Genomic DNA, 55,885 nt, shown 5'->3' on the forward strand with positions numbered 1-55,885 from the left:
CCGTCCAGATCAACATCGGCGGCTCGGCGTTCGCGGTGAGCAAGCAGGCCTCGGACCAGAAGGCGGCGGCGAAGGTGGCCACCGAGATCTTCGGCACCGAGGAGGCGTGGAAGCTCGGCATCGAGAAGGCGGCGCTGTTCCCGCTGTGGAAGCCCATCCTCGAGTCCGACTACTTCACCTCGAAGGCCTACCCGTTCTTCGGCGGTCAGCAGATCAACAAGGATGTGTTCCTCACCGCGGCGAAGGACTACAAGGGCTTCCAGTTCAGCCCGTTCCAGAACCTGGTGTACGACAAGCTGACCGACGCGGTCAACGCGACGAACAAGGGCAAGTCGACGCCGGAGGCGGCGCTGCAGACGTACCAGAAGGCCGTCGTCAGCTACGCCAAGCAGCAGGGCTACACCGTCAAGTGACGAACGCGGTGCCCGGGCCGCGCCAATCGGCCCGGGCATCGCTCACGCACCACCGTCCCACATCCTGAAGGGCTTCACCGATGACCCAAACCGCCGCCGCACCGCCGCGGCAGCGCACGCCGCGCGTCCGGCGCCGCCGTGACATCGTCGGCCTCCGGCGTGCACGCTGGGGCTGGGCGTTCACCGCTCCGTTCGCCGTCTTCCTCGTCGCGTTCCTGCTGATCCCGCTCGTCTACGCGTTCGTGCTGAGCCTCCAGAACACGACGCTCGCCGGAGGCACCTCCTGGGTGGGCTTCGCCAACTACGTCCGCGCGTTCACGGACCCGCTGTTCCTCGACGGGGTGTGGCGCGTGCTGCTGTTCGCGGTCGTGATGATCCCGGTGCAGATGGTGGTCGCACTGATCGCCGCGCTGCTGATCGACGCGCTCACCACCCGCTTCGCGAAGATCTCCCGGCTGCTGATCTTCGTCCCGTACGCCGTGCCGGTCGTGATCGGCGCGCTGATGTGGGGCTTCCTGTACAGCCCGAGCTTCGGGCCGGCGCAGGAGCTGTTCGGCGCCGTCGGACTGCAGGCGCCGAACTTCTTCTCGGACCAGAACGTCTTCGGATCGCTGGTCAACATCGTCACCTGGCAGTGGGCCGGGTACTACATGATCATCCTGTACGCGGCGCTGCAGGGCGTCGACCCGTCCATCTACGAGGCGGCCCGGGTGGATGGCGCCAACGCCTGGCAGATCGCCTTGCGGATCAAGATCCCGATGGTGGCGTCGTCGCTGCTGCTGGTGCTGGTGTTCGCCCTGATCGGGACGCTGCAGTTCTTCAACGAACCGCAGATGCTGCGCGGGATGGCGTCGGGATCCATCACCTCCAACTACACGCCGAACATCTACGCGTACACGGTCGCGTTCTCGTACCACCAGTTCAACTACGCGTCGGCGATCGCCTTCGCGCTCGGGATCGTGATCTTCATCGGGTCGTACGCCTTCATGTTCGCCACCCGCAAGAGAAGTGGACTGATGAAATGACCACGCAACTCCTCGGCGCCGAGCCCGCGGCCGACACCCGCAGCATCCGCACCGGCCGCCCGACGCGGTCTCGCCGGGAAGCGCCTGCGGACCGTCGCACCGGCCGCCAAGTCATCCCGCACATCGTGCTGGCGGCGTTCATCGTCTACTTCGCCCTGCCGTTCTGGTGGCTCCTTGTCGCGAGCACGAAGAGCCAGCAGACGCTGTTCGACGGCAAGACGAGTCCCCTGTGGTTCGGCGGGAGCTTCGACCTCTTCAGCAATATCTCGTCGCTGTTCAGCTACTCCGGCGGCCTCTACGCGCACTGGCTGGGCAACTCGTTCCTCTATGCGATCGCCGGCGGCCTCGGCGCGACCGTGCTCTCGGTGCTCGCCGGCTACGGGTTCTCGATGTACGGCTTCCGCGGCCGCCGGCTGTTCTTCGCCATCGTCCTCGGGTCGGTGATGGTGCCGGCCACGGTGCTCGTCATCCCGCTGTTCGTGCTCATGAGCGGCGCGCACCTGACGAACACGATGTGGGCGGTCATCCTGCCGTCCATGCTGAACCCGTTCGCCGTCTACCTGATGAAGGTCTACACGGACGAGGCGATCCCCTCCGAGATGGTGGATGCGGCCCGCGTCGACGGCGCCGGCGAGATCCGCATCTTCGCCCGGGTCGCGCTGCCCCTGATGCGCCCGGCCGTCGTGACGGTGCTGCTGCTGTCGATCGTCGGCACCTGGAACAACTTCTTCCTGCCGCTGGTGATGTTCTCGAACCCCCAGCTGTTCCCCGTGACGGTCGGGCTCGGAGCGCTCCAGGCGCAGGCGCAGGTCAACACGGGCGGACAATCGCTCTGGAACCTGGTCATCACCGGGGCCCTGATCTCGATCGTCCCGTTGATCGTCTCCTTCCTCACCCTGCAGCGCTACTGGCAGGGCGGCCTGGCGATCGGCAGCGTCAAGTGACCGTCGCCCCTCCTCCTCTTCCGAATCCCACCGACCGCACGACAAGCACGAACCGAGCATCCCTGGAGTCCCATGTCTGACACCCGCATCGTCATCGACCGCGCCGCACGCGTCGCGCCCCTCAACCGCCGCATCTTCGGCTCGTTCGTCGAGCACCTGGGGCGCTGCGTCTACGACGGCATCTACGAGCCGGGTCACCCGACCGCGAACGAGGACGGCTTCCGCCTCGACGTCGTCGACCTCGTGCGCGAGCTCGGCTCCAGCACGATCCGCTACCCCGGCGGCAACTTCGTCTCCGGCTTCCGGTGGGAGGACTCGGTCGGCCCGCGCGACCAGCGCCCGGTCCGCCGCGACCTCGCCTGGCACTCGCTGGAGTCGAACCAGGTCGGCCTCGACGAGTTCTCCCGCTGGCTGAAGCTCACCGGCTCGGAGCTGATGCTGGCCGTGAACCTCGGCACGCGCGGCATCCAGGCGGCCCTCGACCTGCTCGAGTACGCCAACCACCCGTCCGGGACCGCGCTCAGCGACCAGCGCATCGCCAACGGCACGCCGGAGCCGCACGACATCCGGATGTGGTGCCTGGGCAACGAGATGGACGGCCCGTGGCAGACCGGCTACATGACCGCCGACGACTACGGCAAGCTCGCCGCCCGCACGGCCGCCGCGATGAAGATGGCCGACAAGGACCTCGAGCTCGTGGTCTGCGGCTCGTCCGGATCCGGGATGCCGACGTTCGGCGACTGGGAGCGGATCGTGCTCGAGCACTCCTACGAGCACGTCGACTTCATCTCGGCGCACGCGTACTACCAGGAGCGCGGCGGCGACCTCGGGTCGTTCCTCGCGTCGTCGGTGGACATGCAGTACTTCATCGACACCGTCGTCTCGACCGCCGACCACGTGGGCAACAAGCTGAAGAGCCGCAAGCGCATCCAGATCTCGTTCGACGAGTGGAACATCTGGTACCTCGACGAGCACCAGGCGTCGGAGGAGGTCAACGAGGAGTGGCGGTACGCCCCGCGCCAGCTCGAGGACGTCTACTCGGTCGCGGATGCGGTGGTGCTCGGCAACCTGCTGATCACGCTGCTGAAGAACCACGACCGGGTGACCAGCGCATCCCTCGCGCAGCTGGTCAACGTCATCGCGCCGATCATGACCGAGCCGGGCGGCGACGCGTGGCGCCAGACGACGTTCTTCCCGTTCTCGGTGACGAGCCGGCTGGCGCGCGGCGAGGTGCTGCGGCCGACCATCAGCACCGGGAAGTACGAGACCGCGGTCTACGGCGAGGCCGACCTGGTGGACGCGGTGGCGACCGTCGACGAGACGGACGGCACGGCGGCCCTCTTCGTCGTGAACCGCAGCACCACCGAGACGCAGACGGTGAGCGTCGACGTGCGTGACCTCGGGGTCTCCGCGGTGCGCGAGGCGCTCTCCCTGTGGGACGACGACGTCTACGCGAAGAACACGATGCAGGACCAGAACCGTGTCGGCCTGCGCCCGACGCCCACCGTATCCCTCGCCGACGGCATCCTCACCCTCGAGCTGCCGCCGGTCTCCTGGACCGCCGTCTCGCTCGGCTAGAGCAGGGTCGTCCCCAGCATCCGGTGGCCGATGGCGATGGACTCGCCGTCGACCGCCGACCGGGGCGAGGTGAGGAAGGCGACCAGGTCGGCGATCTGGTCGGGGGACGACTCCCCGCCTCGCCCCGGTGCGACCTCGGCGGAGGGGGTCTCGGTGACGAGGCCGGGGTTGATGACATTGACGGCGACGCCCGTCCCGGCCAGCTCGTCGGCGAGGTTCTTCGCGATCAGGATGGTGGATGCGTTGCGCACCACCGCCGTGATGTTGCCGCTGATGTAGGCGTTCTGGCCACTGATCGCGACGATCCGGCCGAAGCCGGCGTCGCGCATCGCGGGGATCACCGCGCGGGCGACGCGGAGGAACGACAGCGCCTTGCCGTCGACCGCGCTCAGGATCTGCTCGGGGTCGGAGCTGCGGGCCGGGTCGAGGGTCTGCGCGGGAGGCGCGGCCGTCACGACGAGGCCGTCGATGCGTCCGTGACGCTCCAGCACCTCGTCGACTCCCCGGCGCACGGAGTCCTCGTCGGAGGCGTCCAGTGCGACCCCGTCGGCGGAGGCGTTGCGGGAGGCGACGACGACGGTCGCGCCCTCGGCGCGGAGGCGGTCGACGACCGCGGAGCCGATGAAGCCGGTGCCGCCCACGACGAGGACGACGCGATCACTGAACTGAAGATCCATACCCGCCTCAACCCCGTCGAGTACACGAATATTGCACGCTGAAGGGGCGGATCGCGTGCACTTTTCGTGTACTCGACGGTGGGGGGAGGGCGCAGGGGAGGCGCGTCAGCGGGAGGCGGCGGGAGCGGTGGTGGGCACGGGGGCGGGGGCCTGCAGTGCCTGGGGGATGAGTTTGCGGATGGTGTCGGGCTGCGCGGACAGCACCACCACATCCACTCGCCGGTTCTGGGCGAGGTCGTTGTCGGTCGTTCCGGTGAAGCCGTCGACCGGACGGGCCGAGCCGAAGCTGACCGCCGCGATGCGGGCCTGCGGGAAGCCGTTCACCTCCACCAGGTGACGGAGCACGCTGGTCGCACGGCCGGCGGAGAGCTCCCAGTTGGTCGGGTAGGGGGCGCCCGGCTGCCGCAGGTCGGCGTGGCCCTCGACCGAGACGTCGTACGAGGCGGGCGCGAGCACCGGTCCGATGTCGTTCAGCACGGCGACCGCGCGGGGGCTGAGCTCGGCCCGGTTGGAGTCGAAGAAGGTGGAGTTGCCGACCAGGCCGATGGTCAGGCCGCGGGAGTCGATCTTCAGCTCCACCGCATCCTGCAGCCCGTCGTGGGTGAGGGCGGCCTGGATCTGGTCCTTCAGCCGCTGGAGGTTCTGCACCTCCTGCTGCGCCAGCGCGAAGTCGGTCGACTTGCCCGACTCGTCGACGTGCTTCGGGGGCACGACGACACCGGCCGCGGTGTCGATCTTCTGCGTCTTCACCTGGCCGAAGCCGGTCGCCAGCGAGTCCTTGAGCTGCTCGAACTTCTTCGCATCCACCGTCGACATCGCGAACAGCACGATGAACATGCACATGAGCACGGTGACCATGTCCATGTAGGAGGCCATCCAGCGCTCCTCGTTCTCGTGCTCCTCGGGCTCCTCGTGCTTCTTGCGACGGCGGGCGGACATGTCAGGCGGCTTCCTCGACGGGATCCTTCGCGCCGCGCGACGCCTTGGCGGCCTTCGACGCCGGCTTGTCCGCGTCGCCGTCCGGCACCATGGCGCGCAGGCGCTCGCCGAGGAGGCGCGGCTGCGAGCCGGACTGCACGGCCAGCACGCCCTCCATGAGCAGCGTCATCCGCTCGACGTCCAGCTCGGAGAGGCGGCGCAGGCGCGCGCCGAGCGGCAGCCAGAGAAAGTTGGCCGACATCAGGCCCCACAGCGTCGCGACGAACGCGCTCGCGATCAGCGGTCCCAGCTCGCCCGGCTCGGCGAGGTTCTCGAGCACGTGGGTCAGCGACACGACGGTTCCGATGATGCCGATCGTCGGGGCGTAGCCGCCCATCGCGCTGAAGAACTTCGCGGCCACCCGGTCCTTCTTGGAGCGCGTCGCGATCTCGTCCTCCAGCAGCACGCGCAGCTCGTCGCCGTCCGTGCCGTCGGCGATGTTCTGCAGGGCGCGCTTCAGGAAGGGGTCGTCGACGCCCTCCGCCTCCTGCTCCATGGCGAGGAGACCGCTGGCGCGCGCCTTCTCGGCGAGGCCGACGACCTGGTCGATCACCTGCTGCGGCGGCTCCACCTTGCCGCGCAGGGCGCGCGGGAGCGCCTTGAACGCCGTCAGGAAGTCCTTGATCGTCCCGCTGGCGATGCCGACGGCGATGGTCGCCCCGAAGACCAGCACCATGGGGGCGGGGAGCAGCAGGGCGCTCAGGTGGGCGCCCTCCATCGTCACCATCGCGACGACGGCGCCGAACGCGAGGACGATGCCGATGATCGTTGCCGGGTCCATTACTTCTTCCTTGCTCGCAGGGGGACGGCGCGGGCCTCGGGGTGAGCCTGAACCGTGTCGTCGTCTTCCAGGCCGGTCAGCGTCACGAGCCCCAGCGGCGGCGCGGGCACGGGGCGCGGGCCGGCGGCGGGGAGGTCGTGGGCGAGGGCGATCACACGCGCCCGGTACGCGGCGATCTTCTCGATCACTTCGGACAGGGTCTCGGTGACGATGAACTTCGCCCCGTCGACCATGACGAGAGTGGTGTCCGGACTGGCGTGGATGCGCTCGATGAGGTCGGGGTTGACCGCAAACTGGCTGTCGTTCAATCGGGTGACGACGATCATGGGCGCGAATCCTGGTCTCGGCTCCGGGTGAGCCGTCACGAGGGCACTATCGGTCCGGAACGGTCCGTCGTTAGGGGGACGCCGTGCGCCTAACGGGATCGGGACGGCGGCCGATAGTCGGCTCCGTGACCACTCTGCAGGCCCCGGCACCGGATGCGCCCGAGGCGCCGGTCTACGACTTCCGGCGGCCGACGACCCTCGCACGCGAGCACTCGCGCGTGCTCGAGCTGGCATTCGAGACGTTCGCGCGGCAGTGGGGCACCCAGCTGACGGCGAAGGTGCGCGTGCTCAGCCAGGTGGAGTGCGACAGCGTGCAGATGCAGACGTACGACGAGTACGCGGCGTCGCTGCCGGCCACCACGGCGATGGTGCTGTGCGAGCTGGAGGGCATCGCCCCGAAGGCGGTCATCCAGTTCCCCACGGTCGCGGCGCTCTCCTGGGTGAACGCGATGCTGGGCGGCCAGGGCACCCCTGTCGACCACGAGCGCACCTTCACCCAGATCGAGCACGCGCTGGTACGGCGGCTGATGGACGACGCGCTGGAGGACCTCCGGTACTCGCTGGGGTCCATCCTGGTCGCGCAGATCGCGGTGGACGCCATCCAGTACAACTCCCAGTTCGCGCAGGCGGCGGCCACCAGCGAGCTGATGATCGTGGCCGGCTTCGAGCTCCGCGTGGGCGAGAACGTCGCCCGTGCCACGGTCGCGCTCCCCGCGGTGGCCGTGCTGCCCCAACTCGGCGAGACGAACCCCACCCACAGCACCGAGAACGCCCGGGAGCTGGTGGATGCGCAGCTCGCGCGCGTCCCGGTCGACGTGTCCCTGCGCCTCACCCCCGCAACCGTTCGGCCGAGCGTCGTGCTCGGCCTGTCCGTCGGCGACCTCCTTCCGCTGCCGCACCCGCAGCACCGACCCTTCGACCTCACCGTCGGCGGACAGACCGTCGCCTCAGCCGGGCTCGGCTCGAGCGGCTCCCGTCTCGCCTGCGTGATCATCGACACAGAGGACTGAACCATGAGCATGACCAGCACCGCCTCCTCCACCGGACTCTCCCTGGGTCAGGCGCAGGCCGCCGCCGACACGGTCGCCCGCGTCCTCCCGACCGGGACGCCGCTCACGCCTCTGCTCACACAGGGCTCGGACGTGCCGGCCGGCGCGCAGGCGGTCGTCGCGACGTTCGTCGGCGCGGTCTCGGCCGATGTCGCTGTCGTGCTGCTGGAGGCGCCGCACCTCGTGGACGAGGGCGCGGACGGCTCGCCCGTCGTTGCGCTGCAGGATGTGCTGCAGCCGGCCCTCGAGGCGGCCAGCGACACGTTCGGCGCCGGTGTGCTCGACGACGCCCGCGCGGAGGACGCCGCGGAGCTGTTCACCGACCCCCACACGACCGTCTTCGCCCTGAACGGCCCGGCCGGCGTCGCGGGCTGGTTCGCGGTGCGCGGCCGCGCCTCCGTCGCCGAGCGCTCGGGCTCGGGCGTGCTCGGCGGCAAGCTGGCGCGCATCAGCAACGTCGAGATGGCCCTCACCGTCGAGATCGGGCGCACCCGCATGGCGGTGCGCGACGTGCTCGCGATGGAGCCGGGCGCGGTCATCGAGCTGGACCGATCGGCGGGATCGCCCGCGGACGTGCTGCTCAACGGCCGCCTGATCGCGCACGGCGAGATCGTCGTGGTCGACCAGGACTACGCGGTCCGCATCACGAAGATCCTGGACACCGCCGAAGACCTCGACTGACCCGGTCGCGTCCCCTCCGGTCTCCCCCCCCGTCCGCGCATCCATCTCGCCGAGGTGCAGCTTGTTGTGCCCTCACGCGGCGTGTCGCGCGCAACGACGTGCACCTCGACGAAAGACGAGGGGCGCAGGCGACGGGAGGCGCTAACGGAGCGGGGAGGCCGGCCGATAGAGGGGGGCGTGGAGACCCTGTTCATCGCCCTGCGCGTGCTCGTCGTGCTGGGCGTCATCGTGGCGCTGCTGTGGTTCGTGCAGCGTCGCGTGAGCAAGGGACGCACGACGGCCCGCCGGCGCCGCGGCAACGCGGTCACGGTCGTCGGCCGGCAGGGGATCGGCGCGAAGGCGTCGGTGGTCGTCGTGGATGTGGACGGCAACCGCTTCGTGCTCGGCGTCACCGAGCGCCAGGTCTCCGTGCTCCACACCTCCGACCGTCCGCAGGATGCGGACGTCACCCCGCTCAAGCCCGTCCGTGATGCGGACGCCGAGACACGCTCGGATGACGAGGTCCTGGCCGCGACCGGGACCACCAGCTCCACCCGCACCACAACGACCACCAGGCAGGATGCCGACTTCCTCACGGCGCAGGGACGCGCCTCGCTTTTCGACGAGGCACTCAAAGGCTCGATCCTGTCCCCGGCTACATGGCGGCAGGCGAGTTCGGCGGTGCGCCCCAAGAAGTGAGGGCGCGCGCAGTGACGCCGGGAGTGACGGCGCCGGGAGTGTCGGCGCGCGCCGGGCGGCTGCCCCGCCTCGCGCTGGCCGGCGTGCTGGTCGCGCTGATCGCCGTCGCCATCGTCCTGCTGGGCGCGAACGCCGCGCACGCGGTCCCGACCCCGGTTCCCACTCCCTCCGGTCCGTCCGGACCGTCGGGCGGCAGCGGCGGCCTCACACTCGACATCAACGGGCCGAACGGCACGCCGAGCGCGGCCATCCTGACCCTCGTCGGCATCACTGTGCTGTCGGTCGCTCCGGCGCTGCTGCTGATGATGTCGTCGTTCACCAAGATCTTCGTGGTGCTCGCGATCACCCGCAACGCGCTGGCACTGCCGTCCATCCCGCCGAACCAGGTGCTCGCCGGTCTCGCCCTGTTCCTGAGCCTGTTCATCATGAGCCCGGTGCTGGTCGACATCAACAACACGGCCGTGCAGCCCTACCTCGCCGGCCACATCGACTTCACGGCCGCAACGCACGCCGCCGAGGCGCCGCTCCGCCACTTCATGGCGTCGCACACGCGCGAGGAGGACATCGCGCTGATGACCCGCGCCGCGGGCCGGGCGAACCCGAAGGACATGAGCTCGGTGCCGCTGCTGACGCTCATCCCGGCGTTCATGATCTCCGAGCTGCGGGCGGCCTTCATCATCGGCTTCGTCATCTTCGTGCCGTTCCTCGTCATCGACATGGTGGTCTCCGCCGCGCTGATGTCGATGGGCATGATGATGCTCCCGCCGGTGATGATCTCCCTGCCGTTCAAGATCCTGCTCTTCGTGCTGGTCGACGGCTGGGGACTGATCATCACGAGCCTCATCACGAGTTACGGAGGCGGCGGATGAACCCGAACGCGGTCCTCGACATCGCCATGCAGGGGCTCCTGGTGACGGCCAAGCTGGCCGCGCCGATCGTGATCACCGCCCTGGTCGTCGGCTTCGCCATCTCGCTGGTGCAGTCGATCACGCAGATCCAGGAGGTCACGCTCTCGTTCGTGCCCAAGGCCGCCGCGGTCGCCGTCGCCCTGATCATCTGCGGCCAGTGGATGATCTCCGAGCTGGTCTCCTTCACGCACGTCCTCTTTGAGAAGCTCCCGCAACTGCTGGGTCACGGCTGATGAACATCCCCATCGACCTGGCCGCCATCGAGGCGATCGCGCTCGCCTCCCTGCGGATGGTGGCGTTCCTCGTCATCGCGCCGCCGTTCTCGTACAACGGGTTCCCGGCGCAGGTGAAGGGGATGCTCGCCATCGGCCTGGCGGTCGCGGTCGCGCCTCGGGTCGGCGCGGGATACCGGTCCGGCGACACCGGGGCGTTCCTGCTGGACATGATCCGGGAGCTCGCGGTCGGCGCGACGCTCGGGTTCCTGGTCTTCCTGGTCTTCGCGGCCATCCAGTCCGCCGGCAGCCTGATCGACCTGTTCGGCGGGTTCCAGCTCGCGCAGGCGTTCGACCCGCAGTCGATGATCAACGGCGCGCAGTTCACCCGGATGTTCCAGCTCACCGCCTTGGCGCTGCTGTTCGCCTCGGGCGGTTACCAGCTCATCATCGGCGGCCTCGTTCGCACCTTCGACGCCATCCCGCTCGCGACCGGCCTGAGCATGGCCGACCCGGCGAAGGAGATGGTCACCGGCGTGACGCAGATGTTCCTGGCGGCCCTCCAGATCGCCGGTCCGCTGATCGTCGTGCTCTTCCTCGCCGACGTGGGCCTCGGCCTCCTCACCCGGGTCGCCCCGGCCCTGAACGCCTTCTCGCTGGGCTTCCCTCTGAAGATCATGCTCACCGTGGTGCTCTCGGCCATCGTCTTCGTCGCGCTCCCCGGCGTCGTCTCGGGCCTCACCGACACCGCCGTCAAGATCATGCTGGGGGTGGGCCGATGAGCGACGCGCAGGAACGCACCGAGAAGGCGACCGACAAGCGGATGAAGGAGGCCCGCTCCAAGGGCCGCCTCGGCAAGTCGACCGACCTCACCGCGTGGGTGGGCGTGGGCGCGGCCGCGGTGATGCTGCCGTTCACGATGCAGACCGGATCCACGGCGGCGATCGACCAGCTGTTCTCGGTGCGGTCCGTGATCGAGAGCCCCGACCCGGCCAAGGCGCTCGCCGCGCTCGGCGACGGCCTGGGCAGCATCATGGCGACGATCGGACCGCTGCTCGCAGTGGGCGCGCTGGCGGTCGTCGGCGCCGCGGCGGTGCAGGGCGGCATCCACTTCAAGAAGCTCGAGGGCAAGTATGAGCAGTTCAACCTGGTGCAGGGCCTCGGCCGGGTGTTCGGGATGCGCGCGCTCTGGGAGGGCGCGAAGACGCTGCTGAAGTCCGCGGTCGTCGCGATCGGGCTGTTCCTCGTCGTGCAGGGGCTCATGCCGGTGCTGCTGACCTCCGGCTCGATGCCTCTCGCCTCGCTGCTCTCGGCCGCGTCCGGCGGCACGGCCGGCCTCCTGCAGGCGGCGGTCGGCGCGGGGCTCGTGCTCGCCGGGCTGGACGTGCTGGTCGTCATGCGGCGCAACCGCAAGCACACCCGCATGAGCAAGCAGGAGCTGCGGGACGAGAACAAGAACACCGAGGGCGACCCGCTGGTGCGCTCGCAGCGCCGCTCGCGCCAGCTGGCGATGAGCCGCAACCGCATGATCGCGGCGATCGGAGGGGCGGATGTGGTGCTCGTGAACCCGACGCACATCGCGGTGGCGGTGAAGTACGAGCCGGGCAAGTCCGCCCCGCGCGTCGTCGCGAAGGGCGCGGGAGCCATCGCCCTGCGCATCCGCGAGAAGGCCGAGGAGGAGCGCGTGCCGATCGTCAAGGACATCCCGCTCGCCCGGGCGCTGCACGCCGGATGCCAGATCGGCGACGAGATCCCGGTCGAGCTCTACAACTCCGTCGCCCGCGTGCTCGCGTTCGTCATGTCGCTGAAGCAGCGCGGGTCGGCGGCCGGATTCCACACGATGCGACCCCAGCTGCAGGGAGGGCTGTCATGAAGCCGAACAAGGGCCTCGCCGCCAAACTGGCCGTGCCGATCGGGGTGGTCGGCATCATCATGCTGCTGGTCGTGCCCGTGCCGTCGTGGCTGCTCGACCTGCTCATCATCGTCAACATCATGCTGGCGCTGGTCATCCTGCTCACCACGATGTTCGTCAGGAAGCCGCTCGACTTCTCGGTGTTCCCCTCGCTGCTGCTGGTCGCGACGCTGTTCCGGCTGGGACTCAACGTCGCCTCCACGCGGCTGGTGCTCGGCGACGGGTTCGCCGGCCAGGTCATCCAGGCGTTCGGGCACGTCGCGGTCGGCGGGTCGATCATCATCGGCGCGGTCGTGTTCCTCATCCTGGTGGTCATCCAGTTCATCGTGGTCACCAAGGGCGCGGAGCGCGTCGCCGAGGTGGGCGCCCGCTTCACCCTCGACGCGATGCCGGGCAAGCAGATGGCGATCGACGCCGACCTCAACGCGGGCCTCATCACGGAGGAGCAGGCGCGGGCCCGTCGCGCCGAGGTCTCGGCCGAGGCCGACTTCTACGGCGCGATGGACGGCGCCTCGAAGTTCGTCAAGGGCGACGCGATCGCGGGCATCCTCATCATCGTCATCAACGTCGTCGGCGGCATCGCGATCGGGATGATCCAGCGCGGGATGGAGCTCGGCGACGCCGTCAACTCGTACACCCTGCTGACCATCGGCGACGGGCTCGTGTCGCAGATCCCCGCGCTGCTGATGGCGGTGTCGACGGGCATGATCGTGACGCGGTCGAACGCCGAGTCTGAGATGGGGACGACGGCGAGCAATCAGCTCAGCCAGTCGCGCAACGCGCTGATGATCGCGGGATGCGCGGCGATCGTGATGGCGCTCATCCCCGGGATGCCGCCCATCCCGTTCGTGCTCGTCGGCGCGTTCCTCATCCTGGCGTCGCAGCGGCTGAAGACGGCGCAGAACGCGGCGAAGAAGGCGCAGGCCGCGCAGAACGCTGTGGCCACGGCGACGAAGGCCGAGACGACGGAGGACCTGATCGAGCAGATGCGGGTGCACGCGCTCGAGATCACCCTGGCGCCGGACCTGGTGGACATCGTCAGCGGCGCGTCGGACGACCTGCTCGCCCGCGTCCGCGCGCTGCGGCGCAAGATCGCGCTCGAACTGGGCGTCATCGTGCCGCCGGTGCGCACGCGCGACAGCGCCGAGCTGCCGCCCTCGACCTACGTGATCAAGATCGCCGGCGTGGAGGCGGGGCGCGGCCAGGCGCCGTCGGGACGGGTGCTCGCCCTCGGCGACGCGCTCGACAACCTGCCGGGCACGCCGACCGTGGAGCCGGTGTTCGGCCTCCCGGCGAAATGGATCCCGTCCGAAATGCGGCACAGCGCCGAGCTCGGCGGCGCGACCGTGATCGACCGGGTGTCGGTGCTGATCACGCACCTGTCGTCGATCATCACGTCGAACGCCGCGCGCCTGCTCACCCGCGAGGACGTGCGCCTGCTCACCGAGGGCGTGAAGCAGGTGAACCCGCCCGCAGTGGAGGAGCTCATCCCGGCCCTGCTGTCACTGGCGGAGGTGCAGCGGGTGCTGCAGGGGCTGCTCGCGGAGCAGGTCCCGATCAACGACCTGCCCCGCATCCTCGAGGCGCTGACCCTGCGGGCGAAGGTGTCGAACGACCCGGAGGGGCTGGTGGAGGCTGCGCGCGCGGCCCTGGGACCTGCGGTCGTCGCGCCGCACATCGACGCGGGAACGCTGCGGGTGATCATGATCGACCCGGGGCTGGAGCAGTCGATGCTCGAAGGACTTCGTCCGGCGGAGGGCGGGATGCAGATCGTGCTCGACCCGGTGCGGCTGGAGGGCGTGCTCGCCTCGCTGCGCGACACGGCCGGCCGACTGGACGACGCAGGAGTGTCAGCCGTGCTGGTGTGCGCGCCGGCGCTGCGGCCGGCCATCCGCCGCCTGGTCGCGGGGCAGATCGCCGGACTCGCCGTGCTGTCGTACCAGGAGGTGACGGCCGTCCAGGCCGCGATCGAGACGGTGGGGGTGGTCCGCGGTGCGGAGTCGATCGCGGCCTGAGTGGGTCGACGGCGACGAGGAGGTGCTCCCGGCCGTCTCGACGTCGTCGCTGGCGTTCCAGGCCGTGCTCGACGACCTCGTCCGGGCCGTCGACGCGCCGGAACTCCCCGCGCCGGGCGCGCCGACCGGCCCGCTGGCCGCGAGTCGTGAGTCGATGCGCGAATCCGCAACGAGTGGTGAGTACATGTCGCAACTCGACGGGTCGTCGCCGGAAGAATCCGCGAGTGGCGAGGAGATGTCGCCACCCGTCGCGCAGGCGCCGGTGGGCGCGCCGCCCGCACGGCTGCGCGGGCGCGGCGACCTCACGCTCGTGGTGGGCGTCGGGGACGAGGTGCACGACGCCGCCCGCGTGCTGGCCGCGTCGGCGGACGCCGCCGCCGAGGTGCAGCGCGTCGCCGACCGGCGCGACGCGCTCGCCGCACGCGCCGACGGTGTGCGCCGCGAGATCCCGGTCGTCGCGGCGTTCCCGCTCGCCGGTCCGGGCGCGGTCCCCGCGGTCGCCGTCGAGCTCGCCGGGATCGCACCGGACCAGGTGTGGGCGGCGGTCGACGTCTCCCGCAAGCACGAGGACACGGCGGAGTGGGTGCGAGCGCTGGATGCGGTGCTCGCGGTGGACGCGCTGGTGGCGACCGGCGCCTCCCGCACCCTCACCCCGGACTCCGTGCACCGGCTCGGACTGCCGGTGCTCTGGCTGGAGGCCCCGCCCGGCGGATAGGCTGGGCGGATGCTGGTACTGACGCGCAAGACGGGGGAGCGGGTGCTCATCGGCGACGACATCGTCGTGACGATCCTCGAAGCGCGGGGGGACGGCGTCCGCATCGGCATCGACGCGCCGCGCGGCATCCGCATCCAGCGCGACGAGGTCGTGAAGGCCGTCACCGAGGCGAACCAGGAGGCGACCGAGCGCGCCGCGGAGACGGAAGACGCCGAGTCGCTCATCAAGAAGTCGCTCGGCCTCTAGCCGACCTGGCCGACCGCTCCCACCAGCTCCACTGGCCGCGCCTCCCGCGCCTTCGGCACATGGAAGCCGTGCACCGTGAGGTAGATGCCGAGGAACAGCTCCCACACGACCTCCGGCAGTGTGGCGACGAACGACCAGGCCGACACCTGCTCGTAGGCGCCGAGCAGCACGGCCACGCCGGACAGCGACACCAGCGGGCCGCCGATCATCCCGAACCACGCCCAGCCGCGGGGCACCAGCCGGGCGCGGTGCAGCATCCAGCCGAGCATCAGGCCGTTGCCGATGCCGACGACGAAACCGGGGCCGAGCAGGAACGTCCAGCCGTGCAGGGCCACCAGCGCCTGGGCGATGACCACGGTGGATGCGGTGGCGCCGCCGCCGGCGTCCTCCCGCAGTGTCACCACCGACAGCAGGCTGAGGATGCCGACCGCGATGAGCGTCGACTCCATGACCCGGGCCACGACATAGCCGAGGGCCAGCGAGGGACTCGTGCGGCGCAGGACGGGGTAGAGCGCGAGCGCGGTGCCGAGGTTGGCGATTATGAGTGCCACCTCGAGGAGCGCGCCGGCGAGCACGGGCGTCGCGGAGCCTACACCGAGTACGAACCGCGGGTCGGTGAGCACCGGCCCGTAGAGCAGTGCACCGGGGATGGAGGTGGCGAAGGTGAGCAGGAACAGCACGCCCGCTAGGAGCGAGCGGCGACGGTCCGGGTCCATGATGTCCTTTCGAGGTGTACGGCGTACACCAGCGTTGCCAACAGGCTAGGCGTACGCTGTACACCATGTCAAGGGACGCGACGCCGACTCGCCAGCCGCTCAGTCCCGACCGGGTCGTCGACGCGGGTGTCGCCCTCGCCGACAGCGAAGGCCTCGATGGCCTCAGCATGCGGGAGCTCGCGCAGCGGCTGGGGGTCGTTCCGATGGCCCTCTACAAGCACGTCGCCAACAAGGAGGACCTTCTCGACGGCATGGTCGACCGGGTCTGGGCGGAGGTCGAGCCTCCTGCGCCGGAGCTCGGCTGGCGGGAGGCGATGCGCCGGCGGTCGATCTCCCTGCGCGACGCCCTGCGGCGCCACCCGTGGGCGGTCGGGCTGCTGGAGGGACGGATGCGTCCCGGCCCCGCCAACCTCTTCCAGCACGACGCGATGATGGGGTGCCTGCGCGGCGCGGGCTTCGGTTTCCGCACCACGGTGCACGTCACGTCGGCCCTCGACGCATACGTCTACGGGTTCGCCCTGCAGGAGAAGACGCTCCCGTTCGGCACCCCCGAGGAGTCGGGGGAGGCCGCCGCCCGCAAACTCGAGGCCACGCCGCCGGAGCTCGCGCAGCGGTTCCCCCACCTGCTCGAAGTGGCGGCCGAGCTCGCCCGGGCCGGGTACGACTACGAGGAGGAGTTCCTGACCGGGCTCGACCTCATCCTGGACGGCGTCGAGCGCCTGCGCCCCGAGTGGATCAGCGGCTGACGCGTCCGCCGACCGGCGAAGCAGACCTCACGTGGGGCAGAATGACCGCATGGCGGTGATCAGGACCGAACGCGGGCTCGACCGGCTGGTCAACTTCTCGGACGCGACCGTCGCGATCGCGATCACGATCCTCATCCTGCCGCTCGTGGATGAAGCGTCCCAGATCGGCCACGCCTCGTTCGGGGCGTTCATCGGCGAGAACTTCTGGGAGATCTTCGCGTTCGTCGTCTCGTTCGCCGTCATCGCCCGGTTCTGGGTGGTGCATCACCGCATCTTCGAGACGGTGCGCGACTACAACGCGGCGATCGTCTGGTTCAACTTCCTCTGGCTGCTGGCGATCGTGGTGATCCCGTTCAGCGCCAACGTGATCTCGGCGAGCGGGGGTCAGCGGCCCGAGGTCTACGCCCTGTACATCGGGAACATGCTGCTGGCGACGCTGGCGACGCGGCTCATCGGCACCGTGCTGGTCCGGAACCCCGACCTGATGACCGAGGAGGCACGCGCCGACATCGACCGGACCCGCGGTCTGGCCGAGCTCCTGCTCATGGCGGCGGCGCTCGTCCTGGCCGTCCTGATCCCCGCCATCAACCTGTGGTGGCTGTTCCTGCTCTTCCTCGCCGGGCCCCTGCACGCGCTTCTCCACAGGCTCGCGTACGGCCCTTCCCAGAAGGCTGCGTGAGGTTTAGCGTCGAGGCATGCGTCCAAAGACCCTCGTCATCCTGGCCGTCGTTGCGGCCGCGTACATCCTCGGCGCGCGCGCCGGCCGTGAGCGCTACGAGCAGCTCACCGAGACCTTCACGTCGTTCTGGAACTCGCCGGATGTGAAGAAGGCGCGCAAGAAGGCGAAGGCGCAGGCCGAGAAGGCGCGCAAGCGCTACGCCTGAGAGGCGTCAGCCGCGGAGCCCGCGAGCTCCGCGCCCGCCGGACTCAGGGCTCGTCGTAGTCGCCCTCGGTGTACTCGCCTTCCGGTGCGTCGACGGGCTCGTCCGCGTCGGTGTACGTGCCTTCCGTGACGTCCTCCGGACCGACGCCGTCGGTCTCGGTGTACTGGCCGTGGACGGTACGCTCGTGCGGCGCCTCCCCGTCGACCTCGGTGTAGCTGCCCTCGAGGTTGTCGCGTGCGTCGCCGATCGGCTGCTCTGGGTTGCTCATACGACGGACACTACGCCGTGCAGCCCGCGTCCACCACAGGCATCTGGACCGCAGTTCGAAGGCGCCGCCTCTAAGGTGACGGTGTGAGACCCGACCGACGCCGCGAACGCATCCCGCACGCCGGCGGGCGCACCGTCGAGGGGATGTCGCGCCGCGGCTGGATGCTGCTGGTCGCCGCCACCGTGGCGGTGGGCGGCGTCCTCGTCTCGGTCGGATTCGCAGCGGTCGGGTTCCCGAGCCCGGGCACCTCGTCGGCCGCCTCGTCCGAGCCGCAGCCGGTGTCGCGGCACACCCTCGAACCGCTCCCGGGGCCGCGAAGCCTGCCGCCCCGACCGACTTCCACACGTGTGGCGACCGTCCCCGCGCAACCGCTGGACACCCTCACCGCCGGCGACTGCCTGCAGACATACGACTCCAAGGAGGCGCCGGCCTACCCGATGGTGGACTGCTCGGCGCCGCACCTCGCGCAGCTTCTCTGGAAGGGCACGCTGCCCCAGCCGGCCGGCGCGGCCTTCCCCGGTACGGATGCGCTCGACGCGCAGGTCAGCGACCTCTGCGAGCAGCACCTCGACTGGCACTGGGTCGCGGTCTGGAACGAGGACGTGCAGGTCGACCTCCGCTACCCCGGCACGGCCGCGCAGTGGTCGACCGGCGCCCGCTCGTACTACTGCTTCGTCTACACCTTCTCGCGTCACGAGCTGACGTGCAGCGCGCTCGCGGGAGGCTGACCTCGCCGCCGTAGCCGCATCCACCCCGCGCGGAGTAGTCTGCGCCCGTCGCACGGAGGGACGGCGGGCGGATGAGCGAAGAGGCACCCGAGGGCACGTGGCCGCATCGCGTGCTCGAGCTGAGGATCCACGGCATCAAGAACACGCCGCCGACCGAGATCCTCGGGCGGGAGCAGAGCGAGCTGCGGCAGACGCAGGGCGACGAGAACGGCGGGTTCTGGTGGGCGCCCGATCAGGACCAGGCGGACCGCGATCCGGACGATCCGCCCGGCACTGTCGACCCGTCGGTGCCGCCGGAGGGGGTGCGTACCGAGGCGTACTCGTGGGGGCGGCTCGCCCGCTACGGCTCCGGGCCCCTCCTGTTCATCGGGCAGCTCTTCGTGCAGCTGGCCTGGCTGCTGCTGGCGCCGTTCGGCCTGGCGAACACCGCCTACTGGACCCGGCGCATCCCCACCCAGCGACCCGGCGGCGAGTGGGATGCCGGGGTCGGCGGCGCGTCGCTGCGCATCTTCGCGCTCGGCCTGACCCTGCTCTACGTCTGCGCACTGGGCTCGGTGAGCCTCGACCTCGGGGTGCAGTGCGTCTCCGGCACGGCGTGCACCGCCTTCCCGAGCGCCGTCACCGGATTCTTCGGAACCGAGCCGCTGAGCTGGCGCGGTCCGCAGCTGTCGCTGCTGTCGCTCGTCCCGATCGCCGGCGTGCTGCTCCTCTTCGTGGTGTCCCGCCGTGCGCGTGTGCGGTACGAAGCGGCGATCTTCGACGCCGCCGACCGGATGGGCGGCCGCGGCGTCCAGCGGAAGGGGCGCCTCCGTCCGCTCGCCTCGGAGGGCTTCTGGCGGACAGCGCGGGTCGGCTCGCCGACCGAGCGCCTGCACCTCGCCGCCGCGTTCCTGCTGGTGGCGCTGCTCCTCTCGTGGGACCGCATGTTCGCCGGCGTGGAGGAGTGCGCCAAGCTGCAGACCTTCGTCTCCGGGGAGTGCCTCGGCGGTGCGCTGCGCACCGGCGACGTGCTCGCCCTGACCGGCGGCATCGTCGCAGCAGCGGGACTCGTCGTGACGATCGTGCTCGTCGGAGTGCTCGCCGAGACCACGAACACCGGCCGGGAGTCGGTGGACGAGTTCCTGCGCGACCGGCTGCGTCGGACCGGCACGGTCACCGGCTGGGTGCTCGCGGCAGCCGTCGTCGTCTACCTGTATGTGGGTGCGTCGCTGTGGTTCGGCGGCCAGTACGAGGTCCCGGGAACCGGTGCGTTCCTCGGCCTCGCGACCGCGCCGTCCATCATTCTGGGCGTTCTGCTGGCGATCTGCGTTTCGGCGCTCGGCTGGCGCCGGGGGGTCCCGCCCTGGCTGTCGATCGTGCTCATGACTGGCGCCGGCCTCGCCTTCCTGGTCGGGGTCGCGCAGAACCCGCCGACGCAGGATGCGGACCCGGGTGCGCTGCGCCTGCCGCTCTTCCTGATCGCTGCGGTGCTCACGCTCGCGCAGCTCATCGTCGTCTGGTGGTGGCCGCGGTCGCGCCCGGGCCGGCGGGTCGGTCACCCGGAGCGCTTCCAGGCGGAGGGGTGGGCCGGGATGGGTCCCGGTGTGCTGATGCTCCTCGCGCTCGGCGCCGCCATGATCCTGTCCACCCTGCTCGTCCTCGGGGTGCAGGGCTGGCTCGTGAGCGGCTCCCCGCCGTGCGGCTGTGCGGCGCCACCCCACGGCGTGCTCCGGCCCCCGATCGTCTACCACAACTTCGGCGACGTGCTCCCGTTCATCGCGATCGCCTTCGCGCTCGTCGTCACGGGGATGGCGCTCCCGCTGCTGCGCTGGATCCCGCTGCTCACCACGCCGCGCACGGTCGATGGGCGCCGCCCCCTCCTCGAAGGGGTGGATTCGTACCAGTACGGCCGCATCCGCGCGAGCACGACCGCCGACCGCCTGGCGCTGAAGATCCTGCGCGCGCGGCGGCTGGCGGCCCTGGTGCATCGCGGTGAGCCCATCCTCGGAATCCTGGCCCTGCTGCTCGCGATCGGGTTCGTGGTCGCGCTCGCCGTGTCGTACACGACGGTGTTCCGGGCGATCGACGGCCTGGTGGGGCCGGCTCTGACGGTGATCGCGGCCGCCATCCTGATCGTCGTCGTGGAGAACGCGCTGACGGCCAAGGAGCGCCCGATCAGCGTGATGTGGGACCTCATGTGCTTCCTGCCGCGCGCCGGGCATCCCTTCGGTCCGCCCTGCTACGCCGAGCGCGTCGTGCCCGAGGTGCGCGACCGGGTGACCGACTGGCTCACCCACGACCTGCAGCCGCCGGCCGACCTCGACCTCGCCGCACGGCTCGAATGGCGCGACCGTCAGGAGGAGCGGGCGCTCGCCGAGGAGCGGCCGTTCAGCGTGGTGCTGTCGGCGCACAGCCTCGGGGCGGTGCTGGCGGTCTCGACGCTCTTCACGCTGCGACCGGACGATGCGGACCGGCTGCGCAACGTCGGGCTCCTGACCTACGGCGCCCAGTTGCGCGTGTACTTCGGGCGCTTCTTCCCCGAGCTGTTCGGGCCGGACGCGCTCGGCACCCTGGGATCGCGACGCCCGCTGCTCGGCAAGGCCGACCCGTGGTTCACGCAGGTCGAGCTCGACCAGGACGGCGGGCGTGTGGTCGTCAGCGAATCGGACGCCGACGACCCGTCGCTCGTCGACCTGCTCACCCAGCCCGATGGATCCGTCGGCTGGATCAACCTGTGGCGCCGCACCGACTACCTGGGCTTCCCGATCAACAGCTACCGGCTCGACCGTGGCCTGCCCGACGACCTCGATCGGGGCGCCGACGAGTTCGGGCCGCCGCGCTACCTCGTGAAGGTGGCGACGCATCCCGACTACCAGTCCGCGCCGCAGTACCGGGTGGCGCTGCTGGACGTGATCGAGCGCATCCGCTAGCCGGACGACGATACGCCGGGGCACCGCGGGGAGGTACCCCTTGCGGCCTCGCGAGGCCCGGCGTTGTGTGTGCCGCATGACCGATTCGCGCGATGCACAGGAACCGGTCACCGGCCACGACCCCACCAACGGGCTGGCCGGCGACCTCGAGGGTGACGACGGCGGCGCCGTCCAGCCCACGGCGGACAGGGACGTCATCCAGGACGTGATCCCGGATCTCGACGACGCCCGCCGGACGGACGAGGATGCGGACTCCGCGACCTCGTACAGCGAAGAGGGCCAGCCGTAGGGCTGCCGGGAAGGAGCGAAGCATGAGCGACACCAGCGGACTGCCGAACACCGACGCGGAGGGCGTGCCCGCCGAGGACAAGCCGGAGCGCTTCGAGGAGGGCGTCGAGCGCGACGCCCAGGCCGCCGAGCCGGCCGAGACGGAGGCGGGCCAGTCGGGCGACGTCAGCGCGCCGGGCGAGACCGGCGTCGCGCCCGAGGGCGCGGAAGATGTGACCGCGAACAGCGGCCAGAACCCGGCCGGCGACACCGGAACCGACCAGGCCGAACCGCCGCCCGCCGACTTCGACCCCGCCGATCAGCCGTCGAACCCCGACCTCGTCGGGCACAGCGAGCCCCCGGACTGATCGGCCCACCGACCCACCGGCCTCGCGCCGGTGCCGTGGCGACCCCGCTCTCCTCATCCCAGAGCGGGGTCGCTGCGTGTCCGGATGCAAGATGCCCGCACGTCGGGCGATTCAGCGCGGCGGGCGGCCCGCCAGCCACCCGGCGCCGGCCACCACGCCGACGACGCAGAGGGCGGCGCCGACACCGAGCACCGGTGCGTCACCACCGGTGCGGGGGAGAATCAGGCCGGCCACGACCAGGAAGACGCCGACGTTCAGCAGCACGGCGGCGACCCAGCCGAGCGCCGTGCGCAGCGTCGCGTTCATCTCCGGGTATCGTAGCCCGGCGACTACTCCCCGTCGATCAGCTCGAGCAGGCGCTTCGTCTCGCGGGCGATGTCGTCGTGGTCGTTCTGCGACGCCCGGCTCTCCAGCGAGATGACCGCGCAGCGGTGCACCTTCGTGAAGTCGCCGTAGGGGAAGCTGAACCGCCCCTTCGTCTCCTCGCTCTTGTCCGGGTCCTCGCCGAGATGCCAGAGCGCGTAGTCGTCCCAGCCGTTCTTCTCGATGTAACGGTTCTCGTCGTCCGCGCTCGGGGCGTGCTCGCTCCAGTCGTCGCGCTGGTCGTGCACGACCTTGCCCTGCTCGACCAGCTTCCTGGCGTGCTCCAGCGCCTTCTTGTTGAGGCGGACGCTCATGCCTCTCCCTGGTTGCCGGTGGCCGCGGTCTCCGCGTCGAGCGACTCGTTGATGAGGGAGGCGACGAGCATCCGCCAGTCCGACCCCTCGTGGAGCGTCTCGGCGTATCCGGGAGGCACCGCGCCGAAGACCGGCTCGTGCTCTTCGCCCTCCACGGCGACGCGGACCAGCGTCCCGAGCTCGGCGTGCGACTCGTCGAGGACGACCCACACTCCCGGCGACTTCTTCTCCACGTGGAAGATGCGGTCGCGGTACGGGTACCGCACGCTGGACATCTCGAGTTCGCTCGCCGACATGGCGACTCCTCTCCCTGGGCCGTCGCCCCTATGGAACGCCACAGCGCGGAGCTTGGCAAGAGGCTTGTCGTGCGGGGCGATCAGGCCGAGCGTCGGCCGCTGAGCACGCCGTCGATGCGGTCCAGGAGGTCGGTCGGGTCGTCGAACACCGAGACGGCGCCGGCCTCGAGCAGCTCGGACGGGCCGACGCCGCCGGACAGCACCCCGGCAGAGCGGACGTGCGCGCGGGCGGCGGCCATCATGTCCCATACCGAGTCTCCGACGAAGAGGGCGTCCGACGGGTCCGACTGCGCGCGCTGCAGCGCGACTTCGATGATGCCGGGCTCCGGCTTCGCGGTCTCGACGTCGTCGGCGTTGGTCGTCGCGTGGATCGCATCGTCGGCATCCAGCGCCTTCATCAGCAGTTCCAGCTCGTCCTCCGGGGCCGAAGTGGCGAGCACCACCCGGATGCCGCGGGACGCGAGCTCGCGCAGCAGGTCCGCGGCACGGTCGAAGGCGCGCAGCCGCCCCGCCTGCTCGACGTAGTAGCGCGAGTGCAGGTCCTTCGCGCGGCCGATCCAGTCCTCGTCCCGCTCGCCCACCAGCTGCTCGAGCAGCCGCGCCGAGTCCTGGCCGATGGCCCGATGGATGCGCCAGGAGTCCACCGGGGTGCCCATCTCGGCGAACGCCCGGCTCCAGGCGTCGACGTGGAGGAAGTTGGAGTCGACCAGGGTTCCGTCGACGTCGAAGAGCACTGCGGAGATCGTCATGGCTCCACGACTACCACCCCTTGCGCGCACCCGGCATGGGGTGCACCGTTCCGGGCATGGCTGATCACTCGTATCCGGAACTCACCGACCCCCGCACCGCCATCGTCACCGGCTCCGACTCCGGCATCGGCCGTGCCACCGCGGTCGCCCTCGCGCAGGCGGGCATGGACGTCGGCATCACCTGGCACTCCGACGAGGAGGGCGCGGAGGAGACCGCTCGTCTCGTCCGCGAGGCCGGCCGCCGCGCGGTCGTCGCGCAACTCGACACCACCGACGCCCCCGCGTGCGGCGACGTCGTCGACCGCATCGCCGACGAGCTCGGCGGCTGCGACGTCTTCGTCAACAACGCCGGCCTCAACGGCGGCACGCCCTTCTTCGAGACCGACTGGGAGACCTGGCGGAAGACCGTCTGCGCCGACCTCGACGGCGCGTTCGTGTGCATCCAGCGCATGGCTCGGCGCATGGTGGATGCGGGACGCGGCGGCCGCATCATCGGCGTCACCAGCGTGCACGAGCACCAGCCCCGCGTCGGTTCGGCCGCGTACGACGCCGCGAAGCACGGCCTCGGCGGGCTGCTGAAGACGCTGGCCCTGGAGCTCGGCGAGTACGGCATCACCGCGAACGCGGTCGCACCGGGGGAGATCTCGACGCCGATGAACGACGCCGAGGACGAGGACCCGCGCGAGGTGCACCGTCCGGGCGTCCCGCTCGGCCGCCCCGGCGACGCCCGCGAGATCGCCTCGGTGATCGCGTTCCTCGCGTCGCCCGCCGCGTCGTACGTCACCGGCGCCTCCTGGGCGGTGGACGGCGGGATGCTGCAGATGGGTCCGCAGGCGGGCTCGCACCTGACCTCCGACGACTGGCGGCGCCTCTGAACGGTCGCCGCTGACTATCGCGCGGGGCCCGCGGGTGCTGGGATGGCAGCATCACCGCCCCCGCCGACTCCCCTCCGACGCTCCGGGGGCGGTGTGGGCATCCCCCCGGCTCAGCCGATCAGCGACACCGCACGCGCGATGACGAGCGCCAGCAGGAGGAAGCCCGCGAACGACTCCAGCGCCATCAGCAGCTTCGCGCGGTGGGTGAGCGGCATCGTGTCCGTCGGGCTGAACGCCATCGAGTTCGACAGCGAGAAGTAGAAGTAGTCGATGTAGTTCGGCACCCAGTCGGCCTGCTTGCTGGAGCCGCGGGCCACCTCGACGACCGCGTCGTGGTCCTCGTCCTGCGGGAAGCGGAAGTCGGCCAGTGCCAGCTTCGGGCGCGGGACGGTCGCGCGGGCCACCGGTCCGCCCCGGTCGAGCACCCAGAACACCAGCGCGAACGCGATCACGTTCGTGAGCCACACCTGCAGCGACGCCAGCAGCAGTTCATAGCCGTTGCCGTGCTTGTTGAGCAGCCGGATGACGGTCTCCGCGAACGCGACCTGGTTCGCCACCAGGATGAACAGCGACAGCCCGATCTCAGCCCGGCGGGACCACCGGGACTCGCGGGTGAGGTGGTGCGGGTTGTAGATCACCAGCGCGACGATCATCAGCAGGCAGATGCCGACGACGGCGTACCGCTCGATCAGCGGAACGACACTGGGAAGGAGCGCGTACGCGGCCAGCGCCACCACGGTGGCGATCACCGCGGGCCAGCGGTGCTCCGGCTGGGCGCGCCGCGCCTCCTTCTCGGTCTCGGTGTCGCTCACACCGGGAACAGTACAGCGGTATCGGTCAGTTGAAGATCGCCCACTCCGAGCGGTCGAGTCTGGCGCGATTGCCGTTGATCACGAGGTACCACGAGTTCTCGTCGCGGTGCAGGTACTCCGCGAGGATGGTCGTGTACTTCCACTCGCCGGACACCAGCGACCAGCGGATCAGCGAGATGAGCTGGCCCTGGCGCAGGTACGGGACGGCGACGAAGTCGTCTTGACGATGGGGCTCCGGCACTGCGTGCCGAGCACCCGCCCGCTGCGTGCTCATGCTGCACTGTAACTCCGCCGCAGGGCCGCGGGATATACCCCCGTTTCCTGTGCGCGTGAAGCGGTGCCGGCTCAGTCGGCGGTCGCGGACGTCACCAGCTCCCGCACGGAGCGCACGGGCGCGATCGTGCGGTTCTGCGCGGACTCGTACGCGGCGAGGATGATGCCGAGCACCTCGATCCCCTCCTTCTGCGTGTGGAGGGGCCGGGTGCCGTCCAGGATGCTGCGCGCGAAGTGCGCGATCTCCTCGCCGAACTCGTGCACCGGCTCCAGTTCGTACACCGTCGGCTCGCTGTCGCCGCGGGCACGGAAGGAGAGGGAGGTGCCGTCACTGGTCAGGCTGCCGAGCTCGCCGACCGCGGAGAACTTCTCCGTCCCGTCCGCGGGCTCATACGCCCAGCTGGTGACGAGGCTGCCGAGGACGCCGTTGTCGAAGCGCACCAGCACCTGCGCCGAGTCCTCGCCCTCCATGAACGTCAGACGGTGCGTCGCCAGCATGGCGGTGACCTCCACCGGCGACCCGCCGGCCAGGTGCAGCAGCAGATACGTGGGGTGATAGCCGGTGTCGATCAGCTCGCCGCCGCCGCTCGTCGAGGCGTGCGCACGCCATCCCATGTTCGACGGGTCGAAGTCGTTGAAGAAGCTGTCGGTGGTGCGCACCTCGTAGAGCCGCCCGAGAGCGCCCTCCTCGATGAGCTTCTTCGCCTGGGCGACGGCCGGGAGGAACAGCTGGTTGTGCGCGCACATCAGCGTGACGCCGGCCTCGGCGACCGCCGCATCCACCTCGGCTGCCTCTTCCGGGGTGAGGCAGAGCGGCTTCTCGCACAGGATGTGCTTGCCGGCCCGGGCGGCGGCGACGATGGCGTCCTTGTGCAGGTGGTGCGGGAGGCAGATGTCGACGGCGTCGATGTCGGCCTCCGCGAGCATGGTGGTGTAGTCGGCGTAGATGGCGGCGCCGCTGTCGCCGGCGCGGCGCTCGGCCGCTTCGCGGACCGGGTCCGCGACCGCGGCGAACGTGACGGTCTCCGGGTTGCGGAGGTAGCCGGCGACGTGGGCGCCGGCGATGCCTCCGGCTCCGATCAAGCCGATGCGGACGGTGTTGGTGGGCATGACGATGTGCTCCTTGAAGGAAGAGGAAGAAAGAGGAGGGGCCGGTCAGGCGACCGGGACGGGGGAGAGCGCGACCGTGCGGCCGCTCGCTGCGGACTCGTTCGCGGCGACGACCATCCGGGTCAGCTCGACGGCGTGACGCAGGTTGTCGTCGGCGGTCGTGCCGTCGTGGATGTGCTGCACCCACTGCGCGAACGCACCCGGTCGCCGGTCGGGCAGGGGGATCTCCTGCCACTCGTCGCCGAACGCACCGCCCTTGGCGAGCAGGCGCTCGCCGCCGAAGCCGAACACCAGGCTGGCGGCGGTGCCGCGCAACTCGACGGTGAACGCTCCCGGCGTGGTGACGACGCTCGCCTCGAAGACGCCGAGGCGTCCGCCGGGGAACTCGGCGGTGACCACCGCGTTGTCCTCGACCGGCCGCCCGGTCACGCTGCCGTAGCTCGCCGAGATGCTCAGCGGCTCGGCGCGGTGGAACAGGCGCGTGAGGTAGGCCGGGTGGCAGCCGAGGTCCGTCAGCGCGCCACCGATCGCGTCCGCCGGGTCGCCGAACCGGTCGGGCAGCCAGCCGGCCACCCACCCGTCATGCGCGAGCCGGACCCGCGAGTAGGTCAGTTCGCCCAGCGTGCCCTCGTCGAGGATGCGCTCGATCGCGACCGTGTAGTCGTCCGAGAGCCGGGGCAGCGACACCACGAGGGCGACGCCGGCCTGCCGGGCCAGCTCCACGAGCTCCTCGGACTCCGTGACGGTGGGGGCGAGGATCTTCTCGGTGAAGACGTGCTTGCCGGCGGCGATGGCGCGGCCGATGACGTCGCGGTGCTGGTCGGTGGCGGTGGTGACGGTCACAGCGTCGAGCTCCGGACGGGCGAGCAGCTCGTCGAGGTCGGCGACGAACTCCACGCCGAACTCGTCGGCGGCCGCACGGCCGCGCTGCTCGTCGTCGTCCCAGACGGCGAGCAGGGTGGTGTCGGGATGCTGCTGGACGTTGCGCGCGTAGTCGCCCGCGTGTACGTGCCAGAAGCCGATCGCTGCGACAGCGAGTGGGTGGGACATGCCTGTCGAGGCCTCCTTGCCAGGGTTACGGTGCGCGCGAACTTCGAAAGCGTACCTTCTGCTCCGGAGCAGTCGGAAGACCTGCGGCCGAATTTCTGCAATCGTTCCCAGATTCGGCATGATCGTCCTGTGAGCAGCGCGACGATCCGCCTCGACGGCGACGACTGGACCATCCGCGAAGCCCTCGGCGACACGGCCGAGTGGTACCTGGGCGCACCGCTCCCGGAGTCGGGCAACAACGTGGCCGATGCGTCGGCGGCGATCGCCGCGGCGCCCGGCTGGCTGCCCGCGCGGGTTCCGGGAGCCGTCATCGACGACCTGCACCGGGCGGGCGACGTGCCCGACCCGCGCGTCGGGCGCAACAGCCGCGCGTCCGAGTGGGTGGCGGAACGCTCCTGGGTCTACCGGCGCGCGGTCGACCTCGATGCGTCCGCGAGCGACGGGGTCGGCGACGGCATCGGCGTCGGTGTGCTCGAGTTCGACGGCATCGACCCCGGAGCCGACGTGTACTGGGACGGCGAGGCGCTCGGCTCGGTCCACGGCCTCTACCACCGCGGCCGGTTCGTGCTGACGCCCGAGCAGCGCTCGCCCGGGCGGCACAAGCTGGCGCTGCGCGTCCATCCCGCCCCGGCCTCCGAGCCGCAGGTCGGCCGGACGGAGTGGGTCCGCGTCCACACGCCCCGCCTCGGCTACGGCTGGGACTTCTCCCCGCGCCTCCGCCACCAGGGCGTCTGGAGGAGCGCCCGCCTCCGCGTCGCCCGCGCGCTGTTGGGCGACGTGACCGTGAGCGCGCGGGTCGCCGCGGCGGGCGAGGCGCCCGCGCCGCGATCGAGTCGTGAGTGGATGCGCGAATCCGCGTCGGGTGGCGACAGCATGTCACGACTCGATCCGGCCGCGGCGCGCGAGCGCGACGGCCTGGTCGACGTCTCGTGGGAGGCACCACTCGCCGCGAGACCGGATGCCGCCCTCGGCGTGACGGTCACGGTCGCGCGCGACGGGCGCACCGTCGCCGAGCAGCGGGTGGATGCGGCGGCCGGCACGGCGAGTCTGCGCGTCCCGCAGCCCGAGCTGTGGTGGCCCAATACGGTCGGCCCGCAGCCGCTCTACACGGTCACGGTCGCACTGTCGGACGCCGCGGGCGAGACGGATCGCATCGCGCGGGAGGTCGGGTTCCGCACGGCGGAGCTGGTGCCCAACGAGGGCGCCCCGGCGGGCGCGCTCAACTACACGGCCGTCGTCAACGGCGTCGTCGTGCCCCTGCTCGGCTGGAACTGGACCCCGGCCGACACCCTGTTCGGCTCGATCGACCCGGCGAAGGTCGAGCACCTGCTCGCGCTGGCGGCCGCGTCCGGCGCGCGCCTCATCCGTGTCTGGGGCGGCGGCCTCATCGAGTCGGAGCACTTCTACGCCACGTGCGACCGCCTCGGACTGCTCGTCTGGCAGGAGTTCTCGCAGTCGAGCTCCGGGATGCAGAGCGCGCCCAGCACGGATCCGGACTTCGTCGCGTTCATGCGCGCCGAGGCGGAGGCGCTGGTGCCCACGCGCATCCACCACCCGTCGCTGCTGCTGTGGGGCGGCGGCAACGAGCTCGACGACGGCGGCGTCCCGCTCAGCGACGACCGGTCGCCGGTGCTCGCCGCGCTCTCCGCGACCGTCGCCGCGCTCGACTCCGGCCGCGGCTGGCTGCCCACGTCGCCGACGGGACCGGAGTTCCACAACCGGCTCGACCGCATCCACGCCAACCCGGAGGGTCAGCACGACGTGCACGGACCTTGGGAGCATCAGGGGCTGGTCGGCCAGTACACGCTCGCGAACGCCGGAACGAGCCTCGCGCACACCGAGTTCGGCGTCGAGGGGATGACGAACCTGCGCTCGCTGACGGCGCTCGTCCCCGAGGCGGAACGCTGGCCCGCCGACCGCACCAACCCGGTGTACCGGCACCTCGGCGAGTGGTGGAACAACGCCGACCAGGTCGTCGAGCTGTTCGGCGGACGGCCGGACGACCTCGCCACCCTCAACCGGGCGTCCCAGCTGCTCCAGGCGACCGGGCTGCAGTACGCGGTGGAGGCGGACCGCCGCCGGTTCCCGCGCTGCAGCATGGTCTTGCCATGGCAGCTGAATGAGAGTTTCCCGAACGCATGGTGCACGACCGCGGTGGACTTCCGCGGCGACCCCAAGCCGGCGTTCTTCGCCGTGGCGCGGGCCTTCGAGCGACGCCGGGCGACCCTGCGGGTGGAGCGGGCCGTGTGGGGCGGCCAGTCCGTCGCGGCGGCGGAGGTCTGGCTGTGGGCGGAGGATGCGGTGGTCGAGGGCTCGACGGTCACGGTGCGGGCGGTCGCTCTCGACGGAACGGTGATCGCCGAGCGGGTGCTCGGTGCGCCGGCGGTCGGCCGCCCGGCGGCCGTCGGGAGCCTCGAGGTGGCGGTGGATGCGCTGCCCGCCGTCTTCCTGTGGGAGGCCGACTGGCGGGATGCCGAGGGACGCGTCATCGACCGCGAACGCACGGTCGCGACCACGACGGAGGATTTCGCGGCGCTGCTCGACGTCCCGGCCCCGCGGCTCGCGGTGACCCGCGGTGCGGACGGCGCGGTGCGCATCCGGAACGAGGGCGACGTGGCGGCGCTGACCGTGCGGGTGGTGGACGCACGTCCCGTGGAGGCCGGGCCCGCGGGTGCGAGATCCGCGGTCGCGCGGCCCGTCGGAGTGCCGGGAGCGCCCATCCTGAGCGTCTCCGGAGACCCGCGCCCGCTGCTACCCGGCGAGGAGCGCTGCCTAGCCGCGACGCCCGGTGTGCCGGTAAGGCTGGAATCGTGGAACGCGGAGCCGGTCGACCTGCCGTGACGAGCGACGCCGTGACGCGTGTCCACGTCACCCGTTCTGGTGTGACCGCAATAGAGCCGCCACACCGGGAGCGTTCACGATCCGTTCAGAACGGGGTGGTGTGATAGCCCCGTGAAGACGCGAATCGCGGAATACCCGCGGCCGGACCACTTCCTGCTCCACATCAGCGACACGCATCTGCTGGCGGGGGGCGAGCGGCTCTACGGCACCGTCGACAGCGAGCAGCACCTCCGGGTGCTGCTGCAGGAGGTGGAGTCCTCGGGCGGCCGTCCTGACGCCATCGTGTTCACCGGCGACCTCGCCGACCGCGGGCAGCCCGACGCGTACGCGCGGCTCCGCGCGCTGGTCGACCCGGCGGCGGAGCGGATGGGCGCCCGCGTCATCTGGGTGATGGGCAACCACGACGACCGGGCGGCGTTCCGGCAGGGGCTGCGCGACGAGAACGCCGCGACCGCGCCCGTCGACGACGTCGTGTGGATCGGCGGGCTGCGTGTCATCGTCCTCGACTCGACCGTGCCCGGCCACCACTACGGCGACGTGAGCGAGTCGCAGCTCGACTGGCTCGCCGCCGAGCTCGCCATGCCGGCGCCCGAGGGGACCATCCTCGCGATGCACCACCCGCCCATCCCGAGCGTGCTCGATCTCGCCGTGTCGGTGGAGCTGCGGGACCAGTCCCAGCTGCGCGAGGTGCTCGAGGGCAGCGATGTGCGGAGCATCATCGCGGGGCACCTGCACTACTCGTCGACGGCGATGTTCGCCGGGATCCCGGTGTCGGTGGCGTCAGCCAGCTGCTACACGCAGGACCTCAACGTGCCGGTCGGCGGCACCCGCGGTCGCGACGGCGCGTTGTCGTTCAACCTCGTGCACGTCTACCCGAACACGGTGCTCCACTCGGTCGTGCCGCTCGGCCACTACCCGACGCTCGACTACGTGGACGCCGAGGAGTCGGCGCGCCGCCTGGCCGCCGACGGCATCCGCATCCCCCCGGCCGCCGGCCGCGAGGCCCCCACGGAGCCCGTCCGCATCCTCGCCTGACCCGCCCATCGTGCCCCGCCCGCGGGCGCGCATTCGTGCCGAATGTCGCCTCTGCGCGCGCCGATCACCACATTCGTGCCGAATGTGCGGCGCCTCCCGCGCGAAGACAGGCGGAACATTCGTGCCGAATGTCGCCTCAGCGCACCCGCAAAGCAACATTCGTCACGAATGTCGGCACCGGCACGCGCCGAGGGTCAGGGGAGCGGGCGCTCCCACGGGGCGGGGAACGGGAAGTAGCGCTCCAGGAAGTCCGTCACCACGCGCGTGCGCTCGGCGGCGTCGATCTCGGGCTTCGAGCCGTCGTTGAGGCAGAACATGTCCTGGTCGCGCTTCTTCAGCAGGCGGCGCATCATGTCGGGCGCCTGCCGCAGCGTCGTCTCGATGTACAGCACCTTCGCCTGCGCCTGCGTCACCGCACGTCCGGTCATCAGCGCGTAGTAGTGGTACAGCGAGTTCGTGACCGAGATGTCCGTCGCCGAGCGGAACGGGCTGCCCGCGGTGCGGCGGAAGTCCTCGGGGAATTCGCGCTCCATCTCCTGCAGCACGCTCACCCGCAGGGGCGCTGCGCAGTGCTCGAGGTGGCGGGTGGTGACCGCCCCGAAGCGCTCCCACAGCAGCCGCCGGTTGACGCGCGCGGCGTTCTCGAACCCGCTGCGGGCCGGGTCCGTCTCGCCGAGGCCGATGCGCGTTCCGGCCTCCACGAACTTCGTCACACCGCCGGGCGAGAAGAAGATGTCAGGGGAGAGCGGCCGGCCGATGAACATGTCGTCGTTCGAGTACAGGAAGTGCTCCGACAGGCCCGGGATGTGGTGCAGCTGGCTCTCGACGGCGTGCGAGTTGTGGGTCGGCAGGGTGGACGTGTCGGCGAAGAAGTCCTCGCTGCGCATGATGTGGATGCGCGGATGCTCGGCATCCAGCCACGGCGGCACCGGTGAGTCGGTGGCGATGTAGATGTTGCGGATCCACGGCGCGAACATGTGGATGCTGCGCAGCGCGTACTTGAGCTCGTCGATCTGCCGGTAGCGCGCCTCGTTGTCGTCGCCCTCGCCGACGACGTAGGCCGCCATCCGCGCGGCCCGCTGCCGCTGGTACTCGCTGTCGGAGCCGTCCACCCACGAGAAGACGATGTCGATGTCGAAGGCGACGTCGCTGGCGAGGGGGTCGAACATGTGCTGGAGGGTGCGCCAGCGGCGCCCGTACAACTCGACCTCGGCCTCGACCGCCTCGCTCCGCGGCAGCCGCGGCCGCATGAGGGCGTTCTCGCGCGGCGCGGTGATCTCGTCGTCGCCGAAGCGCCAGAACTCGAGCTGGAAGGCCGTGTCGGCGCCGTACCGCAGGCGGCCGATGGGCTCCAGCCGCGGACGGTACAGGCGGATGATGTCGGCTTTGCGGCGGGAGAGGCGGCCGTCCGCGATGAGCAGGTCCTCGCCGTGCGCGCCGCCCTCGGGGTCGATGCCGCGGGCGTAGAACGGCTCGTCGGCGAAGGCCGTCGCGAGCGCCGCGGTGACCTCCTTGCGCTTGCGCCGGTCGAGGGCGACGATCAGGCGGTTGTCGTCGTCACGAACCAGCAGGTACTCGAGCCCCGCGTCGTCGAGCGCGTCGCGCACGGCGAGCAGGTCCTCGATCATCGACTCCCGCGGGGTGAACGGTCCGGACACCAGGGTGTACAGCCCTTTTCGGTGCACGATGTCGTCGCGGGTGAACCGGCGCGCGCCGATGCCGGGGTCGCTGGTGACGACGACGGGCTCGGGCTGGTCGGACAGGGATGCGGGAGGAAGCTCAGCCATACAGGGACCACTCTAGGCTGCTTCTCCGTCCGCGCCGTCCCCCGGTCGGGGTGGCCCCCGCAGCGCCGTGCGCGGCGCGGGAGCCACCGCTCAGCCGAGCAGCTCGCGCACGGTCGCGAGCAGTAGCGCCCGCGCCTCCGGGGTCACGAGCCACGGTGCGAATCCGTCGGCCGCCAGGAAGAACGTCGCGCGCGCGGCGGGTGCGATGCTCCCGTCGGCCAGCCGCGACCCGGCCGGGGTGACGCCGATGACGGAGCGGCCGGACTCGGGGTCGTGCGCCACGACCGCCGCGTCCTCCGGCGGGTCGGCGACGGTCAGCTTCGACCGGCCGCGGTACACGACCACGTCGCCGTCGAGCCCGGCGGCGGCGGGATGGTCGGGGCCGGCGATGCGGATGCGGTCCAGCGAGAGCGGAACGGCCGCCGCGGTCGCCAGCCCGAGCGGCACCAGGTGTCCCCAGGCGAGCAGCGGGACCGGGCGCGACGCGGCCACCCGGGCCGTCTCCTCGGTCGCGCCACGTGTCACGATGAGCAGGTCGGCGGCGGGGTCGTCGCCGAGGTGGGCGCGCATCCCGGACCGTCCCAGGAACTCGACCAGCTCGCGGTCGCCCGGCGCCGGGTTCGGGCAGGTCAGGACGGCGACCTTGGCGCCGGTGCCGTGCGTCCGCGTCCCGACGACGCCGAGGCGTTCGAGCGCGCGATCCACCAGCGCGAGCACGGCGGCGCGGGCGACGTCCGCGAACTCAGCCTCCAGCAGGCGGCGTGCGGCGCTCAGCGCCTCGATCGCGTCGGCATGGTCAGCGCCGTCCCAGGAGCCGCCCAGCACCCGGCACGCCAGGACGCCCGCGGCACCCGTCGCGCGCGCCGCGGCGATCCACGGTCCCAGCTGCGTCGCCAGGTCGACGGGGGTGGATGCGCTGGGCGCCGTCTCCGCGAGGCCCCGGAGCAGCGTGGCAGCGTCGTCCCAGCGCTCCGCGGCGACGGCGACGTCGAGCCGCGGCCAGCGCGGGGCGCCCGGCGGCCACGCGCTGCACGCATCCACCAGGGTTCGCAGCCCGGCCGCGTCCCCGTCGTCATCACCGGCGACGGCCCGGTACGCGCGATCCGCAGCAGCCGAGGGCTCGTACGCCGACGGGTCGGCCGCCCACTCCGCCACGGTGTGAAGCGCTAAGCGGGAGGGCGCCGCCTCCACCATCGGATTGGCGACGATGCCGACCAGACCCGGCCCGGCCTCGCGCCCGGTCAGCGGCCCGAGGAACACCCGGGACCGGTCGAAGTCGTTCACCGGGAAGTTGTCCCACAGCACCAGGTCGCGTCCGAAGGCGGCGGCCGCCCGGGCGATGTCGTCGGACGTCACGCGCCCGACGACGATGTCGGCCCCCGTCCACAGCACTCGCGCATCCCGGGGCAGGGTCCGGTCCAGGCCGATCCGGTACGGCGTCCGTTCGAGCCCCGCGTAGTCGGTCGGGCAGAACAGCACGGGCTCGTGGATCCCGGCCGGCCGCAGGAACGACCGCTCGAACCGCGCCGCCACCTCGCCGTGCTGCCGCCCGAGGAGCTCCGGCTCCTCCATCGGAACGTCGTCGAAGAGCAGGGCGAACGACCTGATGCCGGCGTCGTACAGCTGCCGGCACTTCGCCGCCAGCGCCTCGTGGTCCGCGTCGTCGGCGAACCGCATGTCGAGGCCGGGGGAGACCGAGTACACGAAGCGGACGCCGCGCTCGGCCGCGGCGCGCCCGAGGCGGGCGAGCTCGGCGAGCCGGTCGGCGGGATACGGCTCCCGCCAACGCTCGCGGTGCCACGGGTCGTCCTTGGGTGCGTACAGGTAGTGGTCGAGCCCGAGGGCTCCGGCGCGGTCGAACCAGGCGAGCCGGTCGGCGTGCGACCAGGGCTCGCCGTAGAAGCCCTCGACCACCCCGCGCCAGGCGAGGCCGCTCACCGGCCGCCGCCGTGCCACGACGACCAGAGCTCGGCGTAGGCCCCGCCGGCGGCCACCAGTTCGTCGTGGCTGCCCAGCTCCTCGATCTCGCCGTCGCGCACCACCGCGATGCGGTCCGCGTCGTGCGCGGTGTGGAGCCGGTGCGCGATGGCGACCACGGTCCGCCCCTCGAGCACGCGGTTCATCGCGCGCTCCAGGTCGCGTGCGGCGGTCGGGTCGAGCAGGGAGGTCGCCTCGTCCAGGATCAGCGTGTGCGGGTCGAGCAGCACCAGCCGCGCGAGGGCGAGCTGCTGCGCCTGTGCCGGAGTGAGGACGACACCGCCCGAACCCACGACCGTGTCGAGGCCCTTCGGCATCGCGGCGACCCAGCGGAGCGCATCCACCACCCGCAGGGCGCGCGCGAGCTCGTCGCGTCCGGCGCCGGGCTTGGCGAGGGACAGGTTCTCGGCGATGGTGCCGACGAAGACGTGGTGCTCCTGCGTGACGAGCGCGACGTGGCTGCGCAGGTCGTCGAGCGGGAGATCGACCAGCCGCACGCCGCCGACGGTGATCCGCCCGCCGGTCGGCTCGGTGATGCCCGCCATGAGACGGCCGAGCGTCGACTTGCCCGAGCCCGACGGCCCGACGATCGCCAGCCGCTCGCCGACGGCCAGGTCGAGGCTGACGCCGTGCAGCACCTCCGTGCCTTCGCGGTACGCGTAGCGCACGTCCTTCGCGACCACGTGCTCGTCGGCGGGTTGCTCGCCCGTCGCGTGCCGGTCCTCGGGAACGTCGGCGACGCCGATGATGCGCGACAGCGCGGTCGTGCCGACCTGGATCTCGTCGAGCCAGCTGATCAGTTCGTCGACCGGCGACACGAGCTGCATGGCGTAGAGCGCGACCGCCGTGACCGCGCCGATGCCGGCGACGCCCTGGCCGACCAGGAACGCGCCCCAGGCGAGCACCACGATGACCGGCAGCAGGAACGCGATGTCGGTGCTCGGGAAGAACCAGGACCGCAGCCACAGCGTGTACCACTCGGAGTCGCGGCGCTCGCGGAGGGCCGCGTCGATCTTCGCCCGCTGCGCCGGCGCCAGGCTGAGCGCCTCGATGGTGCGGACGCCGTCCACGGTCTCGCTGATGGTCCCGCCGAGCGTGGCGTAGGAGGCGAGCTGCCGCTGGTAGCCGGGCCCGGACCGCTTGAGGTACCACCGGGCGGCGACGATCAGGATCGGGACGCCGGCGAACATCGCGACAGCAACGGCCGGGTTCACCAGGAATGCCGCGACCACGGTCAGCACGGCCGTCACCCCGGCGACGAGGATGCGCGGCACCCCGAACCGCACGGTCTGGGCGACCGACTGGATGTCGTTGGTGGTCCGCGCGAGCAGGTCACCGGTCCCCGCCGCCTCCACGGTCGAGAGCGGGAGGCGCGCGACGGTGGCGAGGAACTCCTCGCGGAGCTGCGCGAACACGCCCTCGCCGAGCACCATCGACTGCCGCTGCGCGAAGCGGATCAGCACCGCCTGGCAGACGATGGCGCCGAGCAGGATGAGCGCGATCGTGTCGATGCCGGTGCTGGTGAGGGTGTGCCCGGTGATCCCGTCGATGATGAGGCCGATCAGCGCGGGACCCGCGAGTCCGGCGACCGCCGCGAGGGTGTGCAGGAGGAGGACGACGGAGAGCCCGCCGCGGTGCTGGCGGATGAGCCGCGCGCCGGTGGCCCGGACGGTCGCGGTGCTAGCGATCGGAAGCAGCATCGTCGGTTCCCTTCGTGGGGGTGGAGTCCGGAGTCGCCCGCTTCTTCGCGGCCCGCTTCGCCTTCTTCTCCTTCTTGTCCTTCTTCTTCGTGCCCGCGCGCGTGCCGCCGTCCGGCCGCTGGGCGGTCACGGGATGCGTCGCGGTCCAGAGCGCGTCGATGGAGCCGGTCCACGCGGCGTCGAGCTCTTCGCCGTCCGCGGGCTCGGCCGCGCTGATCGTGCGGGAGACGATGGCGCGGTAGAGGTCGCCGAGGTCGTCCTCCTGCCGCAACAGGGTCTGGTGGTCGCCGGTCCCCACCACGCGTCCGCGGCGGACGACCGCGATGGTGTCCATCCGGTCGAGGAGGAGCGGGCTGGCGGTCACGACGACCGTCGTCCGTCCATCCCGCGCTTCGCGGAGCCGCTCGGCGATCTGCGACTCGGTGTGCGCATCCACCGCACTGGTCGGCTCGATCAGCACGAGCACCTCCGCGTCGGTGAGCAGCGCCCGGGCGAGGCTGAGCCGCTGGCGCTGACCGCCCGAGAAGGTGCGGCCGCGCTCGGCGACCCGCTCGTGGACGCCGTCCGGCAGCGCCTCCACGGTCTCGGTCGCCGCGGCGGTGTCGAGGGCTGCGGACACCCGGCGGATGCGGCCCGTGTGCGTGTCGGTGTACTCGCGGTCCCGGATGGGCAGCGTGTCGAGCCCGTCGAGCAGCCGGCCGCCGAAGAGGTGCGGGTTGGCGTCGTTGACCACGATGCGCTCGCGCACCTCCTTCACCGGCACGCGCGTGTGGTCGACGCCGCCCCACAGCACCGGCGCCTCGCGGTGGACGGTGTCGTCGAAGCGGCCGAGCCGGGTCGCGATGGCCGCCGCTTCGTCGGGGTCGGCGTCCACGATCGCGGTGAAGCGGCCCGGCTCCACCACGACCCCGGACGCGAGGTCTTCGATGGCGGAACCCCAGGCCGGGGCCTCGGCGGTCTCGTCCCGGTCGCGTGCCGCGGGCTGCGTGCGCAGCACGGACAGCACACGGCGGGCCGACACGACGCCGGCGGTGAACGTCTGGGCGGCCTCCACCGCCGTCCGCAGCGGCAGCACCAGGAACGTCGCGTACCCGTAGAAGGCCGTCAGCTGTCCGGGAGTGATGCTCCCCGCGACGGCGAGGTGCGCCCCGAACCAGACGATGAACACGAGGAAGGCGCCGGGCAGCAGCACCTGCAGGCCGTCCAGCCAGCTCTGCGTCTTCGCGACGCCGACGCCCGCGGCGCGCACGCGCTGCGACTGGCGGGCGTAGCGGTCGACGAACTCGTGCTCGCCGCCGATCCCGCGCAGCACACGCAGGCCCACGACGGTGTCGGCGCCGAGCGTGGTGAGCCCGCCGGACTCCTCGCGCCAGACGGACTGGCGGGTGCGCAGCGGACGCAGCAGCAGCGCGAGCACGAGCGCGACAGCCGGAACGCCGATGACCACGGCGAGCCCGAGCGGCAGGGATGCGTTGAGCATGATGATCGACACCGCGATGAACGCGACGACCCCGCCGCCGAGCCGGGCCGTGACGTCGAACATGGCGCCGAGCCGCAGGGAGTCGGTGTTGACGGTCGCCACGATCTCGCCGGACGACGTGGTCGCCGTGATCGCCGATCCCGTCTCCGCCGAGTGGTACCCGATCAGCCGCGCGACGCCGAGGGAGGAGCGCAGCCAGTTCGAGACGGCCATCCGGTGCCGCAGCATCCCGGTCACCGCCTGCACCACGGCGACGCCGAGCAGCGCCGCGCACCACAGCCACAGCCGGGCCGGATCTCCCGAGACGCCCTCGTCGACCGCCCGGCCGAGCAGGTAGGGCCAGATCGCCTGGCACAGCATCCAGACGACGCCGAAGAGCACGCCGGCGCCCAGGGTGAACGGCTGCCGGGCGGCCTGCCAGAGCAGGAAGCGCGGCACCGACGAGAGGTGCCGGTCGCTCGGCCGGGCCGCGGGGATGCGCGCACCGCGCGGCGGGCCCGACGGCGGACGGGAGGGGGATGGACGGGCAGCGCGCACGCTGGACACGGAGTGCTCCTGAGGGATCGAGCGGGAAGGGAGGAGGGAGTGACCGGACGGCGGGAACCGGCGGCGGGTCAGCGTCCCGGCGGGGTCAGCGCCGCGACCGCTGCGGCATCGAGGGCGACCGCGGGGGCCTGCTTCAGCAGCAGCGTGAGCTGCGCCGCCGTCTCGAGCTCTTCGGCGAGGTCGATCGCCGCGTCGAGCGTGGCCGCCGCGACCACCGGTCCGTGGTTCGCGAGCAGCAGGACGGGGTGCCCGGGAGCGGCGGCGGCCACCCCCGAGGCGAGCTCGGCGCTTCCCGGCGGCGCGTAGGGGACGAGGGGCACGTCGCCCAGCCGCATCACCCGGTAGGGCGTCAGCGGCGGGAGCGGCGCGAAGCCGTCGGGGGTCGGCGGCAGGCAGGCGATCGCCGTGGCGTACGGCGAGTGGAGGTGGACCACCGCCGTGGCCTCGGGATGCGCGGCGTACATGGCCGCGTGAAGGGGCAGTTCCTTGGTGGGCCGCGGGGTGCCGTCCTGATCGGCCGGCGTCGCGGCGAGCTGCTCCTCGGTGACCGAGCGGAGCGACGAGCCGGTCGGCGTGGCGATGATGCGGGCGCCGACGCGGACGCTCACGTTTCCGGAGCTGCCGGGCGACAGGCCGGCGGCCGACAGGTGGCGGCACGCGCGCACGACGGCGGCGCGGGCCTCGGACTCGGTGCTGATGGCGCTCACGGCGCGACCTCCCAGGCGTCGTCGAAGAGTGCCGGGCCGCCGAAGTTGCCGGACTTCAGCAGCACCGCGATCGTGCGGTCCTCCCCGCCGGGCGCTGCGCTCGCCGCCACGGCCCAGGGCACCCCCGGCGCCGCCTGTGTGCCGATCCGCAGGCGGGCGATGCCCAGCCGCGCGGTCACGGCGCCGGAGGTCTCGCCGCCCGCGATGAGCAGGTGGCTGTACTCGAACTCGTGGACCGCGACGGCGGCGAGTTCGGCGAGTGCGTCCTCCAGCAGGGCTGCGGCGCGGGCGGCGCCCAGAGCCTCCTGCGCGGCCGCCACCTCGGGCGAGGCGTGGATGAGGAGCGGCGATCTCCGGTCGTCGTGAGCGGCGAGCGCATCCCGGAGCCGGGCCAGCGCCGCGTCCGCATCGCGGTCGAGCTCGCGCGGATCGAGCACGTGGCGCTCGCCGCGGAACGCCGCGAGCTGGGCGCGTGTGGCCGCCGAGGCGCTCCCGGCGAGGATGAGCCGGCCGGTCACCGGGACCGGCGGGAGCCCGGCCGCCCCACCGGCGACGCCGCTCTCGCGCACCTCGGCCCGGGCCAGCGCGGTGGCGACCCCGGCCCCGCCGCCCGCGAGGATCGGCGTGTCGGCCGCCCGCTCGCGCACGGCCGCGGCGATGAGGTCGAGATCCTGCGCGGTGAGCGCATCCACCAGGGTGTGCCCGTCGGCGATGGCGGCGGCGACCGTGGCCGAGCCGCGGTGGACGTCCTCCCAGCGCATTAGCCCGACCGGCGCGCGGGTCTGCGGTGCGAGCAGGCGGACGAGGTTGGAATCGCGCATCGGCGTGAGCGGGTGATCGCGCATGGGCGACTCGGCGAGCGGCACGCCGTCCACGAACAGGACGCCCTGATACTGGGTGCGGCCGGCGCCGGGGGTGGCCGGCGTCCCCACCGATGCGGTCGCGCCGGCGACGTCCAGGAGCGCATCGGCGATCGGCCCGATGTTGCCGGAGGGCGTGGAGTCGAAGGTCGAGCAGTACTTCTGGTACAGCTGCGTGGCGCCGGCCGAGAGGAGCAGCCGGGCGGCGGCGGTGGATGCGTCGACCGCCTCCGCCACGGGTGCGGTGCGCACCTTGAGCGCGACGACCGCACATCCCGAGCCATCGCCGGGGAATACGGCGGCGTCGGCCGCGTCCGCCGACGCGGTGAGCAGCACGCTCGCAGGGAGTCCCGCCTCGGCGACGCGGCCCGCGAGATCGCACGCGCCCGTGACGTCGTCGGCGACGGCGCCGAGTCGCATCACGAGACGTCGACCCCCGCGTCGCCGGTGGTGGAGAGCGCGTCCACCGTCTCGCCCGCGACGACGACCGTCGCCCCGATCTCGCGCAGCACGCGGAGGTCGTCCGGGTCGGCCCCGGCGTCGGTCACGATGATGTCGACGAGGTCCAGTCCGCCCACGCGGATGGGCGCACGCGCACCGAGCTTCGAGTGGTCCACGAGCAGCACCGTGGTGCGGGCGGCGCGGGCGAGCTCCTGCTTCAGCTCGGCGTCGAGCGCGTTGGCGCAGAGGATGCCGCTTCGATCGACGGCGGTCGCGGACAGCACCGCCACATCCACCGAGTAGTCGGCGATCGTGCGCCGCGCGGCCGAGCCCGCGAAGCTGCGCGTCTCGTTCTGGTAGACGCCGCCGACGGCGACCAGCTCGACGTCGTCGCGCGCGATCGCCGCCTGGATGACGGGGACGGAGTGGCTGATGATCGTGGAGCCGGCGGGCAGCATCCCGGCGAGCGGTGCGACCGTCGTGCCCGCGTCGAGGGCGACCGTCACGGCGCCGTCGAGCAGCTGCAGGCACGCCTCGGCGATGGTGTGCTTCTCGCCGCTGCCGGTGACCGCGCGCTCGTCGAAGGGACGGCCGTGGCCGAGGTTCGGGAGGCTCGCGCCGCCGACGACGCGACGGGCCAGGCCCTCCGCCTCGAGCTGGCGCAGGTCGCGCCGGATGGTCATCTCGGAGACGCGCAGCTCGTCCGCGACGCGCGACGACGAGACGTAGCCTTCGGCCGAGAGCCGGCGGAGGAGCTCGTCGCGGCGGGCGGGGGCGTCGGTGTAGCGCACGCGTCCATCCAACCGGCTGCTCGGCGGGCTTGTCAACAATCGGACAAATCTTGACGTGAATGTTCGGAAGTGAACAGAATGGATGCGTGACCCCCGCTCCGCTCGCCGCCCTCGGCGTCGACGTGGGCACCACCAACACGAAGGTGGCGCTCGCCGTGTTCGGCGACGGCGTGAGCGAGGAGCGGACGCTGAGCATGCCGACGCCGCGGACCGGTGACGCGCTGCAGGCCGTGGTGCTCGGCGCGCTGCGCGAGGTCGCGATCGACAGCCCGCACCCGATTGCGGCGATCGGCGTCGCGTCCATGGGCGAGACCGGTTCGCTGACCGGCCCCGGCGGCATCCCGCGCGACGACCTGCTCCGCTGGGCGGACGGCGACACCGCGACCGCCGACCGGCTCGTCGCGGCCGTCGGCGCACAGACCCTGTACGACGCGACCGGTGTGCCCGCCCCGCACAAGTCGCCGCTGACGCACTGGCTCCGGCTGGCAGCCGAGGGTGACGCCCGGCTCGACGACGCCCACTGGCTCGGCGCCGACGGGCTCGTGGTGTCGGCGCTGACCGGCGAGGCGGTCACCGACCACACCCTCGCCGCCCGCACGATGGCGTACCGCCTGCCTGAATCCGGCGCGCCGCTCGCGGAGACCTTCGATCACGACCTCCTCGGGCTCGCCGGCCTGACACCCGATCGCTTCCCTCGAGTGGTCCTTCCGGGCGAGACGGCGGGCAGCCTCACCGCGAGCGCGGCATCCGCCCTCGGGCTCGGCGCCGGCATCCCCGTCGTCGTCGCAGGGCACGACCACGCGGTCGGCGCCTGGGCGGCCGGCGCTCGGGAGCCCGGGGACGCGGCCGACTCGGTCGGGACCGCCGAGGCGCTGCTCCGGATCGCCCGCGGTGTCTCCCGGGAGGAGGCCCTTCGCGAGGGGATGTCCCTCGCGCGCTGCGTCGACGGCCGCTTCGAGACCCTCCTGGCCGGCAACCCGACGGCCGGGGCGCTGGTGGAGTGGGCGTTCTCGGAGCTGATCCCGGGCGCCGACCGGCACGACGTGCTGCAGCAGGCCCGGCTGCTCGCCGACGGTCCCCTCGATGCCTTCGTGCTGCCCTACCTGCGGGGACGCCAGTCGCCCGCGCCCGACGCGACCGCAACCGTGCGGCTCGTGCGCTCCGGCACCGACGCCGGAGCCGCGCCCGTCGCCTCCGCCGACCCGGCCGCCGCCCTGACCGCCGTGCTCACCGGTCTCGCCCTCCAGCTCGCCTGGATGGATGCCGCCCAGAGCCGCCTCGCCGGCCCGCGACGCGACAAGCTCGCCGTCCTCGGCGGTCCCGGAGCGGGCAACGGCGCCTGGTGGCGGCTCAAGCAGCGCCTTGTGCCGGGCGTCCTCCGCCGCGCCGACGTCGCCGAGCCGGTCGCCACCGGCGCCGCCATGCTCGCCGTGCACCGTGTCGCCGGCCTCACCACCTCGCTGCCGCTGAGCAGCGCCGACACCGTCGCCTCCGTGGGCGATCCGGCCCTGCTGGACGCCTTCGTGCAGGCGGCGGCACCCGAACAGAAGGAAACCGCATGACCGACACCGCGTCCCGCCCGGCGCTCGACCTCGACGCCATCGCCCGCCCCGGCGGCGCCCTTGCGATGGTCGCGATGGACCAGCGCGAGAGCCTCCGCCACATGTTCGACCTCGCCGGGGCCGGCCGTCCCGCCGACGACGTGCTCGTCCGCTTCAAGCTGGAGGTCGCCGAGGCGCTCGGCCCGCTGGCCTCCGGCTTCCTGATCGACCGCCACTACGGCTTCGAGGCCGTCCGCGACACGCTCCCGTCGGGCACGGGCCTCATCCTCGCCGCCGACGAGCTCACCCAGGAGGACGGCGGCCCCGTCGAGGAGACGGCGCTCGACCAGGTCGTGCTCGATGACCTCGACCTCGCCGGCGTCTCGGCGCTCAAGCTGCTCGTGATCTGGCGGCGCGACGCCCTGCGCGAGCAGCGCGTCCGCCTCGTGGAGCGATTCGTCGCCGAGTGCCGCGCCCGCGGCGTCCTCTCCGTGCTGGAGCCGGTCGTCCGTGCGACGCCCGCCGAGCTCTCGGACGGCACCTGGGATCTCGACGTCGCGATCCGCGAAGCCGCCGCCGAGCTGTCGCCCTCCGGCCAGAGCCTCTACAAGGTGCAGGTTCCGCTGTCGGGCACCGGCGACGCACGCGCCCAGCGCGAGGAGAGCGAGCGCCTGAACGCCGCCATCACCGGGCCGTGGGTCGTGCTGTCCCAGGGCGTCGACCGCCCCGCCTTCCTCCCGGCCGTCGAGGCGGCCTGCCGCGCCGGGGCCAGCGGGTTCCTCGCCGGCCGCGCCCTCTGGAGCGACGTGGTCGGCCGCGACGACGTCCCCACCGCGCTGCGCGAGCTCTCCGTGCCGCGCCTGGAGGCGCTGATCGACGTCGTCGACCGCGAGGCCCGGCCGTGGCGGGAGGCCTGATGATCGCCGGTCTGCTGCACACCGTCCCCGCCCTGGCGCCGTCCTTCGACGCCCTCGTCGCCGACGCCGTCCCCGGCGTCGCCCGCGAGCACGTCGTGGACGCGTGGATGCTCGAGACGGCCATCGCCGAGGGCGTCACTCCCGAGGTTCGCGAGCGGGTCGCCTCCCACCTGCGCCACCTCGCGGAGTCGGGCGCGGACGCCGTGCTGGTCACCTGCTCGTCCATCGGGGAGGCGGCCGAAGAGGCCGCCGCCGCGCTGCGCATCCCCGTCGTCCGGGTGGATGCGGCCATGGCCGCCGAGGCCGCCCGGATCGCCGGAGCGAGCGGGCATCCGCGGATCGCGGTGCTCGCGACCAACACGGCGACCCTCGGGCCGACGACCCGGCTGATCGAGCGCGAGGCCGCGGCCCAGGGCGTGCGGGCGGACGTCACCGCGACGGTCGTCGAGGGTGCCGCGGCAGCACGCGCCGCGGGCGACCAGGAGACGCACGACCGGCTCATCGCCGAAGCTGTGCGCGCACAGGCCGCGCCGGCGGGCGGCGCAGAGCCGGCCGCCGTGCTCGTGCTCGCCCAGGCGTCGATGGCGGCGGCCGCCGCCTCCGCGGGCGTCGACCTCCCCGTGCTCACCTCCCCGGCGGGCGGCGTCGCCCGCCTGGTGGAGGCACTGACCCCGTCGGACCCGGGAACGCCGGACGCCAGCGCGAACCGGCCGGCGCCTCCCGGGTCCGGCGGAACCTCCGCATCTGCTCTCGACGGAGAAGCCGCGGACGGGAGGCCCACCGCGTGACCGGCGTCGACCTCCTCGTCTACGCCGACCGGATCGGCGGCGATCTCCCGCGGCTGCGTGCGCTCCTCGACGGTCCGCTGCGCGACTTCGCCGGGGTGCACATCCTGCCGTTCTTCGTGCCCTTCGACGGCGCCGACGCCGGGTTCGATCCGATCGACCACGGCACCGTCGACCCGCGCCTGGGCACCTGGGACGACGTCCGCGCCATCGCGGCGAAACGCGAGGTGACCGCCGACCTGATCGTCAACCACGTCTCGAGCGAGTCGGCCGAGTTCGTGGACTGGCTGGCTCTCGGCGAGGAGTCGGCCCACGACGGCATGTTCCTCACCTTCGACACCGTCTTCCCCGACGGTGCGAGCGAGAACGACATCACCGCCTTCTACCGTCCGCGGCCGGGGCTGCCGTTCACCGCGTACCGGATGGCCGACGGCCGGCGGCGACTGGTCTGGACCACTTTCATGCCCAGCCAAGTCGACCTGGATGTGGCGAACGACCGCGCCCGCGCCTACCTGCGTCGCATCCTGGCGACCCTGCGTGCCGGAGGCGTCACGACCGTCCGGCTCGACGCGGTCGGCTACGCGGACAAGACCCCCGGCTCCGACAGCTTCATGACGGAGGAGACGCTGGGGTTCGTGCGCGAGATCGTCGGCATCGCCCGCGAGGAGGGACTGCGGGTGCTCGTCGAGGTGCACGCACACTACAGCCAGCAGCTCGCCATCGCGCCGCTGGTCGACCTCGTCTACGACTTCGCCCTCGCCCCGCTGCTGCTCCACAGCCTGGGCACCGGAACCTCGGACCGCCTGGCCGAGTGGCTGCGCATCCGCCCCGAGAACGCCATCACGGTGCTGGACACCCACGACGGCATCGGCATCATCGACGCCGGTCCCTCCGCCGACCGGCCCGGCCTCATCGACCAGGACGAGATGGCCGCGATCTTCGCCCGCGCCGCGGAGGCGACGCACGGGCATTCGACCCTCGCGTCCGTCATCCCCGCGTGGATGAGCCTCCCGCACCAGATCAACGCCACCTTCTTCTCCGCACTGGGCGCGGACGCGGAGAGCTACCTGCTGGCCCGCGCGGTGCAGCTCTGGCTGCCCGGACGGCCGCAGCTCTACTACGTCGGCCTGCTCGGAGGTCTGGATGACGTGGCGCTGTTCGAGCGGACCGGCCAGGGCCGCGACGTCAACCGCCACGTCTACACGCCCGAGGAGCTCGACACCGCCCTCGGCAGCGAGGTCACGCGCGCCCAGCTCGCGCTCGTGCGATTGCGGTCGACCCACGCGGCGTTCGAAGGTTCGTTCCGCTACCGTGTGGATGCGAACGGCGCCCTCGCGCTGGAATGGGAGCTCGGTGACGAGCGTGCCGCCCTCGAGGTCTCGTTCGCGCCCGCCCCCCGCTTCCGCCTCCGGCTGACCGGCCCCGACGGCGGTCTCACCGCCGACTCCGCCGCCGCGCTCGCGGCACTCTGACCCCCCGCCCCCGACAGAGGACCATGCAGACCACCCAGGACATCACCGTCACCCGCCGCGCGACCGAGGTCGTGCTGGTCGCGCCCGCCTACACGCTGGGCGTCGCCCTGACGCGCCCGCGCGCCACGATCGCCGGCCCCGACGGCGAGCTGTGGAGCGACCTCTCCCTGCTGGCGAGCGTCGACCGCGTCGGCGTCCCCGACGAGTCGTGTGGCCCGACCGCCGTCACGGTCGAGGAGGACCCGGACGGCTCGGTGCGCGTCACCGTGCTGACCGACTCCAGCGCGTGGGCGACGAAGGCCGTAGTGCTGCACTGCACGCCGCGCGAGGTGCGGGCACGGGTCGAGGTGACCACCGAGGAGGACGACGCCCGGATCTCCGACCTCACCATGTTCGGTGGGCAGGCCGCCCTGCCCACGGGCGCGGCGGGCACGTTCCGCTCGGGCATCCGCTTCCCGTCGGTGTTCGTCCCGACGCCGACCGAGCCGATCCAGGTGGTTCGGCTGTCGAACACGCAGGCGCAGCTGGGCGTGGTCGGCGACGCCGAGCCGGGACGCCTCCACGGCATCTTCTCGCCGCCGCCGCTGGTGTTCGGGCTGGGCCGTCCCTCCATCGCCGCGGACGCGCCGCACGGCCCCACCGACATGCCGGTCGGGGACTGGCTGGGCGTCTCGGTCGTCGCGCCGGTCGAGGAGCTCGGCTTCACCACCTTCCGCTACGACGCCATCGACGGCGGCTTCCTGTTCCGCCTCACCTACGAGGGCCACACGCGCGTCCGGGCCGGCGGCTGGGTCTCGCCGGAGTTCGTGCTGCGGCCGGGCGGCGCTCCGCTCTCGCTGATCCGCGACTACCGCGACGACCTCGCGGCCCACGGCTGGGCGCAGCCGGCGGGCGAGAGCGCGTCGTGGTGGCACGAGCCGATCTTCTGCGGCTGGGGAGCCCAATGCGCCCTCGCCGTGCGGATGAGCCACGAGGGGGAGGCGCTGGCGACGGACAACGCGGACGGCTTCGTGCTGCCCGCGGGCGCGGCCTTCGCCCCCGATCTGGCGCGCCAGTACCTCTACGACCGCTGGCTGCGCCGGCTCGCCGAGCACGACATCCACCCGGGCACCGTCGTCATCGACGACCGCTGGCAGGCCGACTACGGCACCAACACGGTCGACACCGAGAAGTGGCCCGACCTGCGCGCCTGGATCGACGAGCGTCACGCCGCCGGCCAGCGCGTGCTGCTCTGGTTCAAGGCCTGGGACCCGACCGGGCTGCCACCCGAGCTGACGGTTCGGGATGCGCACGGCCGGCCGGTCGCCGTCGACCCGTCGAACCCCGCCTACCTCGAGGCGCTCGCCGAGCAGGTCACGCGGATGGTCTCCCCCGACGGCCTCGACGCGGACGGCTTCAAGGTCGACTTCACCCAGCGCGCTCCCTCCGGCGTCACCCTGCGCACGCACGGCGACGGCGAGCCCGACGGCGGCGCCTGGGGCATCAGCGCGCTGCACGCGATCATCGCGACCATCCACGCGGCGGCCAAGGCGGCGAAGCCGGATGCGCTGGTCGTGACGCACACCGTGCATCCCTCGTTCTCGGGCGTCACCGACATGGTGCGCCTCAACGACGTGCTCGAGGACTCGGTGCACGGCGACCCGGTGCCCGTCGGGGACCAGCTGCGCTACCGCCACGACATCGCGGCCGCGGCGCTGCCCGGGCACCCGATCGACACCGACCAGTGGCCGATGCCGAGCCGCGACGAGTGGCTGGCCTACTCGCGCATCCAGCCGGAGCTCGGCGTCCCCGCGCTTTACTACGTGGAATCCATCGACAACAGCCGCGAGGCGGTGACCGACGCCGACCTGGACGAGATCGCCGAGCTGTGGCGCGGCTACCGCGCGGCTCGCGGAGAGCGGGCCGAGAAGGAGCCGACCACGGTATGAGCGCGTTCACCGAGGTCGCTCCGGGCGTCCACCGGTTCGCGGACACCTGCAATGTCTACGTCGTCACCGCGGGCGACGGTTCGGGCGACGGCCGCCGGGGGGCGATCGCGATCGACTTCGGGTCCGGAGAGGTGCTCGACCACCTCGACGAGCTCGGTCTCGACACCCTCGACGCGATCCTCATGACCCACCACCATCGCGACCAGGGGCAGGGGCTGCCGCGCGCGGTCGCCGCGGGCATCCCCATCCACGTGCCGCCGGTGGAGCAGGACCTGTTCGCCCGCGTCGACGAGATGTGGTCGGCGCGGGCGCTCTACAACGACTACAACCTGCGCCAGGACCGCTTCTCGCTCCTCGACCCCGTGCCGATCGCCGGCACCGTGCCGGAGTACCGCACGGCGCGGTTCGGCGGAATCGACGTGAAGACCGTCCCCGCCCCCGGTCACACCATGGGGTCGGTCGCGTACCTGGTCGACCGGGGGGATGCGCGGATCGCGTTCACCGGCGACCTCATCTACGCGCCGGGCAAGGTCTGGTCGCTCGCCGCCACCCAGTGGTCGTACACCGAGAACGAGGGCCCCGCCATGACGGTGCTCTCGTGCCTGCTGCTGCAGGAGGAGGAGCCGACCATCCTGCTCCCGTCGCACGGGGAGCCGATGCCGCAGGCGATCGAGGCGCTCGAGAGCCTCGCCGTGCGGATGGGCGAGTACGTCGACTCGCGGCGCACCAACCCGTGGGACCTGCGCGACTGGCTGGAGCGTCCGTTCGTCCGCCTCACCGACCACCTTCTCCTCAACCGCACCGCCAACTCGTGCGTCTACGTGCTGCTCAGCGACTCCGGCGCCGCCCTGTTCATCGACTACGGCTACGACATGTCGACGGGATGGCCGGCCGGCACCGACCGGGCCGCGCGCCGGCCGTGGCTCGCGTCGCTGCCCGCGCTGAAGCGCGACTTCGGGGTGACGTCGATCGAGGTCGTGCTCGGCACGCACTATCACGACGACCACATCGCCGGCCTCAACCTGCTGCGCGACGTGGAAGGCACCGAGGTGTGGCTGCCCGAGAACGTCGCGCCGATCATGGCCGACCCGATGCGCACCGACCTCCCGTGCCAGTGGTTCGAGCCCATCCCGGCCGACCGGGTGCTGCCGCTGGGCGGCACGGTCCGCTGGCAGGAGTACGAGATCGTCACCCACGAGCTGCCCGGCCACACGCTGTACGCGGCGGCCTTCGAGTTCGAGGTGGACGGCGTCCGCGTGCTCGCGACAGGCGACCAGCAGACCGCCGAGGGGCGGCTCGGCGTGCAGCGCGAGATCCTCAACTACCAGTACCGCAACCGTTTCCGCCGCGACGACTTCATCCAGAGCGCCGCGCTGTACCGCCGGGTGGCCCCCGGTCTGATGATCACCGGCCACTGGCAGGGCCGCGAGGTGGACGAGGACTACCTCCAGCTGCTGACGGAGCAGGGCGACGAGCTCGCGGCCATCCACGACGGGCTGCTCCCCGACGACGGGCAGCGGCCGCCGGCGGACGGCAACCTGGTGCTGGTCGAGCCGTTCTACCAGCGCGTCACAGCCGGTGACGACCTCACGTACGAGGTCGTCGTAGTGAACGCGTACGACGACGCCCGCGAGGTGGTGGCGGAGCTCGTGACGCCGCCCGGGTGGAGCCGTCCGGAACCCGCGGCGGTCGTCGCGGGCGCAGGCGAGACGGTGCGGCTGCGGTTCGCGGTGCGCGCGGGCGGAGAGGCGCGGAAGCGCCAGCGGCTGGCGGCCGACGTGCGGGTCGGCGGGGTCCGGCTGGGGCAGGCGGGCGATGCGGTGGTCGACACAGTGGCGGCTACGGCGCTGGATGCGGTGGTCGACACGGCGGGGACGCTCGGCTAGCCTGCGGGCGTGGACCGCATCCCGCTCTACCGTGCCTGGTTCGGCGACCCGGACTCGCCGCACCCGCCGCTGCTGCTCATCCACGGCGGCGGTTCGACCATCGAGACGAACTGGGGGCTCCTGCTCCCGCTCGTCGCTCCGACCCGCTCCGTGCTGGCCGTCGAGCTGCAGGGGCACGGGCGCACGCCGTCGGGCGACCGGCCCGCGAGCTTCGAGGGCTCGGCGGACGACGTCGCCGCGGTGCTCGAGTCGCTCCGCGTCGGGCCGGTGGATGTGCTGGGATTCAGCAACGGCGGGCAGGTCGCCCTCCAGCTGGCCGCCCGCCACCCCGGCCTGGTCCGCCGGCTGATCGCAGCGTCGGCGCCCGTCCGGCGCTCCGGAATGGTGGACGGCTTCTGGGACGGCCTCGCCGCGGGAACGTTCGACGACCTCCCCGCGCCGTACCGCGACGCGGATCTCGCCGTCAGCCGCGACCCGGAGCACGCCCGGCGGATGTTCGAGCTCGACCGCGAGCTGATGCTCGGCTTCGAGGACTTCCCGGATGCGCTGCTCGCCTCGGTCGCCGCCCCCACGCTCGTCGTCGGCGCCGACCGCGACGTGGTCCGCGCCTCCCACTTCGTGGAGCTGGCCGCCCTCCTGCCGGACGCCCGCCTCCTCATCGTCCCCGGCATGCACGGCGACTACCTCGGCGAACGCCTCGCCGCCGCCGGCGACCCCACGTCCCTCCGCCGCACGCTCCCCCACCTCCTCGCCTTCCTCGACGCCCCCTGACCCCACCATCGGTTCCTGCCCCCCGTCGAGGGATCAGGTCAGGCGGCAAGGAGGGCGTCGACCTGGGTGAGGGCCTCGCGCATGCCCTCCTCCATGTCGATCGCGAGCATCTCCTCCAGCTGGGCGGCCGACGCGAAGCGCACCAGCTGCGTCATGCGCGTGCGCCCGTCCCGCTCTTCGAACGTGGTCACCATGCGCACCGGCTCGCCGGGCATCGGGTTGCCGTTCTCGTCGGCGAAGCCGTCATCCAGCTCGATCCGTTCGGGCGCGTCGATCTCGGCGAACCGCCACCACCCGTGGGCCTTCGTGCCGTCGGGTCCGGTCATGTAGTACGCCGCGCGTCCCGCCGGCTCGAACTCGAACGTGTCGAAGGTGGCCGGCCACTCCGGCGGACCCCACCAGCGCTCCAGCTGCCGCGGATCGGACCACAGCTGCCACACGCGCTCCCGCGGGGCGTCGTACTCGGTGACGAACGTGAGCGTCAGCGCGTCCACATCCTTGGTCGACTCGATGAAGGTCATCGGCCGCTCCTCTCTGGTTGGTGGTGCGGGTGGTTCCGGTGGTGCGGGGTAGTGCCGGTCGGCGTCGATGGATGCGACGGGCCGCGTGGTCAGCGGCCGTCCGCGGCGAGGATCCCCTCGATCGCCGCATCCCGCCGCCGCCAGATCGCCTCGTACTCGTCGAGCAGCCGCGACGCACGCCGGATGGTCTCGGGGTCGCCGGAGACGACCCGCTCTCGTCCGCGCGCCCGCTTGCGCACGAGTCCGGCGCGCTCGAGCACCGCCACGTGCTTCTGCACGGCCGCGAAGCTCATGTCGTACCGCTCCGCGAGCTCGCTCACGGAGTGCTCGCCCTCCAGCGACCGCGCGACGATGTCCCGTCGCGTCGCATCCGCCAGCGCGTGGAAGAGCCGATCGACCTCGGCGTCCGTCATCTCATCTACAACTATTTGGTTGTACGTTAGCGCCGCACGCCGCCCCGCGCAACCCCCGCCTCCATCGAGTCGTGAGTGGATGCGCGAATCCGCCCCGAATTCGGACGTGATGTCACCACTCGTGAGGCAGGCCGCCGGGCGCTTCTGGCGTCCGGAGACGAACGCGCCATGTTGACCCGCCTGCCCGCGGCGGCCTAGTATCTGTGGGAACGATCCCACACGATCCACCGACGAAGGCGCGGTCGTGCACCCCTCGGAAGGACATGATGGCAAACGGCCTCCGCGCCGTCCTCTCACTCGACATCGGCGGCACCAAGCTCGCTGTCGGCGTCGTCACGGAGGATGGACGAACCCACGCACTCACCGTCGAACCCACGCGACGCGAAGAGGGTCCGGGTGTAATCGTTCCCAGACTCTTCGCCATGGGGCAGCGCGCCATCGCCGAGTCCGGCCTCGCGATCGAGGCCGTCGGCATCTCGTGCGGCGGTCCGCTCGACGCGAAGGCCGGCGTCCTGACCGGCCCGCTGCACCTCCCGGGCTGGATCGACCTGCCGATCGTGGAGCTCGCCGAGCGCGAGTTCGGCGTTCCCGCCGTGCTCGAGAACGACGCGACGGCCGGCGCTCTCGGCGAGTTCCGCTACGGAGCCGCGCGCGACGCCGACACCATGGTCTATCTGACGATCTCGACCGGCATCGGCGGAGGGGCCGTCATCGCCGGCCGCCTGCACCGCGGCGCGGCCGGCAACGGCGGCGAGTTCGGTCACGTCATGGTCCGCACCGGCGGCCGCCCCTGCCTGTGCGGTCGGCGCGGGTGCCTCGAGGGCTACGCCTCCGGCACCTCGATCGCCCTCCGCGCCCGCGAGGCCGTCGCCGAGCGCGGGCAGGGCTCGTCGCTCGCGCAGCTGCCCGTCGTCCGCGCCGAGGACGTCGTCGCGGCCGCGGCCGACGGCGACCCGCTCGCCTCCGAGCTGTGGGAGGAGACGATCGACGTCCTCGCCACCGCCCTCACCGACCTCGTCAACGTCTTCGAGCCCGACCTCGTCGTCCTCGGCGGCGGAGTGACCCGCTCCGGTGACGCCCTGCTCGTGCCGGTGCGCGAGCGGGTGGCCGCCGCCGCGATGGCGCCCGCAGCCGCCGCATCCACCGTGGTGCTCGCCGCGCTCGGCGACGTGGTCTGCGTCGTCGGTGCCGGCGCGGTCGCCTTCGACCGTTTGGACCAGCTCGAGGGCGCGATCGCCGGAACACCGAAGGGAGGCCCCCGTGGCTGAGTGGATGCGACAGCAGCTGGAGGCGCACATCCAGGTCGCCGAGAAGGGCGAGGCACTGCTGCCCGCGCTGCGCGAGGTCGGGAAGGTGCTCTGCGACGCGTTCGCCGAGCGCGGCATCCTGTACACCTTCGGCAACGGCGGCAGCGCTGCGGACGCCCAGCACTTCACCGGCGAGATCATCGGCCACTACAAGCGCGACCGGCGGCCGCTCGGCGCTGTCACGCTGAGCACCGACCCGACCACGATGACGTGCATCGCCAACGACTACTCCTACGACGACGTGTTCGCCCGGCAGGTCGCGGGCCTCGCACGCCCGGGCGACGTGGTCGCCGCTTTCACGACGAGCGGACGGAGTGCGAACATCGTCTCAGCGCTCGAAGCCGCGAAGGCGGCCGGCGCGACGACCGTGCTGTTCGGCGGGGGCGACGGCGGTCCCGCGCGGGAGTTCGCCGACTACGCGCTGCTGAGCCCGTCCACGACCACCCCGAGGATCCAGGAATTCCACACGTTCATGCTCCACGTGCTCTCCGAGATCGTGGATGCGTGGGCCGACGGCGACGAGGAGTACGCACTGTGACCACCCCGCACACGCCGGACACGCAGGCGCCCGACGCCGAGGTCGGAGCGGACGCCGGAGCGCGCACGGAGACGGACGACGCGGCACGAGCGGTCGACGCCGTCCGCGTCGGCCCCGAAACGCCCGAGAAGTTCGCGGTGGATGCGGCGCAGGAGCCGCGCGAGAGCGCATCCGGCGCCGAGGTGACCGGCGAGACCGAGGCGGCGGCCCCCGACGCGAGCGGCAGGGCCCCCGTCGCGAACGCCCCCGCCGGCACCCAGCCCCGCGACCTCCCGCCGGCGAAGCGTCCGACAGCGACGCCGCAGCGCACCCTCCACATGATCGGCAACGCGCACCTCGACCCGGTGTGGCTGTGGCCGTGGCAGGAGGGCTACCAGGAGGCGCGCGCCACCTTCTGGTCGGCCATCCACCGCATGGAGGAGTACCCCGACTTCGTCTTCACCTGCGACCAGATCGTGCTGCTCAGCTGGGTGGAGGAGTCCGATCCCGAGCTGTTCGAGCAGATCAAGCGCCGCGTCGCCGAGGGCCGCTGGGTGAACGTCGGCGGCTGGTGGGTCGAGCCCGACAACAACATGCCGATGGGCGAGAGCTTCGTGCGCCAGGGCCTCTACGGCCAGCGCTACCTCGAGTCGCGCTTCGGGAAGCCGTCGACGGTCGGCATGAACGTGGACCCGTTCGGCCACAACGCGATGCTCCCGCAGATCCTGCGCGGCCAGGGGATGGACTCGTACACGTTCCTGCGCCCCGGCCCGCACGAGTCCGACCTCGCGCCCAGCCTGTTCTGGTGGGAGGCGCCCGACGGCTCCCGCGTGCTGGCGTACCGCATCCCGTTCGAGTACTGCAGCCCGCCCGGGTCGGTGGACGGCCAGACCGAGAAGGCGCTCGCCTCCCTCGACCGCACGGTCGGCTTCGGCGAGAACGCGACCGCGATGGTCTTCTACGGCGTGGGCAACCACGGCGGCGGCCCGACGATCGCGAACATCGAGTCGATCCACCGCTACGACCGCATGGGCTCCTTCGGAAGGATGACGATGTCCTCACCGCGCACGTACTTCGACGAGGTGCTCGGGCGCGGCGAGGCGTTCCTCGACGCCCTCCCCGTGCGCCGCGACGACCTGCAGCATCACGCGCCGGGCTGCTACTCGGCGCACTCCGGCATCAAGGCCTGGCAGCGCCGCGCGCAGTTCGCGGTGCTGAACGCGGAGCGCTGGGCGGCGGTCGTCGCCGCGAGCGACGGCGTCGACTACCCGCGCGAGCAGTTGGAGACCGCCTGGAAGCAGGTGCTCTTCAACCAGTTCCACGACATCCTGCCCGGCTCGGCGATCGAGCCGTCCTACGACGACGCGCGCGACCAGCTCGGCGAGGCCGTCGCGATCTCGAAGCGCATCGTCACACGGGCGCACAACATCATCGCCCGCCAGGTGCAGGTCGACCGCGAGGACGGCACTCAGCCGGTCCTCGTCTTCAACCCGCACCCCTGGCCGGTGTCGGTGGATGTGGACTTCCAGTACGGCGCGCAGCGCGCCGGCGTCCACGTGGTCGACGAGAACGGCGAGCCGGTCGTCTTCCAGAACTCGCAGTCGACCGCCACGACGGACGACGTCTCGCGCGGCGCTGTCGTGTTCCGCGCCGACGTGCCCGCTCTCGGCTACCGCCTCTACCGCCTGCGCCCCGGCGCGGGACCGGGCGCCGCATCCAGCGCGCTGACGGTGACCGCTGACACTCTCGAGAACGACCACGTCCGCATCCGCATCGATCAGGAGACCGGCTGGATC

57 protein-coding genes (2 of these 57 cut by a window edge) are annotated in these 55,885 nt (G+C 72.0%); 34 read left to right on the forward strand and 23 right to left on the reverse strand.

Going from position 1 to position 55,885, the window contains the following annotated elements:
- The 4 genes from ACTJI1_RS13910 to arfA form a co-directional block, all read left to right on the forward strand.
- Positions 1-413 carry the final stretch of an ABC transporter substrate-binding protein gene (locus tag ACTJI1_RS13910; protein ID WP_440743096.1) on the forward strand. Its footprint begins 913 nt before the window's first position, so only the last 413 of its 1,326 coding nucleotides appear in the window; the start codon falls outside the window, past its left edge; its stop codon occupies positions 411-413.
- Between the two features lie 80 nt (positions 414-493).
- Positions 494-1,438, forward strand: coding sequence for a carbohydrate ABC transporter permease (locus ACTJI1_RS13915; protein ID WP_440743097.1), 945 nt, complete (start codon positions 494-496; stop codon positions 1,436-1,438).
- The gene (locus ACTJI1_RS13920) at positions 1,435-2,382 is read left to right on the forward strand and encodes a carbohydrate ABC transporter permease (protein WP_440743098.1); all 948 of its coding nucleotides are present in this window, start codon (positions 1,435-1,437) and stop codon (positions 2,380-2,382) included. Before ACTJI1_RS13915 ends, ACTJI1_RS13920 begins: the two co-directional genes overlap by 4 nt.
- Before the next feature lie 72 nt (positions 2,383-2,454).
- On the forward strand, positions 2,455-3,960 hold the full coding sequence (arfA, locus tag ACTJI1_RS13925; RefSeq protein WP_440743099.1) for an arabinosylfuranosidase ArfA: 1,506 nt from the start codon (positions 2,455-2,457) through the stop codon (positions 3,958-3,960).
- Here the strand turns inward: arfA and ACTJI1_RS13930 are convergent.
- The 4 genes from ACTJI1_RS13930 to ACTJI1_RS13945 all read right to left on the reverse strand — a co-directional run bounded on the left by ACTJI1_RS13930 (position 3,957) and on the right by ACTJI1_RS13945 (position 6,722).
- Positions 3,957-4,637, reverse strand: coding sequence for an SDR family NAD(P)-dependent oxidoreductase (locus ACTJI1_RS13930; RefSeq protein ID WP_440743100.1), 681 nt, complete (start codon positions 4,635-4,637; stop codon positions 3,957-3,959). The genes arfA and ACTJI1_RS13930 overlap by 4 nt on opposite strands.
- Before the next feature lie 105 nt (positions 4,638-4,742).
- Positions 4,743-5,576 (reverse strand): flagellar motor protein MotB, encoded by an 834-nt coding sequence (locus ACTJI1_RS13935; protein ID WP_440743101.1) that lies wholly within the window; start codon positions 5,574-5,576, stop codon positions 4,743-4,745.
- Between the two features lies 1 nt (position 5,577).
- On the reverse strand, positions 5,578-6,396 hold the full coding sequence (locus ACTJI1_RS13940) for a motility protein A (RefSeq protein ID WP_310132501.1): 819 nt from the start codon (positions 6,394-6,396) through the stop codon (positions 5,578-5,580).
- A complete protein-coding gene (locus ACTJI1_RS13945) occupies positions 6,396-6,722 on the reverse strand; it encodes a flagellar FlbD family protein (protein ID WP_440743102.1) in 327 nt (108 codons plus the stop codon). The genes ACTJI1_RS13940 and ACTJI1_RS13945 overlap by 1 nt, the downstream gene beginning before the upstream one ends.
- Positions 6,723-6,847: 125 nt before the next feature.
- On the opposite strand from ACTJI1_RS13945, the gene ACTJI1_RS13950 reads away from it, so the two are divergent.
- The 10 genes from ACTJI1_RS13950 to csrA all read left to right on the forward strand — a co-directional run bounded on the left by ACTJI1_RS13950 (position 6,848) and on the right by csrA (position 15,138).
- Positions 6,848-7,732 (forward strand): flagellar motor switch protein FliM, encoded by an 885-nt coding sequence (locus ACTJI1_RS13950; RefSeq protein ID WP_310132493.1) that lies wholly within the window; start codon positions 6,848-6,850, stop codon positions 7,730-7,732.
- Between the two features lie 3 nt (positions 7,733-7,735).
- Positions 7,736-8,452: a flagellar motor switch protein FliN gene (fliN, locus tag ACTJI1_RS13955; protein WP_440743103.1), complete on the forward strand. Its 717-nt coding sequence runs from the start codon at positions 7,736-7,738 to the stop codon at positions 8,450-8,452.
- Positions 8,453-8,629: 177 nt separating this feature from the next.
- Positions 8,630-9,130, forward strand: coding sequence for a flagellar biosynthetic protein FliO (fliO, locus tag ACTJI1_RS13960; protein WP_440743104.1), 501 nt, complete (start codon positions 8,630-8,632; stop codon positions 9,128-9,130).
- Positions 9,131-9,153: 23 nt separating this feature from the next.
- On the forward strand, positions 9,154-9,999 hold the full coding sequence (gene fliP / locus ACTJI1_RS13965) for a flagellar type III secretion system pore protein FliP (RefSeq protein ID WP_396427118.1): 846 nt from the start codon (positions 9,154-9,156) through the stop codon (positions 9,997-9,999).
- The gene (gene fliQ / locus ACTJI1_RS13970; protein WP_310132483.1) at positions 9,996-10,271 is read left to right on the forward strand and encodes a flagellar biosynthesis protein FliQ; all 276 of its coding nucleotides are present in this window, start codon (positions 9,996-9,998) and stop codon (positions 10,269-10,271) included. The genes fliP and fliQ overlap by 4 nt, the downstream gene beginning before the upstream one ends.
- Entirely contained in the window at positions 10,271-11,032 is a 762-nt protein-coding gene (locus ACTJI1_RS13975) for a flagellar biosynthetic protein FliR (RefSeq protein WP_440743105.1), read from the forward strand. Before fliQ ends, ACTJI1_RS13975 begins: the two co-directional genes overlap by 1 nt.
- A complete protein-coding gene (locus ACTJI1_RS13980) occupies positions 11,029-12,123 on the forward strand; it encodes an EscU/YscU/HrcU family type III secretion system export apparatus switch protein (RefSeq protein ID WP_440743106.1) in 1,095 nt (364 codons plus the stop codon). Before ACTJI1_RS13975 ends, ACTJI1_RS13980 begins: the two co-directional genes overlap by 4 nt.
- On the forward strand, positions 12,120-14,177 hold the full coding sequence (locus ACTJI1_RS13985) for a flagellar biosynthesis protein FlhA (RefSeq protein ID WP_440743107.1): 2,058 nt from the start codon (positions 12,120-12,122) through the stop codon (positions 14,175-14,177). Before ACTJI1_RS13980 ends, ACTJI1_RS13985 begins: the two co-directional genes overlap by 4 nt.
- Positions 14,155-14,892 (forward strand): hypothetical protein, encoded by a 738-nt coding sequence (locus tag ACTJI1_RS13990; protein WP_440743108.1) that lies wholly within the window; start codon positions 14,155-14,157, stop codon positions 14,890-14,892. The genes ACTJI1_RS13985 and ACTJI1_RS13990 overlap by 23 nt, the downstream gene beginning before the upstream one ends.
- A gap of 9 nt (positions 14,893-14,901) precedes the next feature.
- Positions 14,902-15,138 carry a carbon storage regulator CsrA gene (gene csrA, locus ACTJI1_RS13995; protein WP_310132473.1) on the forward strand — a complete coding sequence of 79 codons (237 nt, stop codon included), beginning with the start codon at positions 14,902-14,904 and terminating at the stop codon, positions 15,136-15,138.
- Here csrA and ACTJI1_RS14000 read toward each other — a convergent pair.
- Complete coding sequence (locus ACTJI1_RS14000; protein ID WP_440743109.1) at positions 15,135-15,854, reverse strand: DUF4386 domain-containing protein; 720 nt, start codon at positions 15,852-15,854, stop codon at positions 15,135-15,137. The two genes, csrA and ACTJI1_RS14000, sit on opposite strands and share 4 nt — an antisense overlap.
- A gap of 65 nt (positions 15,855-15,919) precedes the next feature.
- Between ACTJI1_RS14000 and ACTJI1_RS14005 the strand changes: the two genes are divergently transcribed.
- From ACTJI1_RS14005 to ACTJI1_RS14015, 3 genes are read left to right on the forward strand one after another with little or no spacing between them, the layout of a single operon-like run.
- The gene (locus tag ACTJI1_RS14005; RefSeq protein WP_440743110.1) at positions 15,920-16,600 is read left to right on the forward strand and encodes a TetR/AcrR family transcriptional regulator; all 681 of its coding nucleotides are present in this window, start codon (positions 15,920-15,922) and stop codon (positions 16,598-16,600) included.
- A gap of 49 nt (positions 16,601-16,649) precedes the next feature.
- Positions 16,650-17,279 carry a TMEM175 family protein gene (locus ACTJI1_RS14010; protein WP_310132465.1) on the forward strand — a complete coding sequence of 210 codons (630 nt, stop codon included), beginning with the start codon at positions 16,650-16,652 and terminating at the stop codon, positions 17,277-17,279.
- Between the two features lie 16 nt (positions 17,280-17,295).
- Positions 17,296-17,484, forward strand: a complete 189-nt coding sequence (locus tag ACTJI1_RS14015; RefSeq protein WP_310132464.1) for a hypothetical protein — start codon at positions 17,296-17,298, stop codon at positions 17,482-17,484.
- Positions 17,485-17,527: 43 nt separating this feature from the next.
- On the opposite strand, the gene ACTJI1_RS14020 is transcribed toward ACTJI1_RS14015, so the two are convergent.
- Entirely contained in the window at positions 17,528-17,752 is a 225-nt protein-coding gene (locus ACTJI1_RS14020; RefSeq protein WP_310132461.1) for a hypothetical protein, read from the reverse strand.
- 83 nt (positions 17,753-17,835) lie between these two features.
- On the opposite strand from ACTJI1_RS14020, the gene ACTJI1_RS14025 reads away from it, so the two are divergent.
- From ACTJI1_RS14025 to ACTJI1_RS14040, 4 genes are all read left to right on the forward strand, one after another.
- Positions 17,836-18,480, forward strand: a complete 645-nt coding sequence (locus tag ACTJI1_RS14025) for a septum formation family protein (RefSeq protein WP_440743111.1) — start codon at positions 17,836-17,838, stop codon at positions 18,478-18,480.
- Between the two features lie 71 nt (positions 18,481-18,551).
- Positions 18,552-21,389: a hypothetical protein gene (locus ACTJI1_RS14030; protein ID WP_440743112.1), complete on the forward strand. Its 2,838-nt coding sequence runs from the start codon at positions 18,552-18,554 to the stop codon at positions 21,387-21,389.
- Between the two features lie 76 nt (positions 21,390-21,465).
- A complete protein-coding gene (locus ACTJI1_RS14035; protein WP_310132455.1) occupies positions 21,466-21,678 on the forward strand; it encodes a hypothetical protein in 213 nt (70 codons plus the stop codon).
- 22 nt (positions 21,679-21,700) lie between these two features.
- Positions 21,701-22,024, forward strand: a complete 324-nt coding sequence (locus tag ACTJI1_RS14040) for a hypothetical protein (protein ID WP_440743113.1) — start codon at positions 21,701-21,703, stop codon at positions 22,022-22,024.
- 111 nt (positions 22,025-22,135) lie between these two features.
- On the opposite strand, the gene ACTJI1_RS14045 is transcribed toward ACTJI1_RS14040, so the two are convergent.
- From ACTJI1_RS14045 to ACTJI1_RS14060, 4 genes are all read right to left on the reverse strand, one after another.
- On the reverse strand, positions 22,136-22,330 hold the full coding sequence (locus ACTJI1_RS14045) for a hypothetical protein (RefSeq protein ID WP_440743114.1): 195 nt from the start codon (positions 22,328-22,330) through the stop codon (positions 22,136-22,138).
- Between the two features lie 23 nt (positions 22,331-22,353).
- Positions 22,354-22,701: a hypothetical protein gene (locus ACTJI1_RS14050; protein ID WP_310132448.1), complete on the reverse strand. Its 348-nt coding sequence runs from the start codon at positions 22,699-22,701 to the stop codon at positions 22,354-22,356.
- Entirely contained in the window at positions 22,698-22,997 is a 300-nt protein-coding gene (locus tag ACTJI1_RS14055; RefSeq protein WP_310132447.1) for a hypothetical protein, read from the reverse strand. Before ACTJI1_RS14055 ends, ACTJI1_RS14050 begins: the two co-directional genes overlap by 4 nt.
- Positions 22,998-23,077: 80 nt before the next feature.
- Positions 23,078-23,746, reverse strand: coding sequence for an HAD family hydrolase (locus tag ACTJI1_RS14060; protein WP_440743115.1), 669 nt, complete (start codon positions 23,744-23,746; stop codon positions 23,078-23,080).
- A 56-nt stretch (positions 23,747-23,802) separates the two neighbouring features.
- Between ACTJI1_RS14060 and ACTJI1_RS14065 the strand changes: the two genes are divergently transcribed.
- Positions 23,803-24,621: an SDR family oxidoreductase gene (locus ACTJI1_RS14065; RefSeq protein ID WP_440743116.1), complete on the forward strand. Its 819-nt coding sequence runs from the start codon at positions 23,803-23,805 to the stop codon at positions 24,619-24,621.
- Positions 24,622-24,731: 110 nt separating this feature from the next.
- Here the strand turns inward: ACTJI1_RS14065 and ACTJI1_RS14070 are convergent, their stop codons facing one another.
- The 4 genes from ACTJI1_RS14070 to ACTJI1_RS14085 form a co-directional block, all read right to left on the reverse strand.
- Complete coding sequence (locus ACTJI1_RS14070; protein WP_440743117.1) at positions 24,732-25,433, reverse strand: hypothetical protein; 702 nt, start codon at positions 25,431-25,433, stop codon at positions 24,732-24,734.
- Between the two features lie 25 nt (positions 25,434-25,458).
- Positions 25,459-25,707 (reverse strand): hypothetical protein, encoded by a 249-nt coding sequence (locus tag ACTJI1_RS14075; RefSeq protein WP_310132439.1) that lies wholly within the window; start codon positions 25,705-25,707, stop codon positions 25,459-25,461.
- Positions 25,708-25,778: 71 nt separating this feature from the next.
- Entirely contained in the window at positions 25,779-26,816 is a 1,038-nt protein-coding gene (locus tag ACTJI1_RS14080; RefSeq protein WP_440743118.1) for a Gfo/Idh/MocA family protein, read from the reverse strand.
- A 45-nt stretch (positions 26,817-26,861) separates the two neighbouring features.
- Positions 26,862-27,866, reverse strand: coding sequence for a Gfo/Idh/MocA family protein (locus ACTJI1_RS14085; RefSeq protein WP_440743119.1), 1,005 nt, complete (start codon positions 27,864-27,866; stop codon positions 26,862-26,864).
- A gap of 129 nt (positions 27,867-27,995) precedes the next feature.
- On the opposite strand from ACTJI1_RS14085, the gene ACTJI1_RS14090 reads away from it, so the two are divergent.
- Both ACTJI1_RS14090 and ACTJI1_RS14095 read left to right on the forward strand, forming a co-directional pair.
- Positions 27,996-30,707, forward strand: coding sequence for a glycosyl hydrolase 2 galactose-binding domain-containing protein (locus ACTJI1_RS14090; protein WP_440743120.1), 2,712 nt, complete (start codon positions 27,996-27,998; stop codon positions 30,705-30,707).
- Positions 30,708-30,818: 111 nt separating this feature from the next.
- The gene (locus ACTJI1_RS14095; protein ID WP_440743121.1) at positions 30,819-31,742 is read left to right on the forward strand and encodes a phosphodiesterase; all 924 of its coding nucleotides are present in this window, start codon (positions 30,819-30,821) and stop codon (positions 31,740-31,742) included.
- Positions 31,743-31,936: 194 nt separating this feature from the next.
- On the opposite strand, the gene ACTJI1_RS14100 is transcribed toward ACTJI1_RS14095, so the two are convergent.
- The 7 genes from ACTJI1_RS14100 to ACTJI1_RS14130 all read right to left on the reverse strand — a co-directional run bounded on the left by ACTJI1_RS14100 (position 31,937) and on the right by ACTJI1_RS14130 (position 42,031).
- On the reverse strand, positions 31,937-33,529 hold the full coding sequence (locus tag ACTJI1_RS14100) for a stealth family protein (protein ID WP_440743122.1): 1,593 nt from the start codon (positions 33,527-33,529) through the stop codon (positions 31,937-31,939).
- Positions 33,530-33,619: 90 nt separating this feature from the next.
- Positions 33,620-35,467: a protein O-GlcNAcase gene (locus ACTJI1_RS14105; RefSeq protein ID WP_440743123.1), complete on the reverse strand. Its 1,848-nt coding sequence runs from the start codon at positions 35,465-35,467 to the stop codon at positions 33,620-33,622.
- Positions 35,464-37,206 carry an ABC transporter ATP-binding protein gene (locus ACTJI1_RS14110; RefSeq protein WP_310132423.1) on the reverse strand — a complete coding sequence of 581 codons (1,743 nt, stop codon included), beginning with the start codon at positions 37,204-37,206 and terminating at the stop codon, positions 35,464-35,466. Before ACTJI1_RS14110 ends, ACTJI1_RS14105 begins: the two co-directional genes overlap by 4 nt.
- On the reverse strand, positions 37,187-39,232 hold the full coding sequence (locus ACTJI1_RS14115; protein WP_310132420.1) for an ABC transporter ATP-binding protein: 2,046 nt from the start codon (positions 39,230-39,232) through the stop codon (positions 37,187-37,189). Before ACTJI1_RS14115 ends, ACTJI1_RS14110 begins: the two co-directional genes overlap by 20 nt.
- 68 nt (positions 39,233-39,300) lie before the next feature.
- Entirely contained in the window at positions 39,301-39,939 is a 639-nt protein-coding gene (locus ACTJI1_RS14120) for a class II aldolase/adducin family protein (protein WP_440743124.1), read from the reverse strand.
- The gene (otnK, locus tag ACTJI1_RS14125; RefSeq protein WP_440743392.1) at positions 39,936-41,219 is read right to left on the reverse strand and encodes a 3-oxo-tetronate kinase; all 1,284 of its coding nucleotides are present in this window, start codon (positions 41,217-41,219) and stop codon (positions 39,936-39,938) included. The genes ACTJI1_RS14120 and otnK overlap by 4 nt, the downstream gene beginning before the upstream one ends.
- Entirely contained in the window at positions 41,219-42,031 is an 813-nt protein-coding gene (locus ACTJI1_RS14130; RefSeq protein WP_440743125.1) for a DeoR/GlpR family DNA-binding transcription regulator, read from the reverse strand. Before ACTJI1_RS14130 ends, otnK begins: the two co-directional genes overlap by 1 nt.
- A gap of 86 nt (positions 42,032-42,117) precedes the next feature.
- Here ACTJI1_RS14130 and ACTJI1_RS14135 point away from each other — a divergent pair, with 86 nt between their 5' ends.
- Genes ACTJI1_RS14135 through ACTJI1_RS14165 form a run of 7 tightly spaced genes read left to right on the forward strand, consistent with a single transcriptional unit; the run spans position 42,118 to position 51,331 of the window.
- The gene (locus ACTJI1_RS14135; RefSeq protein WP_440743126.1) at positions 42,118-43,593 is read left to right on the forward strand and encodes an FGGY-family carbohydrate kinase; all 1,476 of its coding nucleotides are present in this window, start codon (positions 42,118-42,120) and stop codon (positions 43,591-43,593) included.
- Positions 43,590-44,489, forward strand: a complete 900-nt coding sequence (locus ACTJI1_RS14140) for a hypothetical protein (protein WP_310132411.1) — start codon at positions 43,590-43,592, stop codon at positions 44,487-44,489. The genes ACTJI1_RS14135 and ACTJI1_RS14140 overlap by 4 nt, the downstream gene beginning before the upstream one ends.
- The gene (locus ACTJI1_RS14145) at positions 44,474-45,277 is read left to right on the forward strand and encodes an aspartate/glutamate racemase family protein (RefSeq protein WP_440743127.1); all 804 of its coding nucleotides are present in this window, start codon (positions 44,474-44,476) and stop codon (positions 45,275-45,277) included. The genes ACTJI1_RS14140 and ACTJI1_RS14145 overlap by 16 nt, the downstream gene beginning before the upstream one ends.
- Entirely contained in the window at positions 45,274-46,746 is a 1,473-nt protein-coding gene (gtfA, locus tag ACTJI1_RS14150) for a sucrose phosphorylase (RefSeq protein ID WP_440743128.1), read from the forward strand. The genes ACTJI1_RS14145 and gtfA overlap by 4 nt, the downstream gene beginning before the upstream one ends.
- A gap of 23 nt (positions 46,747-46,769) precedes the next feature.
- Complete coding sequence (locus ACTJI1_RS14155; RefSeq protein ID WP_440743129.1) at positions 46,770-48,674, forward strand: hypothetical protein; 1,905 nt, start codon at positions 46,770-46,772, stop codon at positions 48,672-48,674.
- The gene (locus ACTJI1_RS14160) at positions 48,671-50,560 is read left to right on the forward strand and encodes an MBL fold metallo-hydrolase (protein ID WP_440743130.1); all 1,890 of its coding nucleotides are present in this window, start codon (positions 48,671-48,673) and stop codon (positions 50,558-50,560) included. Before ACTJI1_RS14155 ends, ACTJI1_RS14160 begins: the two co-directional genes overlap by 4 nt.
- Before the next feature lie 9 nt (positions 50,561-50,569).
- Positions 50,570-51,331 (forward strand): alpha/beta fold hydrolase, encoded by a 762-nt coding sequence (locus ACTJI1_RS14165; protein ID WP_440743131.1) that lies wholly within the window; start codon positions 50,570-50,572, stop codon positions 51,329-51,331.
- A gap of 38 nt (positions 51,332-51,369) precedes the next feature.
- Here ACTJI1_RS14165 and ACTJI1_RS14170 read toward each other — a convergent pair whose 3' ends face one another.
- Entirely contained in the window at positions 51,370-51,852 is a 483-nt protein-coding gene (locus ACTJI1_RS14170; protein ID WP_440743132.1) for an SRPBCC family protein, read from the reverse strand.
- 89 nt (positions 51,853-51,941) lie between these two features.
- Positions 51,942-52,265, reverse strand: coding sequence for an ArsR/SmtB family transcription factor (locus tag ACTJI1_RS14175; RefSeq protein ID WP_440743133.1), 324 nt, complete (start codon positions 52,263-52,265; stop codon positions 51,942-51,944).
- A gap of 266 nt (positions 52,266-52,531) precedes the next feature.
- Between ACTJI1_RS14175 and ACTJI1_RS14180 the strand changes: the two genes are divergently transcribed.
- The 3 genes in view from ACTJI1_RS14180 to ACTJI1_RS14190 are tightly spaced (each overlapping or abutting the next) and all read left to right on the forward strand, a layout consistent with a single transcriptional unit that may run on beyond the window.
- The gene (locus ACTJI1_RS14180; protein WP_440743134.1) at positions 52,532-53,533 is read left to right on the forward strand and encodes an ROK family protein; all 1,002 of its coding nucleotides are present in this window, start codon (positions 52,532-52,534) and stop codon (positions 53,531-53,533) included.
- Positions 53,526-54,110, forward strand: a complete 585-nt coding sequence (locus tag ACTJI1_RS14185) for a D-sedoheptulose-7-phosphate isomerase (protein ID WP_440743135.1) — start codon at positions 53,526-53,528, stop codon at positions 54,108-54,110. The genes ACTJI1_RS14180 and ACTJI1_RS14185 overlap by 8 nt, the downstream gene beginning before the upstream one ends.
- Positions 54,107-55,885: the 5' portion of a glycoside hydrolase family 38 C-terminal domain-containing protein gene (locus ACTJI1_RS14190; protein ID WP_440743136.1), read on the forward strand. It continues 1,029 nt past the right edge of the window; the window shows 1,779 of its 2,808 coding nt (coding positions 1-1,779); it begins with the start codon at positions 54,107-54,109; the stop codon falls past the right edge of the window. The genes ACTJI1_RS14185 and ACTJI1_RS14190 overlap by 4 nt, the downstream gene beginning before the upstream one ends.

It is taken from the genome of Leifsonia sp. 22587 (assembly GCF_052044215.1).
GTDB lineage: Bacteria > Actinomycetota > Actinomycetes > Actinomycetales > Microbacteriaceae > Leifsonia > Leifsonia shinshuensis_C.

Coding starts and splice junctions, on each gene's coding strand:
- ACTJI1_RS14045 (WP_440743114.1), bottom strand. CDS start 22,330: ATGAACGCGACGCTGCGCACGGCGCTCGGCTGGGTCGCCGCCGTGCTG.
- ACTJI1_RS14000 (WP_440743109.1), bottom strand. CDS start 15,854: ATGGACCCGGACCGTCGCCGCTCGCTCCTAGCGGGCGTGCTGTTCCTG.
- csrA (WP_310132473.1), top strand. CDS start 14,902: ATGCTGGTACTGACGCGCAAGACGGGGGAGCGGGTGCTCATCGGCGAC.
- ACTJI1_RS14065 (WP_440743116.1), top strand. CDS start 23,803: ATGGCTGATCACTCGTATCCGGAACTCACCGACCCCCGCACCGCCATC.
- arfA (WP_440743099.1), top strand. CDS start 2,455: ATGTCTGACACCCGCATCGTCATCGACCGCGCCGCACGCGTCGCGCCC.
- ACTJI1_RS14040 (WP_440743113.1), top strand. CDS start 21,701: ATGAGCGACACCAGCGGACTGCCGAACACCGACGCGGAGGGCGTGCCC.
- ACTJI1_RS14035 (WP_310132455.1), top strand. CDS start 21,466: ATGACCGATTCGCGCGATGCACAGGAACCGGTCACCGGCCACGACCCC.
- ACTJI1_RS14050 (WP_310132448.1), bottom strand. CDS start 22,701: ATGAGCGTCCGCCTCAACAAGAAGGCGCTGGAGCACGCCAGGAAGCTG.
- ACTJI1_RS14155 (WP_440743129.1), top strand. CDS start 46,770: ATGCAGACCACCCAGGACATCACCGTCACCCGCCGCGCGACCGAGGTC.
- ACTJI1_RS14170 (WP_440743132.1), bottom strand. CDS start 51,852: ATGACCTTCATCGAGTCGACCAAGGATGTGGACGCGCTGACGCTCACG.
- ACTJI1_RS13915 (WP_440743097.1), top strand. CDS start 494: ATGACCCAAACCGCCGCCGCACCGCCGCGGCAGCGCACGCCGCGCGTC.
- ACTJI1_RS14140 (WP_310132411.1), top strand. CDS start 43,590: ATGACCGACACCGCGTCCCGCCCGGCGCTCGACCTCGACGCCATCGCC.
- ACTJI1_RS13985 (WP_440743107.1), top strand. CDS start 12,120: ATGAAGCCGAACAAGGGCCTCGCCGCCAAACTGGCCGTGCCGATCGGG.
- ACTJI1_RS13935 (WP_440743101.1), bottom strand. CDS start 5,576: ATGTCCGCCCGCCGTCGCAAGAAGCACGAGGAGCCCGAGGAGCACGAG.
- fliN (WP_440743103.1), top strand. CDS start 7,736: ATGAGCATGACCAGCACCGCCTCCTCCACCGGACTCTCCCTGGGTCAG.
- ACTJI1_RS13980 (WP_440743106.1), top strand. CDS start 11,029: ATGAGCGACGCGCAGGAACGCACCGAGAAGGCGACCGACAAGCGGATG.
- ACTJI1_RS14175 (WP_440743133.1), bottom strand. CDS start 52,265: ATGACGGACGCCGAGGTCGATCGGCTCTTCCACGCGCTGGCGGATGCG.
- ACTJI1_RS14160 (WP_440743130.1), top strand. CDS start 48,671: ATGAGCGCGTTCACCGAGGTCGCTCCGGGCGTCCACCGGTTCGCGGAC.
- ACTJI1_RS14180 (WP_440743134.1), top strand. CDS start 52,532: ATGGCAAACGGCCTCCGCGCCGTCCTCTCACTCGACATCGGCGGCACC.
- ACTJI1_RS13930 (WP_440743100.1), bottom strand. CDS start 4,637: ATGGATCTTCAGTTCAGTGATCGCGTCGTCCTCGTCGTGGGCGGCACC.
- ACTJI1_RS14030 (WP_440743112.1), top strand. CDS start 18,552: ATGAGCGAAGAGGCACCCGAGGGCACGTGGCCGCATCGCGTGCTCGAG.
- ACTJI1_RS13920 (WP_440743098.1), top strand. CDS start 1,435: ATGACCACGCAACTCCTCGGCGCCGAGCCCGCGGCCGACACCCGCAGC.
- ACTJI1_RS13975 (WP_440743105.1), top strand. CDS start 10,271: ATGAACATCCCCATCGACCTGGCCGCCATCGAGGCGATCGCGCTCGCC.
- ACTJI1_RS13940 (WP_310132501.1), bottom strand. CDS start 6,396: ATGGACCCGGCAACGATCATCGGCATCGTCCTCGCGTTCGGCGCCGTC.
- ACTJI1_RS14085 (WP_440743119.1), bottom strand. CDS start 27,866: ATGTCCCACCCACTCGCTGTCGCAGCGATCGGCTTCTGGCACGTACAC.
- ACTJI1_RS14020 (WP_310132461.1), bottom strand. CDS start 17,752: ATGAGCAACCCAGAGCAGCCGATCGGCGACGCACGCGACAACCTCGAG.
- ACTJI1_RS13945 (WP_440743102.1), bottom strand. CDS start 6,722: ATGATCGTCGTCACCCGATTGAACGACAGCCAGTTTGCGGTCAACCCC.
- otnK (WP_440743392.1), bottom strand. CDS start 41,219: ATGCGACTCGGCGCCGTCGCCGACGACGTCACGGGCGCGTGCGATCTC.
- ACTJI1_RS14075 (WP_310132439.1), bottom strand. CDS start 25,707: ATGAGCACGCAGCGGGCGGGTGCTCGGCACGCAGTGCCGGAGCCCCAT.
- ACTJI1_RS14055 (WP_310132447.1), bottom strand. CDS start 22,997: ATGTCGGCGAGCGAACTCGAGATGTCCAGCGTGCGGTACCCGTACCGC.
- ACTJI1_RS14010 (WP_310132465.1), top strand. CDS start 16,650: ATGGCGGTGATCAGGACCGAACGCGGGCTCGACCGGCTGGTCAACTTC.
- ACTJI1_RS14005 (WP_440743110.1), top strand. CDS start 15,920: ATGTCAAGGGACGCGACGCCGACTCGCCAGCCGCTCAGTCCCGACCGG.
- ACTJI1_RS14100 (WP_440743122.1), bottom strand. CDS start 33,529: ATGGCTGAGCTTCCTCCCGCATCCCTGTCCGACCAGCCCGAGCCCGTC.
- ACTJI1_RS14110 (WP_310132423.1), bottom strand. CDS start 37,206: ATGCTGCTTCCGATCGCTAGCACCGCGACCGTCCGGGCCACCGGCGCG.
- ACTJI1_RS14060 (WP_440743115.1), bottom strand. CDS start 23,746: ATGACGATCTCCGCAGTGCTCTTCGACGTCGACGGAACCCTGGTCGAC.
- ACTJI1_RS14015 (WP_310132464.1), top strand. CDS start 17,296: ATGCGTCCAAAGACCCTCGTCATCCTGGCCGTCGTTGCGGCCGCGTAC.
- ACTJI1_RS14080 (WP_440743118.1), bottom strand. CDS start 26,816: ATGCCCACCAACACCGTCCGCATCGGCTTGATCGGAGCCGGAGGCATC.
- fliQ (WP_310132483.1), top strand. CDS start 9,996: ATGAACCCGAACGCGGTCCTCGACATCGCCATGCAGGGGCTCCTGGTG.